The 55,882-nt window shown below is 62.4% G+C and carries 55 protein-coding genes, 2 tRNA genes and 2 pseudogenes (1 of these 59 cut by a window edge); 24 read left to right on the forward strand and 35 right to left on the reverse strand.

Annotated elements, in window-relative coordinates; translation table 11 throughout:
* From tatC to ACFSQT_RS28060, 9 genes and pseudogenes are all read right to left on the reverse strand, one after another.
* A pseudogene (gene tatC / locus ACFSQT_RS28020) lies at positions 1-721 on the reverse strand (twin-arginine translocase subunit TatC); the annotation flags it as partial.
* Positions 718-1,515 (reverse strand): Sec-independent protein translocase protein TatB, encoded by a 798-nt coding sequence (tatB, locus tag ACFSQT_RS28025; RefSeq protein ID WP_379024223.1) that lies wholly within the window; start codon positions 1,513-1,515, stop codon positions 718-720. The pseudogene tatC and the gene tatB, both read right to left, overlap by 4 nt.
* Before the next feature lie 29 nt (positions 1,516-1,544).
* Positions 1,545-1,766 carry a twin-arginine translocase TatA/TatE family subunit gene (locus ACFSQT_RS28030; RefSeq protein ID WP_015317533.1) on the reverse strand — a complete coding sequence of 74 codons (222 nt, stop codon included), beginning with the start codon at positions 1,764-1,766 and terminating at the stop codon, positions 1,545-1,547.
* Between the two features lie 169 nt (positions 1,767-1,935).
* Positions 1,936-2,700 carry an SMC-Scp complex subunit ScpB gene (gene scpB / locus ACFSQT_RS28035; RefSeq protein ID WP_379024226.1) on the reverse strand — a complete coding sequence of 255 codons (765 nt, stop codon included), beginning with the start codon at positions 2,698-2,700 and terminating at the stop codon, positions 1,936-1,938.
* Positions 2,697-3,497, reverse strand: a complete 801-nt coding sequence (locus ACFSQT_RS28040; RefSeq protein ID WP_379024404.1) for a segregation and condensation protein A — start codon at positions 3,495-3,497, stop codon at positions 2,697-2,699. The genes scpB and ACFSQT_RS28040 overlap by 4 nt, the downstream gene beginning before the upstream one ends.
* A gap of 60 nt (positions 3,498-3,557) precedes the next feature.
* Positions 3,558-4,577: a beta-N-acetylhexosaminidase gene (gene nagZ / locus ACFSQT_RS28045; RefSeq protein WP_379024228.1), complete on the reverse strand. Its 1,020-nt coding sequence runs from the start codon at positions 4,575-4,577 to the stop codon at positions 3,558-3,560.
* A gap of 132 nt (positions 4,578-4,709) precedes the next feature.
* Entirely contained in the window at positions 4,710-8,099 is a 3,390-nt protein-coding gene (locus tag ACFSQT_RS28050) for an SPOR domain-containing protein (protein WP_379024230.1), read from the reverse strand.
* Positions 8,100-8,202: 103 nt separating this feature from the next.
* Positions 8,203-9,960: an arginine--tRNA ligase gene (gene argS, locus ACFSQT_RS28055; protein ID WP_379024232.1), complete on the reverse strand. Its 1,758-nt coding sequence runs from the start codon at positions 9,958-9,960 to the stop codon at positions 8,203-8,205.
* A gap of 62 nt (positions 9,961-10,022) precedes the next feature.
* Positions 10,023-11,237 carry a deoxyguanosinetriphosphate triphosphohydrolase gene (locus tag ACFSQT_RS28060; RefSeq protein WP_379024234.1) on the reverse strand — a complete coding sequence of 405 codons (1,215 nt, stop codon included), beginning with the start codon at positions 11,235-11,237 and terminating at the stop codon, positions 10,023-10,025.
* A 76-nt stretch (positions 11,238-11,313) separates the two neighbouring features.
* Between ACFSQT_RS28060 and erpA the strand changes: the two genes are divergently transcribed.
* The 4 genes from erpA to ACFSQT_RS28080 all read left to right on the forward strand — a co-directional run bounded on the left by erpA (position 11,314) and on the right by ACFSQT_RS28080 (position 13,277).
* Positions 11,314-11,661 carry an iron-sulfur cluster insertion protein ErpA gene (erpA, locus tag ACFSQT_RS28065; protein ID WP_027024881.1) on the forward strand — a complete coding sequence of 116 codons (348 nt, stop codon included), beginning with the start codon at positions 11,314-11,316 and terminating at the stop codon, positions 11,659-11,661.
* A 2-nt stretch (positions 11,662-11,663) separates the two neighbouring features.
* Positions 11,664-12,059 (forward strand): VOC family protein, encoded by a 396-nt coding sequence (locus ACFSQT_RS28070; RefSeq protein ID WP_379024236.1) that lies wholly within the window; start codon positions 11,664-11,666, stop codon positions 12,057-12,059.
* A gap of 17 nt (positions 12,060-12,076) precedes the next feature.
* Positions 12,077-12,871 (forward strand): exodeoxyribonuclease III, encoded by a 795-nt coding sequence (xth, locus tag ACFSQT_RS28075; protein ID WP_379024238.1) that lies wholly within the window; start codon positions 12,077-12,079, stop codon positions 12,869-12,871.
* An 88-nt stretch (positions 12,872-12,959) separates the two neighbouring features.
* Complete coding sequence (locus ACFSQT_RS28080) at positions 12,960-13,277, forward strand: hypothetical protein (RefSeq protein WP_379024240.1); 318 nt, start codon at positions 12,960-12,962, stop codon at positions 13,275-13,277.
* Between the two features lie 50 nt (positions 13,278-13,327).
* Here the strand turns inward: ACFSQT_RS28080 and ACFSQT_RS28085 are convergent, their stop codons facing one another.
* The 4 genes from ACFSQT_RS28085 to ACFSQT_RS28100 all read right to left on the reverse strand — a co-directional run bounded on the left by ACFSQT_RS28085 (position 13,328) and on the right by ACFSQT_RS28100 (position 20,558).
* A complete protein-coding gene (locus tag ACFSQT_RS28085; protein ID WP_111547387.1) occupies positions 13,328-14,167 on the reverse strand; it encodes a tetratricopeptide repeat protein in 840 nt (279 codons plus the stop codon).
* Positions 14,154-15,878 carry a dihydroxy-acid dehydratase gene (gene ilvD, locus ACFSQT_RS28090; RefSeq protein ID WP_379024242.1) on the reverse strand — a complete coding sequence of 575 codons (1,725 nt, stop codon included), beginning with the start codon at positions 15,876-15,878 and terminating at the stop codon, positions 14,154-14,156. Before ilvD ends, ACFSQT_RS28085 begins: the two co-directional genes overlap by 14 nt.
* Before the next feature lie 290 nt (positions 15,879-16,168).
* Complete coding sequence (locus ACFSQT_RS28095; protein WP_379024244.1) at positions 16,169-17,416, reverse strand: outer membrane protein transport protein; 1,248 nt, start codon at positions 17,414-17,416, stop codon at positions 16,169-16,171.
* A 358-nt stretch (positions 17,417-17,774) separates the two neighbouring features.
* Positions 17,775-20,558 carry a valine--tRNA ligase gene (locus ACFSQT_RS28100; RefSeq protein WP_379024246.1) on the reverse strand — a complete coding sequence of 928 codons (2,784 nt, stop codon included), beginning with the start codon at positions 20,556-20,558 and terminating at the stop codon, positions 17,775-17,777.
* Between the two features lie 555 nt (positions 20,559-21,113).
* Between ACFSQT_RS28100 and ACFSQT_RS28105 the strand changes: the two are divergent.
* A pseudogene (locus tag ACFSQT_RS28105) lies at positions 21,114-21,221 on the forward strand (VOC family protein); the annotation flags it as partial.
* 55 nt (positions 21,222-21,276) lie between these two features.
* On the opposite strand, the gene ACFSQT_RS28110 reads toward ACFSQT_RS28105, so the two are convergent.
* From ACFSQT_RS28110 to ACFSQT_RS28125, 4 genes are all read right to left on the reverse strand, one after another.
* Positions 21,277-22,101, reverse strand: coding sequence for a DUF2497 domain-containing protein (locus ACFSQT_RS28110; protein ID WP_379024248.1), 825 nt, complete (start codon positions 22,099-22,101; stop codon positions 21,277-21,279).
* Positions 22,102-22,305: 204 nt separating this feature from the next.
* Complete coding sequence (locus ACFSQT_RS28115) at positions 22,306-23,703, reverse strand: TolC family outer membrane protein (RefSeq protein ID WP_379024250.1); 1,398 nt, start codon at positions 23,701-23,703, stop codon at positions 22,306-22,308.
* Positions 23,704-23,881: 178 nt separating this feature from the next.
* The gene (locus ACFSQT_RS28120; protein ID WP_379024252.1) at positions 23,882-24,550 is read right to left on the reverse strand and encodes a protein-L-isoaspartate O-methyltransferase family protein; all 669 of its coding nucleotides are present in this window, start codon (positions 24,548-24,550) and stop codon (positions 23,882-23,884) included.
* Between the two features lie 90 nt (positions 24,551-24,640).
* Positions 24,641-24,714: transfer RNA gene (locus ACFSQT_RS28125), tRNA-Cys, on the reverse strand.
* 225 nt (positions 24,715-24,939) lie between these two features.
* On the opposite strand from ACFSQT_RS28125, the gene ACFSQT_RS28130 reads away from it, so the two are divergent.
* Positions 24,940-25,140: a hypothetical protein gene (locus ACFSQT_RS28130; RefSeq protein WP_379024254.1), complete on the forward strand. Its 201-nt coding sequence runs from the start codon at positions 24,940-24,942 to the stop codon at positions 25,138-25,140.
* Positions 25,141-25,156: 16 nt separating this feature from the next.
* On the opposite strand, the gene ACFSQT_RS28135 is transcribed toward ACFSQT_RS28130, so the two are convergent.
* Positions 25,157-25,414 (reverse strand): hypothetical protein, encoded by a 258-nt coding sequence (locus ACFSQT_RS28135; protein WP_379024256.1) that lies wholly within the window; start codon positions 25,412-25,414, stop codon positions 25,157-25,159.
* A 223-nt stretch (positions 25,415-25,637) separates the two neighbouring features.
* On the opposite strand from ACFSQT_RS28135, the gene ACFSQT_RS28140 reads away from it, so the two are divergent.
* Positions 25,638-25,712 (forward strand) — tRNA-Asn (locus ACFSQT_RS28140).
* Between the two features lie 197 nt (positions 25,713-25,909).
* On the opposite strand, the gene ACFSQT_RS28145 is transcribed toward ACFSQT_RS28140, so the two are convergent.
* From ACFSQT_RS28145 to ACFSQT_RS28195, 11 genes are all read right to left on the reverse strand, one after another.
* Positions 25,910-26,122 (reverse strand): hypothetical protein, encoded by a 213-nt coding sequence (locus ACFSQT_RS28145; protein ID WP_379024258.1) that lies wholly within the window; start codon positions 26,120-26,122, stop codon positions 25,910-25,912.
* Positions 26,100-27,194 carry an adenylate/guanylate cyclase domain-containing protein gene (locus ACFSQT_RS28150; protein WP_379024260.1) on the reverse strand — a complete coding sequence of 365 codons (1,095 nt, stop codon included), beginning with the start codon at positions 27,192-27,194 and terminating at the stop codon, positions 26,100-26,102. The genes ACFSQT_RS28145 and ACFSQT_RS28150 overlap by 23 nt, the downstream gene beginning before the upstream one ends.
* A gap of 520 nt (positions 27,195-27,714) precedes the next feature.
* The gene (locus tag ACFSQT_RS28155; RefSeq protein WP_379024262.1) at positions 27,715-27,978 is read right to left on the reverse strand and encodes a hypothetical protein; all 264 of its coding nucleotides are present in this window, start codon (positions 27,976-27,978) and stop codon (positions 27,715-27,717) included.
* 311 nt (positions 27,979-28,289) lie between these two features.
* The gene (locus tag ACFSQT_RS28160) at positions 28,290-28,523 is read right to left on the reverse strand and encodes a DUF982 domain-containing protein (RefSeq protein ID WP_379024264.1); all 234 of its coding nucleotides are present in this window, start codon (positions 28,521-28,523) and stop codon (positions 28,290-28,292) included.
* A complete protein-coding gene (locus tag ACFSQT_RS28165; RefSeq protein WP_379024266.1) occupies positions 28,513-28,761 on the reverse strand; it encodes a DUF982 domain-containing protein in 249 nt (82 codons plus the stop codon). The genes ACFSQT_RS28160 and ACFSQT_RS28165 overlap by 11 nt, the downstream gene beginning before the upstream one ends.
* Positions 28,761-28,991, reverse strand: coding sequence for a hypothetical protein (locus ACFSQT_RS28170; RefSeq protein ID WP_379024268.1), 231 nt, complete (start codon positions 28,989-28,991; stop codon positions 28,761-28,763). The genes ACFSQT_RS28165 and ACFSQT_RS28170 overlap by 1 nt, the downstream gene beginning before the upstream one ends.
* 577 nt (positions 28,992-29,568) lie before the next feature.
* On the reverse strand, positions 29,569-30,768 hold the full coding sequence (locus ACFSQT_RS28175; RefSeq protein ID WP_379024270.1) for a mandelate racemase/muconate lactonizing enzyme family protein: 1,200 nt from the start codon (positions 30,766-30,768) through the stop codon (positions 29,569-29,571).
* A gap of 9 nt (positions 30,769-30,777) precedes the next feature.
* A complete protein-coding gene (locus ACFSQT_RS28180; RefSeq protein ID WP_379024272.1) occupies positions 30,778-31,104 on the reverse strand; it encodes an NIPSNAP family protein in 327 nt (108 codons plus the stop codon).
* A 102-nt stretch (positions 31,105-31,206) separates the two neighbouring features.
* On the reverse strand, positions 31,207-32,565 hold the full coding sequence (locus tag ACFSQT_RS28185) for a mandelate racemase/muconate lactonizing enzyme family protein (RefSeq protein ID WP_379024274.1): 1,359 nt from the start codon (positions 32,563-32,565) through the stop codon (positions 31,207-31,209).
* A 63-nt stretch (positions 32,566-32,628) separates the two neighbouring features.
* Positions 32,629-33,795: a mandelate racemase/muconate lactonizing enzyme family protein gene (locus ACFSQT_RS28190; RefSeq protein ID WP_379024276.1), complete on the reverse strand. Its 1,167-nt coding sequence runs from the start codon at positions 33,793-33,795 to the stop codon at positions 32,629-32,631.
* A gap of 53 nt (positions 33,796-33,848) precedes the next feature.
* Complete coding sequence (locus ACFSQT_RS28195) at positions 33,849-34,559, reverse strand: GntR family transcriptional regulator (protein WP_379024278.1); 711 nt, start codon at positions 34,557-34,559, stop codon at positions 33,849-33,851.
* A gap of 214 nt (positions 34,560-34,773) precedes the next feature.
* Between ACFSQT_RS28195 and ACFSQT_RS28200 the strand changes: the two genes are divergently transcribed.
* The 7 genes from ACFSQT_RS28200 (at position 34,774) to ACFSQT_RS28230 (ending at position 41,724) form a co-directional block, all read left to right on the forward strand.
* Entirely contained in the window at positions 34,774-36,252 is a 1,479-nt protein-coding gene (locus ACFSQT_RS28200) for an ABC transporter substrate-binding protein (protein ID WP_379024280.1), read from the forward strand.
* 180 nt (positions 36,253-36,432) lie between these two features.
* Positions 36,433-37,392 (forward strand): carbohydrate ABC transporter permease, encoded by a 960-nt coding sequence (locus ACFSQT_RS28205; protein ID WP_379024282.1) that lies wholly within the window; start codon positions 36,433-36,435, stop codon positions 37,390-37,392.
* Entirely contained in the window at positions 37,389-38,279 is an 891-nt protein-coding gene (locus ACFSQT_RS28210) for a carbohydrate ABC transporter permease (protein WP_379024284.1), read from the forward strand. Before ACFSQT_RS28205 ends, ACFSQT_RS28210 begins: the two co-directional genes overlap by 4 nt.
* Before the next feature lie 10 nt (positions 38,280-38,289).
* Positions 38,290-39,387: an ABC transporter ATP-binding protein gene (locus ACFSQT_RS28215; protein WP_379024286.1), complete on the forward strand. Its 1,098-nt coding sequence runs from the start codon at positions 38,290-38,292 to the stop codon at positions 39,385-39,387.
* A gap of 33 nt (positions 39,388-39,420) precedes the next feature.
* Entirely contained in the window at positions 39,421-40,584 is a 1,164-nt protein-coding gene (locus ACFSQT_RS28220) for a mandelate racemase/muconate lactonizing enzyme family protein (RefSeq protein ID WP_379024288.1), read from the forward strand.
* Positions 40,585-40,606: 22 nt separating this feature from the next.
* Complete coding sequence (locus ACFSQT_RS28225; protein ID WP_379024290.1) at positions 40,607-41,347, forward strand: ribonuclease activity regulator RraA; 741 nt, start codon at positions 40,607-40,609, stop codon at positions 41,345-41,347.
* Between the two features lie 233 nt (positions 41,348-41,580).
* Entirely contained in the window at positions 41,581-41,724 is a 144-nt protein-coding gene (locus ACFSQT_RS28230; RefSeq protein ID WP_379024292.1) for a hypothetical protein, read from the forward strand.
* A gap of 183 nt (positions 41,725-41,907) precedes the next feature.
* Here ACFSQT_RS28230 and ACFSQT_RS28235 read toward each other — a convergent pair whose 3' ends face one another.
* A complete protein-coding gene (locus ACFSQT_RS28235) occupies positions 41,908-42,078 on the reverse strand; it encodes a hypothetical protein (protein WP_379024294.1) in 171 nt (56 codons plus the stop codon).
* A gap of 216 nt (positions 42,079-42,294) precedes the next feature.
* Here ACFSQT_RS28235 and ACFSQT_RS28240 point away from each other — a divergent pair, with 216 nt between their 5' ends.
* Positions 42,295-42,726 (forward strand): cupin domain-containing protein, encoded by a 432-nt coding sequence (locus ACFSQT_RS28240; RefSeq protein WP_379024296.1) that lies wholly within the window; start codon positions 42,295-42,297, stop codon positions 42,724-42,726.
* 85 nt (positions 42,727-42,811) lie between these two features.
* Here ACFSQT_RS28240 and ACFSQT_RS28245 read toward each other — a convergent pair whose 3' ends face one another.
* Positions 42,812-43,267, reverse strand: a complete 456-nt coding sequence (locus ACFSQT_RS28245) for a carboxymuconolactone decarboxylase family protein (RefSeq protein ID WP_379024298.1) — start codon at positions 43,265-43,267, stop codon at positions 42,812-42,814.
* A 249-nt stretch (positions 43,268-43,516) separates the two neighbouring features.
* Between ACFSQT_RS28245 and ACFSQT_RS28250 the strand changes: the two genes are divergently transcribed.
* The 3 genes from ACFSQT_RS28250 (at position 43,517) to ACFSQT_RS28260 (ending at position 45,346) form a co-directional block, all read left to right on the forward strand.
* Positions 43,517-44,275, forward strand: coding sequence for a copper homeostasis protein CutC (locus ACFSQT_RS28250; RefSeq protein ID WP_379024300.1), 759 nt, complete (start codon positions 43,517-43,519; stop codon positions 44,273-44,275).
* The gene (locus ACFSQT_RS28255) at positions 44,272-44,769 is read left to right on the forward strand and encodes a GNAT family N-acetyltransferase (RefSeq protein WP_379024302.1); all 498 of its coding nucleotides are present in this window, start codon (positions 44,272-44,274) and stop codon (positions 44,767-44,769) included. The genes ACFSQT_RS28250 and ACFSQT_RS28255 overlap by 4 nt, the downstream gene beginning before the upstream one ends.
* Before the next feature lie 91 nt (positions 44,770-44,860).
* Entirely contained in the window at positions 44,861-45,346 is a 486-nt protein-coding gene (locus ACFSQT_RS28260; RefSeq protein ID WP_379024304.1) for an SRPBCC family protein, read from the forward strand.
* Between the two features lie 20 nt (positions 45,347-45,366).
* Here ACFSQT_RS28260 and ACFSQT_RS28265 read toward each other — a convergent pair whose 3' ends face one another.
* The 4 genes from ACFSQT_RS28265 to ACFSQT_RS28280 all read right to left on the reverse strand — a co-directional run bounded on the left by ACFSQT_RS28265 (position 45,367) and on the right by ACFSQT_RS28280 (position 50,436).
* On the reverse strand, positions 45,367-46,389 hold the full coding sequence (locus tag ACFSQT_RS28265; RefSeq protein ID WP_379024306.1) for an acyltransferase family protein: 1,023 nt from the start codon (positions 46,387-46,389) through the stop codon (positions 45,367-45,369).
* 278 nt (positions 46,390-46,667) lie between these two features.
* A complete protein-coding gene (locus ACFSQT_RS28270; RefSeq protein WP_379024308.1) occupies positions 46,668-47,465 on the reverse strand; it encodes an FAD binding domain-containing protein in 798 nt (265 codons plus the stop codon).
* Between the two features lie 12 nt (positions 47,466-47,477).
* On the reverse strand, positions 47,478-49,829 hold the full coding sequence (locus ACFSQT_RS28275) for a xanthine dehydrogenase family protein molybdopterin-binding subunit (RefSeq protein ID WP_379024310.1): 2,352 nt from the start codon (positions 49,827-49,829) through the stop codon (positions 47,478-47,480).
* Between the two features lie 106 nt (positions 49,830-49,935).
* Positions 49,936-50,436, reverse strand: a complete 501-nt coding sequence (locus ACFSQT_RS28280; RefSeq protein WP_379024312.1) for a (2Fe-2S)-binding protein — start codon at positions 50,434-50,436, stop codon at positions 49,936-49,938.
* Between the two features lie 239 nt (positions 50,437-50,675).
* On the opposite strand from ACFSQT_RS28280, the gene ACFSQT_RS28285 reads away from it, so the two are divergent.
* The 6 genes from ACFSQT_RS28285 to ACFSQT_RS28310 all read left to right on the forward strand — a co-directional run.
* Positions 50,676-51,884, forward strand: a complete 1,209-nt coding sequence (locus ACFSQT_RS28285; protein ID WP_379024314.1) for an FIST N-terminal domain-containing protein — start codon at positions 50,676-50,678, stop codon at positions 51,882-51,884.
* Between the two features lie 4 nt (positions 51,885-51,888).
* Positions 51,889-53,229, forward strand: coding sequence for a hybrid sensor histidine kinase/response regulator (locus ACFSQT_RS28290; RefSeq protein ID WP_379024316.1), 1,341 nt, complete (start codon positions 51,889-51,891; stop codon positions 53,227-53,229).
* Positions 53,230-53,347: 118 nt separating this feature from the next.
* Entirely contained in the window at positions 53,348-53,761 is a 414-nt protein-coding gene (locus tag ACFSQT_RS28295; RefSeq protein WP_379024318.1) for an Imm8 family immunity protein, read from the forward strand.
* A 354-nt stretch (positions 53,762-54,115) separates the two neighbouring features.
* Positions 54,116-54,775 carry a transposase gene (locus tag ACFSQT_RS28300; RefSeq protein WP_379024320.1) on the forward strand — a complete coding sequence of 220 codons (660 nt, stop codon included), beginning with the start codon at positions 54,116-54,118 and terminating at the stop codon, positions 54,773-54,775.
* A gap of 122 nt (positions 54,776-54,897) precedes the next feature.
* Complete coding sequence (locus ACFSQT_RS28305) at positions 54,898-55,560, forward strand: Imm52 family immunity protein (RefSeq protein WP_379024322.1); 663 nt, start codon at positions 54,898-54,900, stop codon at positions 55,558-55,560.
* Positions 55,561-55,682: 122 nt separating this feature from the next.
* Positions 55,683-55,882: the 5' portion of a hypothetical protein gene (locus tag ACFSQT_RS28310; RefSeq protein WP_379024324.1), read on the forward strand. It continues 313 nt past the right edge of the window; 200 of the gene's 513 nt are visible here — the first part of the coding sequence; the start codon lies at positions 55,683-55,685; its stop codon lies beyond the right edge, outside the window.

Genomic DNA, 55,882 nt, shown 5'->3' on the forward strand with positions numbered 1-55,882 from the left:
CGCAGTCCGCACACCATGTATCGGATCGGGCGGCGTCAGCACCGCCGCGACGACGAACGCAATGACGATCGCCCATTTGCGCTTTTCGGCCAGCGCCTTGGACGACAGCATGCCGACCCGCGTCATCAGGCTGGTCACCACCGGCAGCTGGAACACCAGCCCGAAGGAGAAGATCAGCGTCATGATCAGGCTGAGATATTCCGACACTTTCGGCAGCAGCGAAATCTGCACCTGGTCGTCGGTGCCGGCCTGCTGCATCGCGAGGAAGAACCACATCACCATCGGCGTGAAGAAGAAATAGACCAGCGACGCGCCCATCAGGAACAGGATCGGCGACGCGATCAGGAACGGCAGGAAGGCGTTGCGCTCGTTCTTGTAGAGGCCGGGCGCAATGAACTTGTAGATCTGCGTGGCGATCAGCGGAAACGCGATGACCATGCCGCCGAACATGGCGAGCTTGACCTGGGTGAAGAAGAATTCCTGCGGTGCGGTGTAGATCAGCTCGACCTTGTGCGGATCAAGCCCGGCCCACTTGGTCGCCCATTTGAACGGGATCACCAGCACGTTGAACAGCCTCTTGGCGAAGAAGAAACACACCAGGAAGGCGACGAAAAAGCCACCGATCGACCAGATCAGCCGCCGGCGCAGCTCGATCAGATGCTCCATCAGCGGCGCCGACGATTTCTCGATCTCGTCCTTTTTCCGTGTCCGAAACGCTCACTTGGCGGCTCCCGCCGTCTTCTTGGCCGCCGGCCTCTTCGCCGCGGCAAGCTTCGGTTCGGCTTTCGTCGCGGTCTTGGTCGCGACCGTCTTGGCCGCGGCCGGCTTCGCGGCCTTGGGCGCTTCAGGCTTTGCCGCCGTCACCGCCTTCGCCGGCGCCTTGGATGCGGGCGTAGCCTTCGCAGTCACAGCTTTTGCCGAAGCGGAAGCCTTTGCGCCATTTGTGGAAGCATTGGCCGGCGCTTTTGCAACCGGTGTCGCCTTTGCCGGCACAGCCTCGGTCACCTTCTTCGCCGCTGACGCCTTCGCCGCCGGTTCTGTCGGCACTGACGCCGTCACCACCGATTCATCGGTCATGGCCGGGAAAATCGGCGCTGCCGGCGCCGCTTCCGGCCCGTTGACGCCAGGCATGGTCGTCGCGCCGTTCTTCAACGGTTCTGCCGCCTGCGGCGTCGAGGCGGCGGGCGCTGCCGGATCATCTGCCGGCTTCGGTTTCATAACCGCGTCGACGCCGGAGCGCACATCGGCCGCTGCCTGTTCGAACGGATTGAGCTGCTTCCTGATCTCGGCCATCGGACTGAGGCCCCTGAGCTCGTCGACTGACTTTTTGACGTCGTCGAGTTCGGCTTCCTTCAGCGCCTCGTTGAACTGTTTCTGGAAGTCGGCCGCCATGGCGCGCAGCTTCGCCGTCGTGCGCCCGAAGGTGCGCAGCATATTGGGCAAATCCTTGGGTCCGACGACCACGATCATGACGATCGCGATGACCAGCATTTCGGTCCAGCCGACTTCAAACATGGCACTCTGTTCCGACTAGAACCTGTGGCTCAGCTCTTGCTGGCTTTTTCCTTCGCGGCCGAAACGGTCTCGTCGGCACGGTGTTCGACGGTGCGCTTGTCGTCGGCAACGTCGTCGTCGGCCATGCCCTTCTTGAAGCTCTTGATGCCCTTGGCCATGTCGCCCATCAGCTCTGGGATCTTGCCACGGCCGAACACCAAAAGCACGATCACCAGCACGATCATCCAGTGCCAAATCGAAAATGAACCCATAGCAAATCTCTCTCGAATGTTTTCCCTGGCGATGATCTATGCGTTTTCGCGTAGGGATTCAAACACAACTGCGACAGAGTTTATGAAAGGGTGGCGGATGTCACGCATTTTCGGCGTGACGGCCCGCTACGAATCCGCGCATCCTCGACGGATTGGCCGCGATTGCCAGTCAATCTTCCGTGACGCGCGGCGTCAGCAGGCCGAGTTCCTCAAGGTCGATGTCGGTCAGCGCATCCTCGTCGTCGGTCAGCGCATCGGGGTCGGCCGGTGGCTGCGGAATGGAGAAATTCGACGGCATGCGGCCCGAAAGCAGCCCTGCCCCCTTCAGTTCCTCCATGCCGGGAAGGTCGCGGATTTCCTCCAGCGCGAAATGGTCGAGGAAGGTCTCTGTCGTGCCATAGGTAACGGGGCGTCCCGGCGTTTTGCGCCGGCCGCGCATGCGCACCCATTCGGTTTCCAGCAGCGTGTCGAGCGTGCCTTTCGAGGTTTCGACGCCCCTGATGTCCTCGATCTCGGCGCGTGTCACCGGCTGGTGGTAGGCGATGATCGCCAGCACTTCGAGCGCCGCGCGCGACAGCTTGCGCTGCTGCACCGTGTCGCGGCTCATCAGGAAGGCCAGGTCGCCAGCGGTGCGGAACGCCCAGGCGTCGCCGACGCGCACCAGATTGACGCCGCGCCGCGCATAGATCTGCTGCAGGTCGGCCATCGCCAGGGCGATGTTGATGCCGTCGGGCAGGCGCGCCGCAAGCTGTTTTTCGCTGACCGGCTCGGCGCTGGCGAACACGATCGCCTCGGCCATGCGCACGGCTTCCGCCAAATGCAGCCGCTCGGCCGGATTCTGGACCTGCTCGGCCGGTTCCTGGGAAAACAACTCCGCTTCCGGCTCGTCGTCGACCTTGAACGGGATAACCGAAGCGTTGGCGCGTTCGCTCATGATGCCACCTCGACTGCCTTGATTGCCTGCACGCGGCCGCGCAGATAGATCGGCGCGAACACTTCGTCCTGCCGCATGTCCATCTTGCCTTCGCGCACCAGTTCCAGCGTGGCCGCGAACGAGCTGGCGATCGCCGTGCGCCGCTCCTCGGGGCTGGTCATGTATTCGATCAGAAAACTCTCCAGCGCCGTCCAGTCGCGCACCGCGCCGACCAGCCGGGTCAGGATGTCGCGCGCGTCCTTGAGCGACCAGACACCGCGCCTGGCAATCGTCACATTGTTGATCGCCTGCTTCTGCCGCTGCTGGGCGTAGGCGGTCAGGAGATCGTAGAGCGAGGCCGAATAGGCGTTGCGCTTTTCGACGATGACCATTTCCGGCATGCCGCGCGCGAACACGTCGCGGCCGAGCCGGTTGCGGTTGACTAGGCGCGCCGAGGCGTCGCGCATGGCCTCCAGCCGCTTCAGCCGGAACTGCAGCACCGCCGCCAGCTCCTCGCCGCTTTCGCCCTCGTCGCCCGGCTGCTTGGGAATGAGCAGCTTCGACTTGAGGAAGGCCAGCCACGCAGCCATCACCAGATAGTCGGCGGCAAGCTCGAGCCTGAGCGCCCTCGCCGTCTCGACAAAGGCTAGATATTGCTCGACCAGCGCCAGGATCGAAATCCTCGCCAGATCGACCTTCTGGGTGCGGGCAAGATGCAGCAGGAGATCGAGCGGGCCTTCGAAGCCGGCCACATCGACGACCAGCGACGGATCGCCAGTGACGCGTGAATCGTCATTCTCGGCCCACAGACGGTCCATCGGTGCGGCCTTCGCGGCCTTGCTTTCCAATGTTTCCGCCACGCCCTCTCGCTTCCTTTGTCAGGCCACCGCATCGAAATAGGTGGCGAATTCCGCGCGTATCTCGGTTTCTTCAGCCGCGTCGCTTTTGCTGATATAGGTCAGCGCCCGCTTGGCACGCTCCAGCGACTTGCCCTCGAGCCCCGTGGTCCGCGATGCGATGCCGGCCATCTCCTCGAAAACGCCATTGCAGTGAAGGACCAGATCGCAGCCCGCCGCAAGGATCGAAGCCGCCTTTGTCGGGAAATCCCCAGAAAGTGCCTTCATCGAGGTGTCGTCGCTCATCAGCAAGCCGTCGAAGCCGATTTCACGCCGGATGATCTCGTCGATGACCTTGCCGGAGGTCGTCGCCGGGTTCTTCGGGTCGATTGCGCTGTAGACGACATGCGCTGTCATCGCCATCGGCAGATGGTTTAGCTCCTTGAACGGGGCAAAGTCATGCCGCTGCAGATCGCTGAGCGAAGCGTCCACCGTCGGCAACTCGAAATGCGTGTCGGCAAAGGCCCTGCCATGACCCGGAATGTGCTTCATGACAGGCAACACGCCACCCGACATCAAGCCTTCGGCGGCGGCGCGGCCGAGTTCGATCACCGGTCGCGGCTCCTTGCCATAGGCGCGCGCGCCGATGACGTCGCTGGCGCCTTCGATCGGCACGTCGAGGACCGGCAGGCAATCCGCCGTGATGCCATAGCGAAGCAGGTCGAAGGCATGCAGCCGGGCCATCAGCCAGGCCGCGCGGGCGCCGGCGTCATGATCGTCGCGCCACAGCGCGCCAAGCGCGCCGCCGGCCGGATAGTTCGGCGCCAGCGGCGGCCGCAGGCGCTGCACCCGGCCGCCTTCCTGGTCGATGAACACCAGCGCGTCCGGACGGCCGATGCAGTCGCGCATCTCGGCGACCAGATCGCGGATCTGCTCGGTCTCGCCAATGTTGCGCGCAAACAGGATGAAGGCCCACGGGCATTCATTGCGATAGAAATTGATTTCTTCGCGAGTGAGCGATTTCCCGGCGCAGCCGAGGATCATGGATTTTGATTCGGTCATGCCAGGAGTTTAGGGCTTTGCGTGATCAAAGGGAATCGTCCCGGACCGCATGCGGTCAAACGCCAGGTCTGTTTCCCACGAAAAAGCCGGCGCGGTCTGGACCGCGCCGGCTTTGATTGGCTGGATCGGCTGTTAGCGCGAGACGAAGCAGTTGCCGCCGGCGGCCTTGTAGCTGGTGCACAGGTTGATCGCGTCGTTGCGCGACTGCGCAGGCACGCGGACCCGGTAGAAGGTGCCCTTGCCGGCGATCTCGGCCTTGACGATGTTGGCGGTACGGCCGGCAAGCACGCTGCCGTAGCGGCGCTGCAGGTCCTGATAGCTGGACTGGGCGCTTTCGACCGTCGGCTGCGAAGCGATCTGCATCGACCACGAACCACCACCAGTCGCGGTCGATGCCGGATCGATGGATGCAACCTGGTCGGGCTTGACCTCGCCGACGACATCGACCGGCTGGTCGGACGGGCGCTGCGGCGCGACCGGAACCTTGGCCGGCGTGTTGGCCGACTGTGTGCTGGAGGAGGATTGGGGCTTGGCCTCGGCCTTGGGCGCGGCTGCCGGTTTGGCCGCCGGCTTGAGGGCCGGCTCGTCGTCTGCCTGGGCGGCGGCGGGCGCCACCGTGCCGGTCTGGTCCGCGTCGGCCTGGGCCGAAGGGGCAACATGCTGCGGCGCCGGGTCGGCCGGCTCAACGGCCGCCACTTGCGGTGCCGCGGGCGCCGGATCCTCACGCGGCACCAGCGAACCGTCAGATTTGACCACCATGGTCCTCACCTTGCGCGGCGCCACGGCGACGACATCGGCATTGGTGCCCTTGTCGGCATCCTGCAACACCTGCGCGATGCGATCCTCGGATTTCGGCGCCGGCGCGGCGTTGTCGGCTGGCGCCGCGCTGGCCGTCGACGCAGCGTTGCCGTCATCCGTTGCAGCTGCCGCGGCGTTTTGGTCAGGCGAAAGATCGATGGCGCGGGCGGGATCCTTCGCCTGCACATCCACAGGCACTTCGGTGTTGGTGACCAGCTTTTCCTGAACCGGCTCGGCGGGCTTTGTTCCCTTGACCACCGCGTCGTAGACCTTGTTGTCCTGGTTCGGCACCACCGTGCCGCCCGGATTTTCCGGCTTGACCTTGATCGGTGCGTTGTCGGCCTTGACGATCACCGGTGCTTCGCTGCCGCCCTTGCCGCCCAAAGACAGCGCAAAGGCGCCGAGGCCACCAGCGACCGCCACCGCGCCGACAATCGCCGCAATGAACAGGCCACGTCGGCGCGAGGGCCTCGCGGCCTCCCGCTCGCCGAGACCCGGAACGGCCATCGCCTCGTCCAGTTCGGGATCGTAGTCGAGTTCGTCGACGGTGAAATCGTCCGCCTGCGAAACCGGCTGGCTGCCGGGCAAACTGTCGAGGTCGAAACTCGCGGCATCGGCATAGCCGGCTGACGCTGTCGTGCGGGCAGACATTTCCGCCGGCCGCGCCGCATAGGTCCGCGCTTCCGGCTGATAGGCCGGCTTCAGTCCGTCATAGCCCGGTTTGACCGCGTCATAGCCCGGCTTGAACCCGGCGTTGTAGGAATCATCGTCGTAGGACGCACTGGCCCCCTTGCCGGCGGGAGCGGCAGCGACATCCACTGCGTTCATTTCGGTGAGAAGGCTGGAGAACTCAGCGTCGAGATCGTCATAACCAGGCGTCGCCGGTGCGTCTTCCTCGAAATGCAGTTCCGGGATGTCGAGATCGTCCGCCAGCGCCACGACACGCTCGGGTACATCGACTGTCTCGACATCGGGCATGTCTTCGTAGCGCGCGGACTGACGGGGTTGCGGCACCGATACGGGAGCTGCATGGGCGGCGGTCTCGACTGGCTCGGCCGAACGATAGGACGGCGCCGCGGCGACTGCCGGCGCGGCGGCCCGGGGTGTTATCGAAGCGGTCGGCTGAGCGCTAAATGCCGGCTGCTGCGGAACCGGCGTCACGCGGCTCCACGAACGGGTCGGCTCCGTCGGCTCGGAACGTTCCGCCAGCCAATCGAGTGAATCGTTCTGATCGGGCCGGGAAGTGGCCGTGTCGCGCGGATCCAGGCTCTTGGCCAAAGCCGCGTCGAACGCATCATCGTCGAAATCGACATCGTCTTGCGCGGCGACATCGGAGCGCTGATCCTGGTCCTGAAAGTTATCAAGCTGCAGATCGTCGAGATCCGGATCTGCGGCTTGAGCAGCATCAAGGTGGTGCTGCTCATCAGGCGTCGGTTCGTCGAGATCCCACTCGAGGTTGCCGACAAGATCGGCCGGCTCCTCAGCGGTCTCCGCAACCGCGGCGACAGCCGGTTGAGCGGCGACAGCCGGTTGAGCCATCACGGGCTCCCTGGCCACCGTGCGCGCGGTCATGGCACCCAGCAGCGCATTCAACTCGTCTTCCAGGCTTCGTTCATCCTCGATCGGGGCTTGCTCGGCCACATCAACGGCCGGCGCCACTGGCTGGACCGGAGCGGCTGCGGCCTCGACGACGGGCTCGTCGGCCGTCTCGGCAAACGTATCGTCGAAGTCCAGGTCGAAGCCATCGTCCGACGCGCCTGCAGGGCTGGAAACCTCGCCCTTGGCGTCCGCGGTTTCGGCCGGCACATCATCCGCTTCCGGCTCATCGAATGCGACCGGCTCATCCGCGCGACTGTCAAGATCCGCGCGACTGTCAAGATCCCCGCGACTGGCAAAATCCATATCGACATCAGCCATGGCGTCGTCGAAGTGGCCGGCAAAATCCTCGTCGGAGATTGCCTGGACGTCACGCGCGGTCGCTTGCGCCGGCATGGGGTACTCGACCGGGTCCGCGGCCGTGAAGGACCGTTCGGCCTCGGAATGGTCGTCGAGCATTAGCTCGTCTTCTAGCGAGATCGCGACCGCATCGTCGAATTCATGATCGGAGGCCGGCACGACAGCAGCAGGCACGTCGGCGATGGGCGCGGCGTGCTGCACCTCGTCGGCTTCCTCGTCGATCCGGAAGTCCTGATCGAGCGACGCGGCAAGCTCGTCCTCCATCGGCTGATCGTCCTCGAAGGGCGAAACGTCTTCGAGCGAACTTGCGACGGCATTGTCGAAATCAGACTCGAAAGCCGGCTCGACGGCTGGCGCGGTTTCGGCAGCGTCCAAATCCCCATGGCTGGCGACGGCTGCATGGTCGTCGACATCCGACAAGTCGAGATGGAAATCGTCGTCGAGCGACAGTGCGAGATCGTCGTCCATCGCGCTGACATCAGCCGCATTGGCATCAGCCGTTTCGAACGTCGGCTCATGAGCTTCGGCAACCGGAGCGGCGTCGCTGTCGTCAGCGCCGAACTCGCCCATCAGTTCCTTCTCGAGATCGATATCGAAATCCCCCTCTTGCGCCGGCTGATCGGCGACGGGGGCTTTCGGCTGGGCGGGCGCTTGCGGCCTGACCGGCTGGCGTGGGTCGAATCCCATGATCCTGGTCAGTTCAGCGAACGGATCATCGCCAGCGATGTCGTTGTTGTCGGCTGCTCTCAGCTGGGTTCTGTCTGCCATTATTGTTCCCGAACTCGCACTCATTCGGACGCCATGGACGTCGCGTAGGGTTGGCCCTTACCAGCGCAATGTGGGCAAAAGGTGACAGGTTTTTTAGTCAAACCTAACGCATTTCGGTGGGCGCAGCGGCTCCGATCAACGTCAGGCCGGACGTCAGAACGTCCGAAACAGCCTGCACCAGCCCTAGTCTGGCATGCGTCAATTGTCGGTCGTTAACCTTAACAAAACGTAAGTCCGGATTATCTGTGCCACGGTTCCAGTGTCCGTGGAAACTGGAAGCCAGATCATAGAGGTAAAATGCCAGCCTATGCGGCTCGAGCGCAAGTGCCGCGGACTCGATCAGGCGCGGGTATTCGGCAAGCTTGCGGATCAGGCCGATCTCGCCCTCGTCGGTCAGCGACGTCACGGCGGAGGCCAGGCTGTTGCGATCGAAATTGGCCTCGCCCAGTTGCTCGCTCGCTTGCCTGAACACCGAATGGCAGCGCGCCGAGGCGTACTGCACATAGAACACCGGATTGTCCTTGGACTGCTCGGTCACCTTGGCGAAGTCGAAATCGAGCGGTGCATCGTTCTTACGGTACAGCATCATGAAGCGGACGGCATCCCGTCCCACTTCCTCGATGACTTCGCGAAGGGTAACAAAATTCCCGGTCCGCTTTCCCATCCGCACAGGTTCGCCCTCGCGAAACAGCTTCACCAACTGACACAGCAGCACGGTAAGCTTCACCTTATCGCCGGCAATCGCCCGCGCCAGCGCTTCCAGCCGCTTGACGTAGCCGCCATGGTCGGCGCCGAGCACATAGATCAGGTCGACGAAGCCGCGATCGACCTTGTCCTTGAGATAGGCGACGTCGGCGGCAAAATAGGTGAACGAACCGTCCGACTTGACCAGCGCCCGGTCCATGTCGTCGCCGACGGCCGTCGAGCGGAACAGCGTCTGCTCGCGGTCCTCCCAATCGTCGGGCTTCTCGCCCTTGGGCGGCGGCAGCTTGCCCTTGTAGATATGCCCCTTCAGCGTCAGGTCGCTGATCGCCGAGCGGATCTTCTTGGCATTGTCGGCGTGCAGCGTGCGTTCCGAGAAGAACACGTCGTGATGCACGTTGAGCATCGCCAGATCCTCGCGGATCATCGCCATCATCGCATCGATGGTGCGGTCCTTGACGATGGCCAGCGCCTCGTCGTCCGGCATCTCCAGCAACGAGCGGCCAAACTCCCTGGCCAGCGCCTGGCCGACAGGAACCAGGTAGTCGCCGGGGTAAAGCCCGGCGGGAATCTCGCCGATATCCTCGCCAAGCGCCTCGCGGTAACGCAGCACGACCGAACGGCCGAGCACGTCGATCTGCGAGCCGGCATCGTTGATGACGTATTCCTTGGTCACGTCGTAGCCCGCGAAGGCCATCAGATTGGCGAGCGCGTCGCCAACCACGGCGCCCCGGCAATGGCCGACATGCATCGGGCCTGTCGGATTGGCCGAGACATATTCGACATTGGTTTTCCTGCCAGCGCCAACCGTCGAGCGACCATAGTTGCGGCCTTCGCCAAGCAGCGCGGTCAGATGCGCCTGCCAGAAGCCGTCCCTGAGCCGGAGATTGACGAAGCCGGGACCAGCGACCTCGGCAGCGGCAACGTCCTTGTCGCCACGCAGCGCTTGCGCCAGCCTTTCGGCCAGAGCGCGCGGATTCTGGCCGGTCGGCTTGGCCAGAACCATGGCCGCATTGGTCGCCAGGTCGCCATGGCTGGCGTCGCGCGGCGGCTCGACGGCAATGCGCGACAGGTCCGGCGAAACGCCATCATTGTCTTTCAGATCAAGCGCTTCGACGGCTTTTGTGATTCGCGCGGTGAAGTCGGCGAAGATGTTCATGGGTATTGCTCTGGCGGCTTTGTAGCGAATCCGGCTCGTTGGCCGGCAAAATCGAGCCCGCCCTAGCTCAAATCCGGAGTGCGGTCAAACAAACGCCGATGTTCCTTGAGCGCGTAGGTATCGGTCATGCCGGCCAGGAAGTCGGTCACGTTGCGCGCCTTGATGCGATCGTCGGCCCGATCGAGCCCCTCGCGCCAGCCGTCCGGCATGGCGCGCGGATCGGCGAAATAGACGTCGAACAGGTCCCTGACGATCTGCTCGGCATCGGCGCGCACCCGCATCACCTCCACGTGCCGGTAGAGGTGCTTGTAGAGAAAGGCCTTCAGTTCTTTCTCGAAGGCAGCCATTTCGGTCGAAAAAGTCACCATCGTCTCCCCGGCTGCCCTCACCGCGTCGGCACTCCGCGGTTTGATCCGCTCCAGATTGGCAGTGGTGGAAACGATGACATCCTCGACCATGTCGGTGATCTGGCGCCGCAGCAGTTCATGGCCGGTGCGCACGTCGTCGAGCGCCGGATAGCGGGCGCGCACGCCCTTCAGGATCGTTCCCGGCAATGAGACCGTCTCCAGCATATCCAGGGTCAGCACCCCTGCCCGCAAGCCGTCGTCGATATCATGCGTGTTGTAGGCGATATCGTCGGCGATCGCCGCGCATTGCGCCTCGATGCCGGCAAACCGGTCCAGTTCGAGGTCGTGCAGCTCCGAATAATCGCGGATCGCCTGCGGCACCGGCCCCTTCAAACCCTGGCCATTGCTGTCGGTCAGCGGTCCATTGTGCTTGACCAGGCCTTCCAGCGTTTCCCAGGTCAGGTTGAGCCCGTCGAATTCGGCGTAGCGCGCCTCCAGCCTTGTCACGATGCGCAGCGATTGCGCATTGTGGTCGAAGCCGCCCCAGGCGGCCATCTTCTCGTTGAGCGCGTCCTCGCCCGTGTGGCCGAAGGGCGTGTGGCCGAAATCATGCACCAGCGCCACCGCTTCGGCGAGATCCTCGTCGCCGCGCAGCGCCCGCGCCAGCGCGCGCGCGATCTGCGCCACTTCGATCGAATGGGTCAGACGGGTGCGATAGTGATCGCCTTCATGGGCGATGAAGACCTGCGTCTTGTGTTTCAGCCGCCGGAACGCCGTCGAATGGATGATGCGATCGCGATCGCGCTGGAACGGCGTGCGCGTCGGGCTCTCGACCTCGTCGAAAAGCCGCCCGCGCGACTTTGCCGGATCGCAGGCATAGGCCGCGCGCGGCCGATAGCCGAATCCGATGTCGCCAAGCTCATTTGTCATGGCTGATGCTGCCGCAGTTGACTTGCCCCGTCGCGCTTCATACCTATCATGTGAAACCGAAAGCAAGGTGACGCCGATGGGCGCGGATGCCAAGACTGCCATGAAAGTCGACATGACCGAGGCCGCCGCCAGGCGGATCGCCAAGATTGTCTCCGGCGAAGCCGGCAAGACGGCGTTGCGCGTCTCGGTTGAAGGCGGCGGCTGCTCCGGCTTTTCCTACAAGTTCGATCTGGTCGACACCCGCAACGACGATGACGTCGCCATCGAGAAGGACGGCGCCACGGTGCTGATCGACGATCTGTCGCTTGTCTATATGGGTGGCTCGGTGATCGATTTCGTCGACGACCTGATGGGCCAGTCGTTCCAGATCCGGAACCCGAACGCCGTCGCCTCCTGCGGCTGCGGCACGAGCTTTTCCATATAGAAATGCCTGCAATCGGCGCGGTCCGTCAGATCGCGCTGTCGGCCGGACGCGACCTCGATGCCACTCTGGCCTTCTGGCGCGATGTGCTCGGCATGAACCTGCACGCGCGCTTCGATCCGCCCGGCATCGCCTTCATCATGGCCGGCGATGTGCGGCTGTTGTTCACCGACGGCATACCGGCCGGAACCGTCTATCTCGACATATCAGGCCTCGACCATTTCCATGCCGAGGCAAAAGCCGCGGGCGTCCCCTTCACCGCGCCGCCGACGCTGATGCACAATGACACCGAAGGCCAGTTCGGTCCGGCGGGGGAAAGCGAATGGATGGCCTTCCTAAAGGACCCGGCTGGCAATACGATCGGGCTGGTCGAACGCCACCCGCCGCAAGATCCTCACTGAACAGCATCGAGACCGTCATGAAAATCGTCACCTGGAACATCAACGGCGTGCGCGCCCGCATCGGCAACCTCACCCATTGGCTGACCGAGAGCGCGCCCGACATCGTCTGCCTGCAGGAGATCAAGACGGTCGACGACCAGTTCCCGCGCGCCGAGATCGAGGCGCTTGGCTACAATGTCGAAACCCACGGCCAGAAAGGCTTCAACGGCGTCGCCCTCCTGTCGAAATTGCGCTTCGACGAGGTTATCAGGGGCCTGCCCGGCGACGATGCCGACGAGCAGGCGCGTTTCATCGAAGGCGTCTTCTCGACCGACAAGGGTGCATTGCGCGTCGCCTCGCTCTATCTGCCGAACGGCAATCCGATCGATGACGACAAGAAGTTCTCCTACAAGCTGTCCTGGATGGAGCGGCTGGAGCGTTGGGCGCAGGAGCGGCTGCGGTTGGAAGAGGCGCTGGTCCTGGCCGGCGACTACAACGTCATTCCCGAGCCGATCGACGCACGGTTTCCGGAGAACTGGCTGGGCGACGCGCTGTTCCAGCCGCAGACGCGGCAGGCCTTCCGCCGGCTGCTCAATCTTGGTTTCACCGAGGCGGTGCGAGCGGTCACCGACGGATCCGGCACCTATACGTTCTGGGACTATCAGGCTGGCGCCTGGCAGAAGAACAACGGCATCCGCATCGACCATCTGCTGCTGTCGCCGGAAGCCGCCAACCGGTTTTCCGCGGCCTCGATCGAAAAGCATGTGCGCGCCTGGGAAAAGCCGTCCGATCACGTCCCGGTGGCGATCGATCTCGCGCTGCAGCCGGCCTGACGGAGAACCCCTGTCCGGCAGCCTGATGCGGGACACGCCGGCGCTTGACCTCATACAGCCACATTCCGGCGCATGATGAGGGATCATCATGGCGGCCGGGGTTCCCATGACTATTCGTATTGTTCTTTGTCCGATCGGCCTGGCATTTGCCATGGCCGCGATCGTACCGGCTTTCGCCGCCCCGGAATGTCTTGCCAATGGAAAATCGTATCCGGTCGGACAGGTCGCCTGCCTGACGGTTGCCGACCAGAGCCATCTTGCCCGCTGCGACATGGTGCTCAACAACACCTCGTGGACAAAGGTCGGGGATAGCTGCCCTGAGAACACGATGGCGCCGCACCCGCACGTGACGCCGATCTCGACGCCGGCTCCCAGCATGGTGCCGACGGAGCCGACCGCGAACTGATCAAGATCGAAATCGAGTGCTGCTGGTTAGGCCCCGCGCGGCCAGCGAGACTACTGGTCTGCGTTGCCGCCCTTGGTGAGGATGTCGTCCGCCAGCGAGATCGCGGTGCGGCGGTCGGCTTCGCCGGCGGTGGCGAATGCCTCTTCCTGCATGCCGCGGATCCACGGCTGATCGGCCGGCGAAGCGCGTTCGAGCGCGGCGGTCATCATCGCCAGGCCGCGAACGATCTTGCCGCTCTGGAACAACAGATGGCCGAGCGTCGCCTGCGCGCCGGCATGGCCCTTCTCGGCGGCGAGTTGGAACCAGCGCCCGGCCTGCTTGACGCTGGCCTTCACGCCGCCCTCGCCCTTCAGGAACATCTGCCCCATCTCGAACTGCGCGTTCGGGTTGCGGTAATTGGCGGCGGCGCGCATGTAATATTCCTGAGCCGCCACCTCGTTCTCGGTGACCGGGCTGCCGGGAATGCCCTTGCGCAGATAGTCGCCAAGCGCCACCAGCGCGTCCGAGACATAGCTTTCTTCGGGCGAGCCGGGCTCGACATCCTGGTCGACGATCTCCGAGAAGAACTTGAACGCCTCATAGTCGTCGCGCGCCACGCCGTCGCCCTCGGCATACATGCGGGCAAGCTTCCAGGTGGCGCCGATCTGGCCGTTCTCGGCGGCGTATTTATAGGCCTCGGCGGCCTGTTCCTTGTGGCCGTTCTTGTAGGCGGAAAAGCCGAACTGGAACACCGCCCATGGGCTGGATTGCGGCTTCACGCCGGTCTTGTCGTCGAACACCTTGTCGTCGAAGGCCATGGCCTGGCCCACGGCGCCAAAGGTCGCGCCAAAAGTGGCGAACACGACCAGTGCCGAAAAGACAGACGACCTCAACAACTCAGATGTCCGCATAGCAATGTGTTTCTTTCGCACCGCCCGGATGGGTGACCGCGCCATCGCGCGCCGGCCCAACCGTCTGTGCATATTTCCATATCGCGCCCGACTGATAGTCGGTCGTGCGCGCCTTCCAGGTCTTTGCCCTCGCAGCCAGTTCGCTGTCGGACAACGCCACATCGATGGTGCCGTTGACCGCGTCGATCGAGATCACGTCGCCATCCCTGAGCAGCCCGATCGGACCGCCCACGGCTGCCTCGGGCCCGACGTGGCCGATGCAGAAACCGCGCGTCGCGCCCGAGAAGCGCCCGTCGGTGATCAGCGCCACCTTGCCGCCCATGCCCTGGCCGTAAAGGGCTGCCGTCGTCGACAGCATCTCGCGCATGCCCGGGCCGCCGCGCGGTCCCTCGTAACGGATGACGAGAACTTCGCCCTCCTTGTAATTGCGCTGCGTCACCGCCTCGAAACATTCCTCTTCCGAATCGAAGCAGCGCGCCGGACCCGAGAAGTTGAGTTCCGTCATGCCGGCGACCTTCACGATCGCACCTTCGGGGGCAAGGTTTCCCTGCAAGCCCACAACACCGCCGGTTTTGGTAATGGGTCTGTCGGCGGGACGGACCACGTCCTGATGTTCATTCCAGACAACGTGCTGCATATTTTCGGCCAAAGTGCGGCCAGTCACGGTCAGGCAGTCGCCATGCAGATAGCCGTGGTCGAGCAGCGTCTTCATCAGCAGCGGAATGCCGCCGGCCTCGAACATGTCCTTGGCGACATATTTGCCGCCCGGCTTGAGGTCGGCGATGTAGGGCGTCTTCTCGAAGATCTTCGCCACGTCGAACAGGTCGAACTTGATGCCGGCCTCGTGGGCGATCGCCGGCAGGTGCAGTGCTGCGTTGGTCGAGCCGCCGGTGGCCGAAACCACAGTCGCCGCGTTTTCCAGCGCCTTGAGCGTGACGATGTCGCGCGGCCGGATGTTTTTCGCGATCAGTTCCATGATCTTTTCGCCCGAGGCGAAATTGAAACGGTCGCGCATCTCGTAAGGGGCCGGCGCGCCACAGGAATAGGGCAGCGCCAGGCCGATCGCCTCGGCGACGGTGGCCATGGTGTTGGCGGTGAACTGGGCGCCGCAGGAGCCGGCCGACGGACAGGCCGCCTGCTCGATTTCAAGCAACTCGGAATCACCGATCGTGCCGACCGAGTGCTGGCCGACCGCCTCGAACACATCCTGTATGGTGATCTGGCGACCGCGATAGCTGCCGGGCAGGATCGAGCCGCCATAGATGAAGATCGACGGCACGTTGAGACGGACCATGGCCATCATCATGCCGGGCAGCGACTTGTCGCAGCCGGCCAGCCCAACCAACGCATCATAGCAATGGCCGCGCATGGTGAGCTCGACCGAATCGGCGATGACCTCGCGCGACACCAGCGACGACTTCATGCCCTGGTGGCCCATGGCGATGCCGTCGGTGACGGTGATGGTGCAGAATTCGCGCGGCGTGCCGCTGGCGGCCGCGACGCCCTTCTTGACCACCTGCGCCTGGCGCATCAGCGAGATGTTGCAGGGTGCCGCCTCGTTCCAGCAGGACGCCACGCCGACCAGCGGCTGCGCGATCTCGGCCGCCGACAATCCCATCGCATAGAGATAGGACCGGTGCGGCGCACGCGCCGGACCGACGGTCACATGGCGGCTCGGGAGCTTGGCCTTGGAAATGACTCTGGCGTCCATACTCTTCCTTGCCGCGGGCGGTGCGGCCTGCCCCATCGCCGAGCCTTTTGGCGCGTGTCCCGAGACAAGATCGAGTTGCGCCGGGTTTATGGCGGGAAATGGGCAATTACCTCGGCGGGATTTGTAGCGCAGGGGTTGTTCAGAAAGTGTTGCCGAAACGTCACAATCGCAAGAGGGGCATTGGTGCGGCTTATATGCAACGCAGCTTGGATGACGGAGCCGGCGACAACACCGGCACAAACGAAAAAGGCCGGGCAATGCCCGGCCTTTTCATTCGCTTTTCCAGGGGCTTAGAACTTGATCTTGAGGCCACCCGAAATCGCCGTGACCAGATCGTTGCCGAAGTCGTAGCTGACTTCCTCGCCGGCCACATAGCCGTTCTCACCAGCCACCGTTCCCGAGTGGCCGCTGGTCAGCACGCCAATCGCGCCGGCCAGACGAACCTCGATGTTGGGCTTGGGCGTGTAGGCGACGCCGCCGCCCACGGTCCAGGTATCGGTCTGCGAGCCGTAGCCGTGCGAAGTGCCGCGATCCCAGGAAAGCTGGCCAGCCGCACTCCACTCTTCGTTGAACTTGTGACCGATGCCGCCGGTGACGGTCCAGCCGTCACGATACATCAGGTCCAGCGAGGTAATTTGCGCCGAATGCAGGGCATCGCCGGTAACGCACAGCGCCGAGGGAGTGCCCTGGACGCAAATCGGAACACTCTGCAGCAGGCTCCAATTGACCCACTTGAGCGAGCCGAAGGCGAGCCAGCCGGGCGCAATGCCTGACTGCAATTTCAATTCGACCGTGTCCGGCATGTACTGCGTTGAGCCATAGATCGGCAGCACGACCATGCCGACATGCGTCAGGTCCAGCGTGCCCGAGATGTTGTCGAGCTTGACCCGCGAATTGTAGACGAGGCTGGCGCGCAGCGCGATCTCAGGGATTTCATAGGCAAGGCCGGCGCGCCAGCCCCAGCCGGTGCCCTTGAGATCAACACGACCGGTTCCCTGGAAATCCGGCACCAGCGGCGACACCAGGTCTTGCTTGAAGCCATGGACTTCCTGGTAGTAGACGCCGCCGATGAAGCGAATCTGACCTTTGCCGGCATCCATCTTGTAGGAACACGTGCCGGCGTAGTTGTCGCTCTTGATGTCCGTTTCCATGTTGGACTCGGCGCCGGCCCACAGACCCGGATTTGTGTGCGCGCCCCAAGGCTGGGAATAGTCGAACATACAGTCGATGCCCTTGACGAGCTCGGCCTTGACGCCGATGCGCGGCACCCAGTAGCTCTCGCTGTCATTCGCCGTGCTGCCCAGGAACGTCAAATTGCCGTCGCTCGGGTCCGTATCCACCGCATTCTTGAGTTTGCGTTGCGGCATCACAAAGGTCGCTTCAGCTTCCGTCGCGAAAGGTGCCGGGTCGAACAAAAGATCGATGTCGTAGCCGCCGCGCTCGATACCGCCGGCATGCGCCGAGCTCATCGCCGTTCCGATCAAAGCCAGCGAAAAGCACCCCGCCCCCAGCAGTGCTTTCAGTCGCGAAATAGTCATGAAGAACCTCCCCGAATTCGAGTGCATCAAGCTAGAACCAATTCAGGTTAACGGTGCAACAACGAATTCATGAGGCGTACATGTACATGTTCGCCGAGCGCATTTTCGACATAATGCAAGCCGGCGCGGCAAGGTCGAAAAACGGCCCCCAAGGCGTACGTCACTCCGAAAAAGGGAGCGAAACCGGCCACAAGGGCTCAGAAATAGCGATTTTTAGGGGTCCAGAGCCCCATTGTTACATTATGGCAACAATGGGGCTAAAACTTTCCGTTTACGTCAACATTAACGCTACGGAATGCCTATTTTCGAGGCAAAAAGCCCCGATTTCGAGGCCGGCCGAAGCGCCGCGAATCTGCCCTCACCCGGCGTCGCGAACCCTGGTCAACGCCACCGAAAGCTTGTCTTGCGCGTCGCGGTATTCGGCGAGCTTTTCACGCTCGGCGTCGACGATCTCGGCCGGCGCGCTGGCGACGAATCTTTCGTTCGACAGCTTCTTGTGCAGGCGCGCGATTTCCTCGGTCACCTTGGCCAGTTCCTTCTGCAGCCGTGTTGCCTCGGCGGCGAGATCGATCAGGCTGCCAAGCGGCAGGCAGATCGTCGCCTCATTGAGCACGATCTGCGCCGAACCCTTCGGGGCGATATCGGCCAGCGAGATGTCGCCGACCCGCGCCAGCCGCTTGATCGCCGAGTCCTCGCGAACGAGCCGTTCGCGTGTGACGTCGTTGGCACCGACCACGACGAGCGGCGCGATGGCTGCCGGCGGCACGTTCATCTCGGAGCGCACCGAGCGGATGCCGGAGACAAGGTCGACCAGCCAGTTGATGTCGGCGGCGGCATCGGCGTCCTCGAAGTCCGGCGACGGCCATGCCGCATGACACAGCAGCGACGGCCGTTCCTTGCCTTCGCCAGCGGTCTGCGCCCACAGTTCCTCGGTCATGAACGGCATCATCGGATGCAAGAGCTTGTAGATCTCGTCGAGCACGAAGGCGACGCAGGCGCGGCTCTCCGCCTTGGCCGCCTCGTCGGCGCCCATGAACACCGGCTTCAGCAGTTCCAGGTACCAGTCGCAGAACAGGTTCCAGACGAAGCGATAGGCGGCCCCCGCCGCCTCGTTGAAGCGGTACGAGGTGATGCCGTCGGTGATCTCGCGCGCCGCCCGCGTCAATTCGGTCAGGATCCAGCGGTTGACCGCCAGCTTGGCGTCGTTCAACCAGAAATCGTCATTGCGCGCGACCTCGTTCATCTCGGCGAAGCGCGTCGCATTCCACAGCTTGGTGCCGAAATTGCGATAGCCGGCGATGCGCGCCGGATCGAGCTTCACGTCGCGGCCCTGCGCCGCCATCACCGTCAGGGTGAAGCGCAAGGCATCGGCGCCGTATTCGTCGATCAGGTCGAGCGGGTCGATGACGTTGCCTTTCGATTTCGACATCTTCTGCCCGTTCTTGTCGCGCACCAGCGCGTGGACGTAGACGGTGTGGAACGGCTCCTCGTCCATGAAGTGCAGGCCCATCATCATCATGCGGGCGACCCAGAAGAAGATGATGTCGAAACCGGTGACCAGCACGTCGGTCTGGTAGTAGGTCTTCAGCTCGGGCGTCTCATCCGGCCATCCCAATGTCGAGAACGGCCATAGCGCCGACGAGAACCAGGTGTCGAGCACGTCCTCGTCGCGGGTCAGGATCTCGCCCGGCTTGTAATTCTCGAGCTTGTCCTCGACCCAGGCCTTCCATGGTCCTTCCAGCGCCAGATAATATTCGATCGCCGCGCCCAGCGCCTCTTCCTCGGTCTTCTCGACGAAGACGCGCCCGTCCGGCCCGTACCAGGCCGGAATCTGGTGACCCCACCACAGCTGGCGCGAGATGCACCAGGGCTGGATGTTCTCCATCCAGTCGAAATAGATCTTTTCCCAGTTCTTCGGCACGAAATTGGTGCGGCCTTCGCGCACCGAGGCGATCGCCGGCTTGGCCAGTTCCGCCGCGTTGGCATACCACTGCTCGGTCAGGAACGGCTCGATCGGCACGCCGCCGCGGTCGCCATGCGGCACCGCGTGGCGATGCGGCTCGACCCTTTCCAGGAAGCCGCCTTCTTCCATCAGCTCGACGATCTTCTTGCGCGCGACGAAACGATCGAGGCCGTTGAGTTCATCCCAGACCGCCTGCCGCTCCGGCGTCACCTCGATACCGGCAAGGAAATCCTCATTGTCCTTGAGGCTTACCGCGGCCTCGATGGTGAGGATGTTGATTGCCGGCAGCTTGTGGCGCTTGCCGACCTCGAAATCGTTGAAGTCGTGCGCCGGCGTGATCTTGACCGCACCAGAGCCCTTCTCCGGATCGGAGTACTCATCCGCCACCACCGGGATCTTGCGGCCGACGATCGGCAGAACGATGTTCTTGCCGACCAGGTGCCGGAAACGCTCGTCGCCGGGGTGCACGGCGACGGCGGTGTCGCCCAGCATCGTCTCGGGGCGCGTCGTCGCCACGGTGATGAAGGTTCTCGGGTTCTCCGGATCGAAGACCTGGCCCTCGACGGGATAGCGGAAGTGCCAGAGATTGCCATTCACCTCATGCTGTTCGACCTCGAGATCGGAGATCGCGGTCAACAGCTTCGGATCCCAGTTCACAAGGCGATTGTCCTTGTAGATCAGCCCTTCCTTGTAGAGCGTGACGAACACTTCGAGCACGGCCTTGGACAGGCCCTCATCCATGGTGAAGCGTTCGCGTGACCAGTCGGCAGAGGCGCCGAGCCGCTTCAACTGGTTGAAGATCGCGCCGCCGGATTCGGCCTTCCACTCCCACACTTTCTCGATGAACTGCTCGCGCGTCAGGTCACGGCGGTGGATCTGCTTTTCCATCAGCTGCCGCTCGACCACCATCTGCGTGGCAATGCCGGCATGGTCCATGCCGGGCTGCCACAGCACGTTCTTGCCGCGCATGCGCTCGAAGCGCACCAATATGTCCTGCAACGTGTTGTTGAGCGCGTGGCCCATATGCAGCGAGCCGGTCACGTTCGGCGGCGGGATGACGATGGTGAAGGCTTCCGCCCCCTCCTCGGCCCCGGCGCCGGCGCGGAACGCGTCGGCCTCTTCCCAGACTTTGGCGATCTTCGGCTCGACGGTTTTTGCGTCGTAGGTCTTTTCAAGCATGGGAAAATGGTCCGCGCTGTCGGGAGTTTTGCTGGTCCGCTGTAAATCGGAAGGTTTTGGCCAAGTCAACCGCAAGGGCTGCGCCGGTTCATCACTAGCAAATAGGCGCCGCCTTGTTCACTTCAACGGAAGGCCGTGCCCGCACTCGGCACAAAACTTCGCCCTCGGCGTCCGGTATGGCTTTCCACACGCCGGGCAGTTAGGGCCGTAGTCGGAACGGCGCACATAGAACACGTCGTACACGGTCCATAATTTGAAGCCGGTGAGTTCGAAATATCGATCCGCCGAAGGATTGGGCAGCGCCTTTCGCGCCTCCTCCAAGGATGCTCCGGTTTTGGCGCAATAGGCATCACTGCGTCTATCGTGTCATGTGCATCACGCACGACGTCCGCATGCTCCTCATCGGTGAGCATGGGAACCACTGCTCCCAGTCTGTAGCTGTAGGTCCGCTTGCGATCCATCGATCAACGATAGCAGGGAAAGATAGCACGCGCCTGCCCGGCAGGTGTCGCCGCAATAATTTGCCAGCGCTGTTGTAGAGCGCATCGGCTTCCGGCCGGAGGGCCCTTCCACCAGACATTGCGAACCGAACCCTGGGGCGCGCGCACGTTCATCAGGGATCCAGACGGCAACCTTGCTTGCTTTGCGGCCGGCGTGGGCTGACTCACTAACAAAAACGCCGCCCCACGGGCGGCGTTTCAGGATGATTGAGACGAGATTACTGCGCCCCGCGCGCCACGCGCTCGATCTCCTCGCGCACCAGCCTTTCGACCAGGGTCGGCAGATTGTTGTCGAGCCAATCCTGCAGCATCGGCCGCAGCATCTCTTCGGCCATCTCGTCGAATGTCTTCTTGCTGCGGCTGGCAAACGCGTCGGAAAGCTCACCAAAGGCGGCGGCAACCTGCCTGCCGGTGTGCTCGGAAACGATTGCCGGACGCGGCGCATCGCTGCCCGCCACCGGTCGCACCACGCTTGGGTCCGGTCGAGACGGCTCGACGGCTGCTTTCGCAGGCGGTTCGTCCCTTGGAGTCTCCACCGGCGGCTGGGCATCCGGCTTGCGTGCCTCGCCCCTGTCCGGCACCGCCCTCGCCTGCTCACCGACCGCCGCAATCTCGCGCCGCCAATCGGCAATGGGGGCATCGGCGGAATGCGCCGCTGGCGCCTCGACGGTCGCCAGCGGGGTCGGTTCGGCGGCGACCCGGGCGCTAACCTCTGCAAGTGTCATCGAAGGCTTTGCCGGGGCGGGTTCGGCGCGCAAAGGCGTTTCCATGCGCGCAATCACCTGCGCGGCGGCCGGCAATTGTGCCTGGACTTCTGCCAGCGTCACCGGTTTCTTGACCTCGGGGGCGGCATGAAGGTCGGCACGGAATGCCTCGACGTCCGGGACCGCACCGGCGCTCGACGCCGGCTCCAGATCCTGGCGCAACTCATCGGCATCGCCCGGCTGCTTGCGGCCACCGTCGCTGTCCTCGATGATCCTCCTGATGGAAGCCAGTATCTCTTCCATGGAAGGTTCGCGCTGTGCGCTGCTTGCCGTTGCCATCGTCACATCCGCCGCCCTAGTGACCCGTTGCAGATTTCCGCTCCGGCAAAGCCGGATCGAATCATGACGACAGCGTAACCGACGGATCGCCGAACGAGAATCCCCAATCTGGGGACTTGTGGGATTTCAACAGATTAGACCAGATCCCGAACCAACGGGCAGCGAAGCCCCGTGCTCAAGCACGAGGGCCGAAAGCCGAACCTCTCAGCGGCCGTCCGGCGTGCGCACGCCGATCCACTTGTCCTTGACCGCGTTGTAGTGCTCTTCAGGTCTGTATTTTGTCACCTGCAAGCCAAGGCGGTCGACGGACAGGCGGCCGGTCGCCTGCAGGATGGCGTAGCTCGCCACCACCACATCATGCTCGAAGCCGGCCTGGTTGATCTCGGCGGTGATGACCGTTGCCTGTGCGTTGAGGACATCGAGCGTGGTGCGCTGGCCGACATTGCGTTCTTCGATGACGCCGCTCAGTGCCAGCTTCGCGGCCTCGATCACTTGCCTGTTGGCCGCGAGTTGTTGCTGCGCGGCAGTGTACTCGGTCCAGGCGGCGGTGACGGCCTGGCGCACCTGGTCGCGGCTGACGTCGACCTGGATGCGGGCCTGGCTGAGCGATTCCTTGTCCTGGCGCACGATCGCCGAGGTGCGGCCACCGGAATAGATCGGGATGCTCAGCGTGGCGCCTATGCTGGCCGAATTGGTGGTGCCGTCCTGCGACGCAACGCCCGGCAAGGCACCAGGCGATGTATTGCGATAAGCGCTCGAAACGCCGGCGGAAGCAGTCAGCTGCGGCAGCAGCGCGCCTTCGGCCGACTTGACCGAAAAGGCGGCGGCGTCGACCAGATGCTGGGTGGCAAGGATGGCCGGGTGCTCATTCGCAGCCACCCCGACGGCAGCAGCGAGGCTCGACGGCAACAGCTTTCCCACCGGCGAAGCGGCTTTGAGCTTGCCCGGTTCGTCGCCGACGATCTGGCGATAGCTCGCGGCACTTGCCAGTGCCTGCGCCCGGGCGGCGCTCAGCGATGCCACGGCGGCGGCGCGCGATGCATCGGCCTGCGCGACATCGGTACGCGTGCCTTCACCAACCTCGAAGCGCGAACGCGCCGCGCGCGCCGTTTCGCTCAGGAATTGCAGGTTCTGTTCGGTCAGCACGGCGATCTGGCGGTCGCGAATCACGTTCATATACGCCTGGGCCGCACTGAACAGGGTGTTCTCTTCGGTGTTGCGCAGGCTTTCGACGGAAGCGCGGACCTGCGCTTCAGCGGCAGCGACATTGTTCCTGGTCTGAAAGCCGTCGAACAGCGTCTGATTGATCTGGACGCCAAAATTGCCGGTGGTCAGCCGCACGCTTGAGTTGGTGCCGTTGAGATGGCTGCTGGAATAGTCGATTGCCGCCGACCCGTTGATGGTAGGGCGCCAGCCCGACTTGGCGATTGCGACGCCCTCATCGGTGACACGGACGCCGGCGCGGGCCGAATTCAGCGTGGAATTGTACTGATAGGCCTTTGCAAGCGCACCCATAATGGTTTCCGCCGAGGCCGAGAATGGAGAAAGCGCGGTCGCGGAAACGAGGACGGCGGCGAAAAGGCTCTTGCGTACAGGCGGCACGGTGTATCCCTCATTCGTTTTCCATGGGAACCACGCCGCGCCAGCTTCTCATTCTGAGCAGCCGGAGTGGCGTTTTCATGTTCCCTGTCGCCTAGCCCAAGTGCCCCCAGTTGGGATCAGCAACGATTGTTCAAATGCAAGCGACCATGACAAAGCCTCTCCTGCAAGGCAAAATCATTCAGAATTCGAAGGCACGGATACGTTCAAATCCCGGTAGTGGCTTAATTGCCGCATTAAACGCGCGTCTTCCGGTTACAACCCCCCCGGCCTTAAAAAAAAGTCGGGCCACGCCGGAATTGCCCTGCCCTTCGACGGCGACGAGGCGGCCGCCCTCGGCAAGCTGGTCGAGCAGAGTCGCCGGCACTTCCGCGACACTGCCGCCAATGAAGATGACATCATAAGGCGCCCAGGCGGCATGCCCTTGCGGCAACGCGCCCTGGACAACGGTAACATTGCCGCAGCCCAGCGACGAAAGCGTCGTTCTGGCGGTCTCGGCCAGCGCCGAATCGCTTTCGAGCGCCACCACGGACTTCGCCAGCCGAGACAGGATGGCCGAGGCGTAGCCGGTGCCGCAGCCGACATCGAGCGCCGAATCGCTCTGACTTATCTCAGCCAGCTGGATGAGCTTGGCCAGCGGCGAGGCTTCCATGAGGTAGCGCGCGCCGTCCGCGCCGGCGGCAATGCGGATGTCTTCGTCGATATAGGCGAGATCGCGCTGGGCGGCGCCGACAAACACCTCGCGCGGCACGACAAGCATTGCCTCGAGCAGCGGCGCGCTGGTCACATCGGTGGTGCGAACCTGCCCATCGACCATCTTGACGCGAAGCTCGGAGAAATCAGCGCTCATGTCCCAACCAATCCGCTTGCCGCGCCAGAACCGCGGTTCATTATGTCTGGAACTACAGGCCCCGGCGCTGCTGCGCGGGGGCCCGGGCATTGGAGGCCTCGCCCGGAATCGAACCGGGGTGCAAGGATTTGCAGTCCTCTGCGTAACCACTCCGCCACGAGGCCTCATTGCTCCCGGCGTTCCACCCGGTTCCAATAGGTTGCGGCGAAAATGCCGTCAAGCGGCCACCGTGCATTCCGAACGGTTTCCTCCGAGCCAATGCGGGCGGCATTCCGTCAAATGGTCAGGCGCAGGCCTCACGACAATACATTAGCTGATCGTTAAGCATGGTTCGAAGTCGGACGAAACTCTTCAACCCCCCATACGTTGAGCAAGGCGGGAGGCAAGCCATGCGTTCGACAATTGCGGCAAAAGACAAGAATGCGGCGTCCGGCCTGTCGCTGCCGCAGTGCGAAGAGCTTTTGAGCTACGCCATCGACCGCCTGTGTATTGCGAGCAGCCTGTCGCCGCACGACCGGGCGAAGCTCGCCTCAGCCGCGGCGATTCTCAAGCAGATCCGCGAAGCTCTGGAGGAGCACGCCGGGCATTGAGCCGCGCTATCGGCCTTCAATCCGGCCGGCGGCGCCGTTCCCACCAGACGGCAAAGCGCCGCCGGTGGCGGCGGATCAGGGCGAATTCATAGGACAGCACCAGCAATCCGAGCGGAACCATCCAGAAGCCGAGGATCGGCAGGAAACCGAGTATGCCGCCGATGGTCAGCAGGATACCGATGGCGATTCTGAGCCCGCGCGAGCGCGGCATTTTGAACTCACGACCGAAAACCGAGATTTTCCGCGCTGGCATCTGGTTGTCTTGTGCTGTCATCGTTTCGAAAGATTGACCCGTTTTCACCGTTCAGGAGCATCGTTAAACCAAAGCCGCAGCCGCGCTTTCGGTTCCGCACCCCCGCCAAGACGGCTAATATGAGGGCAGCCGCGGACGATTGCGAGAAACGTCCGAGCAAAAAAGCCTCGGAAAAATGCGAAATGCTTCTTTGCAAAGCGGAAAAGGGCAGCTATACGCTGCGCCACTCACATAAGAGCACCGTTCCCCGGTAGCTCAGTGGTAGAGCAACCGGCTGTTAACCGGTTGGTCGCTGGTTCGAATCCGGCCCGGGGAGCCACTATCACCAGAAAAGTCTTGAGACCCAAGGATTGCAAGGGTTTCCTCTTCCCCAGAGATACACCGCGCGATACACTGCGGGGTACCCTGAGCACGAAGATTGACGTGAAGCATATACAAAAACGCGGCAAAGCCGGATGGCGCTATCGGCGCAAAATTCCCAGGGAACTTCGGGCCGCAGCAGGCAAGCTGGAAATCCTAATTCCGCTTGGTAGCACCGAACAGGAAGCCCTCAAGGCTTACGAAGGTCTTCTCTTTCTTACGCTGGGGCATCAGTTGGAGAGGCGGGAAGCGACCTTCGGTCGGCAACGACAGCAGCTCGGCCAGCAGCGCCCCGTCCTCCGGCGAGGCCGGGGCAAGCAGGGCCGCCAGCTTATCCAGCTTCCTCTCAGGTGGGTCGTCGCGCTCCAACCCGGCGGCACGTTCTAGCTGCGCAATGGTCGGGTGGAGCGCGCTGTCTTGATGGTGCGGCGAACAGAAATAGCGCAAGCGAGTGTGGCTCGTTCTGGATCCGCTCCTGCAAGGTGACGGTGAGGCGCGACTTTCCGATTCCCGGCTCGCCTGAGAGCAGCACCACACGACCTTCACCACTTTTCGCGCGATGCCAGTGGCGCAGCAGCAGGTCGACCTCCTCCTCACGCCCGACCAGCGGCGTGGGCGTCGTCCCATGCAGCGCCTCGAACCGGCTTTCGACAGCGCTCTCACGAAACACTTGATAGGGATGGATCGGCTCCGGAAAGCCTTTCACCTCGACGGCGCCAAGATCGCGATATTCGAAAAGATCGCCGACCAGCTGCCGCGTTTGCGGCCCGATCACGACCGCGTCCGGTTCGGCAAGAGCCTGCAGGCGGGCGGCGAGGTTCGGCGTCTCGCCCACGACGCCGCGCTCTTGCCCTTCGCCGGCGGTGATCAGGTCGCCAACGACGACCTGTCCGGTGCCGATGCCGATACGAACCCGCAATGGCTCGGGCTCTGGGAGTCGCGTAACGGCATTGACGAGAGCAAGGCCAGCGCGCACCGCCTGCTCGGCGGCGTTCTCGTGCGCCTGCGGGTAGCCGAAATACACCAAGACTCCGTCGCCCATATACTTGGCGACAAAGCCGCCGAAGTGGGCGACCGTATCGGCGACACAGCGGTGATACGCTCCGATGGTCTCACGCAGGTCCTCGGGATCCAGACGCGTTGCCAGCGCCGTCGAGCCGACGAGATCCACGAACATGACGGTCAGCTGTCGACGCTCGGCGCTTAGCTCCTGGCGGTTCTGAGCCACGATGTTATCAGTGCTCGCGTCGGGATGGTTTGACGACGGCCCCAGCCCCACTATCGCCTTGCGGAATCGCTTGCGATGACCGAGGAGCATACCGAGCTTCTCGAGGTCGGCGTCAGTCAGCTCCGGCAGGACTTCCGCGTCGATCGCGTTGTCGCGAAATGTCTGCTCGTATTGCTGGAGGCCGAGGCCTCGCAACCAAGCGGCAACGTCCACATAGCTCTCCCAAGGTTGAATTCGGGTCGCTTAGCCGCAATATTAACTCAGATGCCAGGGAAATGCTCTTTGGCTTCGGCGTAATCGATCCGCACCTTGTCGCCGATCTCGCCGTGGCCAAGACCTTTTCCTTGTCCTTGGTGGTCAGCACGGTCCGCCAATGCGGTTTGTCGAACACGCTCACCACGTAGGTCGTTACAGGCTTAGGCTCCACCTTTTGCTGCTTCCATCGTTCATACGGATAAGTCCCGATTATATTAGCATCGGCATATATATATCCCCCAGCCGGCGCGACCGCCAATGCCCCCCTCGCCGGTCAGGCCCGGCGCTCTGCTGGCCAACCCCGCCGTGCGGAGATGCCGGGCCGCTTAGTCTGACCGCCGCTGCCCTGGGGTCTTCGGGTGGCTGGTGAACGAGATGTTCCGGTCAGGGCGCCCCGCCTCGCGGCAAGGCTGGCCGACGCCGACCGCCGCGCCGGGCGTCCCGTTACGTGGACCGACGAGGACGCTGAAGCTAAGGCCTATCGCACGACCACCGACAACAGCAGGACGACACCGATTCCGATCATCAGTAGGCCGGGCCAGTTTTGCGACAGGCCGAGGAAAGCGAGCCCGCGACGGCGCGGCTCAAGTGTCGGACCTGACGTTGCGAGATTTGGCGTCGGGCCATCTGGTGGCGCGGGAAAGGGCGTCGGATTGCTAAGCCGCCCGCGATTGAGGACTGCGAGCGCCATGTATACGATGCCGGCGACAGTGAGCAATGCACCGATCAGGATGACAGCCATTTCTCCTCGCTCTTCTTCAGGTCCCGTCGCGAATGCGGCTGCTTGCGTGGTCCTTGGCGAAGCGGTTCGCGAACGCACCGGACTTCGCCGGTCACCCGCTGAGACAGAACGGTCAAGATGCCCGGCAGGTTCCGACAAGGGGACGCACTGGTGGTTCGCAGAGTGAGCCAACCGGCAACTAGGCAGCAACTCGATCTGTCCGACGACGCCTAGAGCAATTCCAGGAAAAGTGTGTAACGGTTTTCCGTCCGGAATTGCGTCAAAACAAACAGATAGAGCGGTTCGGCGTTTCCGTGAAACGGTGAACCGCTCTAGGCAGGGGGAAGGAACATCCTCTCCTCTTTGGCCGCAGCCTCGAATGCCCTGCGGGCCTCCTGAGTGGGCACGTTGCCTTCCATAGCGGCCATGCAGGTCTCCACCGCCAGGTTCCACTTGGGGCCACGCTTCGTCCACTTCAGAAGCTGCTCGGCGGCACCCTCGACGTGGCTGAATGGGAAGCCATGAGGGACAATGTAGCCGAAGCGGTACACGTTGTCAGTGGTCATCCGAGAGCAGCTTGCCCTCCTCCTCGGCAGCGGCAATGAACGCCTTACGGACGTCCTCGGGTGTCATCTCGCCGGCAAGACAGGACATGCAGGCTCGCACCGCATGGTTCCACATGAGGCCATGATTGTTCCACTCCATGAGTTCCCGGGCGGCACCCTCGACGTTGTTGCAACCGTACCGGACACCCGGCTTGCCAGTCGAGACGGTGACCGGAGGGTTGAACCAATGGAGGGGCATCAGGGTTCCTTGAGATCGAACACGACGAACTGTCCGTGGACCACGGCTAGACCTACGATGATCTCCACCAACTCACAGTCGGTCTCTTCTAAATGAGGGTCCGCCTGGCGTATTGCCATCACAGTTTCCTTGACGGAAACGGTGCTGCCAAGTCGGTTGTGATGGATTGCAGCCTCCACCAACTCCTTGGCTGTGCAGGCGGTGGGCCGACGGTTCGTCAGAACGTTCACCCGAGGTCTCCCCAAGGCAATAACCCATGCAACTATTTTGGCACTATGCGGGGAAAAATCAATTCCGATTTCGTGTGAGTTGGTGGGCAGGTTGTGGCCTCAAGGCCCGTCCTGTTGGGATGCCCTAAGTGTCTCCCCGCTGTTCCCTGTCGCGGCAGTTTAGAAGGTCGACCAGATCGTCGGCCTCCTCGATAGGCATGTCGATCAATGGGACGCCCACCTCGACCACCGGCAGCCCGCTGAATACGTCGACGACGTCCCACGTGCCTTCAGGTGTCTTCTCTATACCGTAACGCTGGGGCATGGGGCGGGTATTTAGGGCAGGTCGGAATGTTTGGTAGGAATTTCTGAGAAAGGGATCGGATAACCAGCACGCGCCCGGCCCCCTCTTCGTCCCATAGCGCGGCGCGTCAAGGCTCCCCGTGTTCGTTGCGGTGACGCTCGGACAGCGTCGCTGGAGAGATCGCGAATGCGGTTTATGCATCAAACCGCGTGGCATGCGAAGTGTACCAGCGGGGCCGTTGCAGGTCCCCCAGAGTTGCGCGGTCCGCGCCGTGCAAAGGTGGCGAAAAAAGGTTCAGTCGAAGAAGCCCGCATCCTCTTCCCTGAGATACTTCCTGGCTGCTTCGGCGTCGATATCGAGGCCCAGCCCCGGCGCTTCCAGCAGGTCCACCATGCTGTCCTTCACGATCTGCGACGGCAGGCCGATCACGAGGTCCTCCCACCACGGGTCGGAGGCGCTCGGATATTCGAAGGCGATGTAGTTGGCGGGCAAGGTGGCGCAGACATTGATCAGCGCGCCGAGGCCGAGCAGGCCGTTCGCCGTGCCGTGCGGCGCCATCAGGATCGAGTGCATGTAGGCGTGCTCGGCGACCCATTTGAGCTCGGCGATGCCGCCGATATCGGCCGGGTCCGGACCAATGATACGGACCGCCTGGGTTTCGATCAGCTCCTTGAAATTGTGCCGCAGGTAGATCTGCTCGCCGGTATGGATCGGCGTCGAGGTGGAGGTGGTCAGCTCCCGGTAGGCCTGCGGATTGACCCACGGCACATAGTCGCCGGTCAGCATGTCCTCGAGCCACATCAAATTGTACTTCTCGACCGCGCGAGCGAACTTGATCGCGTCGGGCAGCATCCAGCCCGGGCCGCAGTCGAGCGCCAGGCTGACCTTGTCGCCCAGCACTTCCTTCATGGCGATCACGCAGTCGAGCATGTGATTGAAACCGCGCTCGCTGATCACCCCCTGATCCATGGCACCGTGATAGCCGGCCTTGTTCTGCGTCACGCCGTAATGGAAGCCCTCGATGGTGTCCTTCATGTTGGAGTGGAACGAGATTCCCTGCTTGACCATGAAGAAGTTCTGCGGCTGCTCCATCATCCATTTGACGTCGGCGGCGTAGTCCTCCGGCCGGTCGCCCGCGCGTTTCTGGCGGATCGAGCCGTTATAGACGCGCACCTTGTCGCGCACCTTGCCGCCGAGCAGCTTGTAGACTGGAACACCCGCCGCTTTGCCGGCGATGTCCCATAAGGCATGCTCGATGGCGGAGACGGCGGCGCCATAGGGCTTGAACGAGCCGCGCTGGCGGATCTTCAGCATCACCCGCTCGACGTCGGTCGGGTCTTCGTCGATCAGCGCCTCGCGGAAATGCAGCACAAAGGGCTTGAGATAGGTCTTGGTGAACTCGACTTCGCCAAGGCCATGGAGGCCTTCGTCGGTGACGATGCGGACAATCGGGTGCTTGCCGATGACGGCGCAGCGCAGGTCGGTGATCTTCATGGCGCAGTCCTATTTCACAGACGAGAAAGCTGTGGGCGTGAGCAGCTGGCTGCTGATATTGGCAATGATCTGCCCGTCGCGCTCAGACTCGTCCCGGGCCCTGTGCCATGCCGGATCGGTGACGAAAGCCGCCCATTTCGCCTCACGCTCGGCCAGCGATTCCCAGGCGAGGAAATAGGTGAGGCGATTGCTGTTTTCGCCGATCACCGTGGTGAAAAACCCGGCTTGGCGGATGCCATGCCTCTCCCATATGGCCAGCGTTTGGTCGGAAAAGCGCTTGAGCAAAGCCGGCAGCCTGCCCGGCAGGCAGTCATAGATACGCAGTTCGTAGATCATGGTTTCGTCCGTTTCTTTCTTCGCCTCTCCCTTGGGAGGTCGACACGAATGGTCGGTCGTTGGCCCTGTGAGCCTGGGGGGAATGAGGGCAGGGGGTCTGGGCTAACTCCAGGTCCGGTCCCAGCTATATTCATTGTCCCAATGCTCGGTGGATTGCCATATCCCCGTGACACCGGGCTGCAGATGCTGGCTGATCACCTCGTCGACCACATCGTCTATGCCCAGCCCCGGCTTGTCGGGCACGGTGATGAAGCCGTCCTTGACGAGCGGCTTGGGCAAGCCGGTGACGATATCGTCCCACCAGTCGACATCGGCGGAGTGGTATTCGAGCGCCATGAAGTTTTCGGTCGCGGTGGCGACATGTGCCGCGGCCATTGCGGCGATCGGACTTTCGGCCATATGGATGGCCATGGCGACGCCGTGGTCCTGCGCCATGTCGCCGATCTTCTTGGTCTCGAGGATGCCCCCGCTGGTGAGCAAGTCCGGGTGGACAATGGACAGGCCGCCGCTCTTGAGCAGAGGCTCGAAGCCCTCCTTGAGGTAGATGTCCTCGCCGGTGCAGATCGGCACCGTGGTGGCGTCCCGCAGTTGTCGGTACTGCTCGCTGTATTGCCAGGGAATCACGTCCTCCAGCCAGGCCGGAACGTATTTCTCGATACGGCGCGACAGGCGTATGCCGTCCTGCAGCGAGATGTGGCCGACATGGTCGATGGCGAGCGGGATCTCGTATCCGATGACCTCGCGAACCTCGTGGATATACTGCTCGAGCAGGTCGATCCCCTTTTCGGTGAAATGCAGGCCGGTGAACGGGTGCTGCACGTTCTGCGCGTCGTAGGCGAGATTGCGGGCCTTGCGCTCCTCTGGGGATCCGCGGCGGCCGCGCGGATTGGCATGAAACCCTTCGAGCGCGCCGGCGGGCGCGGCCACGGCGCCCGGGATATGGGCGATCTGCATCAAGCCCAGATCCATCTTGAGGAAGGTGAAACCGCGGTCCATGCGCTGCTTGAGGCGCTTTCCGGTTTCGGTGCCGCTCGGCTTCTCGGCGTCGGTATCGCAATAGAGGCGCACCTTCTCCCGAAACCGGCCGCCGAGCATCTGGTAGATGGGAACGCCATAGGCCTTGCCGGCGAGATCCCACAACGCGATTTCGACCGCGGATACGCCGCCGCCTTGCCGGCCGTGCCCGCCGAACTGCTTGATCCGGCGAAACAGGCGGTCGATGTCGCAAGGGTTCTCGCCTAGCAACCGGCTCTTCAGCATCAGTGCGTAGGTGGCGCTGGCGCCGTCGCGCACCTCGCCAAGCCCGACGATGCCCTGGTTGGTGTAGATCTTCAGCAGCGCTGAGGTGAACGGCGCGCCGACGATTTCGGCGACCCGCATGTCGGTGATGCGAAGCTCGGACGGCTTGGAGTTCGTGTTCACCCGATTGAGCGCCTCGTCGGCTTCGCCCGTCTTTGGCATGATCTATCCTCGTTCTGGTCGGCTGGCTTGTCGTCCGGTACGCCGGACCCGGCATGGGCGCTGCTAGCCCAGCTCTATCTCGTGGGCCTGAAGGTAGTCGCGGTTCATCTCAACGCCGAGGCCAGGCTTCGACGTCAGCTTGAGGCTGCCGTTCGAAACGTCGAGCGGGCTGTCGATCAGGTGATCGTATTTGCCCAGGTTCCACTCCGACGTTTCGAGTTTGTAGAAGTTGGGAACGGTCATCATCACCTGCGCTCCCGCAACCACGTTGATCGGCCCCGCGGCGTCATGCGGCGAGACCGGGATGTAGTAGGCTTCGCATAGGGCGGAAATCTTCTTGAGTTCCGTAATGCCGCCGGTCCAGGTGACGTCTGGCATGATGTAGTCGGCGAGCCTGTTCTCGAGCACCGGCACGAAATCCCACTTCGTATGACCGCGCTCGCCCCACGAGATCGCCGCACTGACCTTCTCACGCACCTGCTTGAGGGCGTTGAGGCTCTCGGGCGGACAGGGCTCCTCAAACCAGTCGATCTGGCCGGCTTCCTCGAGGCTCCGGCACAGGCGAATGGCGGTGGGAACGTCGAAGCGGCCATGCGCATCGATCAGGATGTCGACATCAGGGCCCGCCGTTTCGCGGATCAGAGCTGTGAGTTCGGCGGCTTCGCGCTCGTCCTTGCGGGTCATGCTGCCATCGAGGTAGCCGTCGCGCTGTTCGCGGGACAGTCCATCGGCGGTGCGGCCCTGATGGGGGAAAGGATCGAACTTGAGCGCCGTGTGTCCGGACTCGACGATGTCTCGAATTTCGCGGACCACGGCCTCCTTGCTGGTAAATTTGGCCTGGTTGGGATGGGTGTAGAGCGCGATCTCATCTCGTACCGGTCCGCCCAGCAGCTCGTAAATCGGCTTGCCGAGGACTTTGCCCCGGATGTCCCAGAGGGCTATATCCATGGCGCTCACGCATTCGACGGCGGCGCCGCGGCTGCCCATGTAGGTGAAGCTGCGGAAAATCTTATGCCACAGGTGCTCGATGCGCGCTGGATCCTCGCCGGTCACGGCGACACCGATCTGACGCAGGATCGTGCAGAGCGCGCGGTTGGCGAGCCTGGTCGTGGTTGTGATCTCTCCCCAGCCGCTCACCCCCTCGTCGGTCGTCACTTCGACGAACAGGTACTCCCCCCAGTATGAAGCATCGGACTTGATCAGCCACGGCCGAACGCTCGTGATTTTCATCTCTCAACTACCTCTATCTGATGGTCAGGCTAACGATGTTCCTGATTGGAGGTTTATCCGGCCCGAGCGGCGTTGCGCGCACGCATCTGTTCGAGAACATGCCGGCCGGAGCCCTCGACATGGCGGGAAATCAGTTCGGCGGCTTTGTCTGCCTCTCCCGCCTTTACGAGCGCGATCAGTTCGCGGTGCTCGCGAATGATCGCGGCACGCCGTGCGAGCGTGAAATTGAAACGCCGGCTCACGGCTCGCAGCACTTCACGATGCTTCCACCAAAGCTCGGCGGCATGGCGGTTATAGTGCCGTTGATACATCACGGTGTGGAAAGCGGTATCGAGCTCGCTGTGCCTGAATGTGTCGGCGAAGTTGTTCTCTTCGATCAGGCCTTGGAGACGCTCGAGTTCGGCGATGTCCTCGCCGGTCGCCATATTCACGAACCATCGCGTCAGGGCTGGCTCGATCAGGACACCGATTTCGTAGATATCCCGGACGAAATCCTGATCTATGGGTCGCACGCGCGCCCCGCGGTTGGGGAGAAAGGTGACAAACCCCTCCCCGCGCAAAAGCTGCAGGGCCTCGCGCACGGGGTTGGTCGAGGTGCCGTGACGTCGGGCGAGATCGGTGACCACAAGCCGTTCGTTGGCGGCGAGCCGTCCCTCGATGATGTCTTCCCTGATCCGTTCATAAAGCGAGGCGCCCTCGCTGGAGGCCCCGATAAGGTCAATCCCCGCAGGTGGCTTGGCTTTAAAATCGCTTGTTTCGGCCAAGGCCCGCTCCCCGATTTAGTACATACTCTGCCCGATATCACACACGGTTTCCACAAACAATGTACGATTTATCGCGTTGACAGACAATACACGATCTGAAAACGTACAAAGTGCTCGAAGGGATACACAGAACAGGAAGACGTTCCGCGATCGAACGAGCAAGGACCGCTTGCCCCGAAGCAGAGCGGCATGGGAGAGAACCTGGAGGATACCTATGACGAGGATTTCACTCGGCGGTGCCGTCCTGCGCGGCACTGTCTCCACTGCTTTAGTGGTATCGCTGTCCGCGTCGGCGCTGGGTGCGCCGCCGGTCGATTTGAGCAAGTGGTCGCCGGAATATGTGCGCTCCATTGCAGGCACACAGGATTTTGATACGGCGGCCGATTGCGGCAAAGTCACCCCGCTCGACTACAAGGGGCGACTGACTTTCTGGTATCAGGGCGTGTTCGAGGGCGACCCCGACCTCCTGCGCCAGTATTACAAGGATTTCTTCGAGACCTTCCGCAAGACCTATCCGAACATCCAGCTCGAGGAACAAGCCCTCACCTACAACGACCTTCTCGACAAGTTCCGCACGGCGCTCCTGGGCAATGCCGCGCCGATGGCGGTCCGCCTGCAAATCCTGGGTGGTACCGAGTTCGCCGCAAAGGGCTATCTGGAGCCGCTCAAGCCCGAGGATGTGGGGTATTCGACCGAGGATTTCTGGCCCGGCGCCATGAAGGCCGTGACCTGGGACGGGGTGACCTACGGCATTCCGACCAACAACGAGACGATGGCGTTCATCTGGAACGCCGACATCTTCAAGCGTGCCGGCCTCGATCCGGACAAGGCTCCGGCGACCTGGGACGACGTCGTCAAATATTCCAAGCAGATCCACGACAAGCTCGGCATTGCCGGTTACGGCCTCGTGGCTCGCAAGAATGCCGGCAATACGCCATACCGCTTCATGCCCCAGCTATGGGCCTATGGCGGCGGCGTCTTCGACGAGGCCACCGCAAACCCGACCTATAAGCAGGTCGAGCTCGATAGCCCGCAGAGCAAGGCGGCGCTGCAGGCCTCGTACGATATGTATGTCCGCGACAAGTCGGTTCCGGTTTCGGCACTCACCAACCAGCAGGCCGACAACCAGCCGCTATTCCTCGCCGGCCAGCTCGGCATGATGGTCTCGCACCCGTCCGACTATAACGTCATGCTCGACCTGCAGAAGAAGGCGACGGGCACCGACAAGGACAAGGCGCAGACCGTCATCGACAACATGCGCTACGGTCTGATTCCGACTGGCCCCGACGGCAAGCGCGCCGTCGTGTTCGGCGGCTCGAACATTCACATCCTGAAGCCCGAATATGTCGAGGGCGGCAAGGTGGACGAGCCGGCTGCCAAGGCCATCATCTGCATGTGGACGAGCCCCGAATGGTCGCTGAAGATGGCCTACGCCGGCTCGAACCCGGGCAACCTGAACGGCTTCAAGACCAAATGGATGAAGGAACGTCTGGACAACATCAAGTTCCTTGATGTCACCACCTCGATGCTGCCTTACGGCATCCCGTTTCCGGCGCTGCCGCAATCCCCCGAGATCATGAACATCATCATCCCGGATATGCTGCAAAATGCCCTGACCGGAGCGATGACTGTCGATCAGGCAGCGGACGACGCGGCCGCGAAGGTAAAAAGCCTGGTAGAGGGCAAACTCTAGAGCGGTTCACCGTTTCACGGAAACGCCGAACCGCTCTATCTGTTTGTTTTGACGCAATTCCAGACGGAAAACCGTTTCACACTTTTCCTAGAATTGCTCTAGTCGAAGCCTGACATACGATCCGACCGGCTGCAGCGACAGTGCAGCCGGTTCGTTCAGAAGAAATAAGGGCGCGCCACAGTGACGATCGTGACCGGGAAGGCCGAGGCTCGCCGAAGATTGCAATCCGGCAGGTCCGGCGTGCTGTGGAAGATATGGGAGCATCGCGCCGACTACGCCTACGTACTCCCGGCGATCGCCGTGATGCTCATCGTCATCGCCTATCCGATCTACTACACGATCGAGCTGTCGTTTTTTAAGACGCCGCCTGGCCTGCAGCTGCGCGACAAGACCTACGTCGGCTTCGACAACTACACGACCATCCTCACCAGTCCGGTGTTCTGGAAAGTCACCTGGAACACCATGATCTGGACGCTGGCATCGACTTTCATCTCCTTCGTCCTGGGGTTTGCCTCCGCGCTGGCGCTCCACCGCGACTTTATCGGCCGTGGCGTCCTGCGCGCTATCCTGATCATTCCCTGGGTTATCAGCGCCGTCGCCGCCTCCTACATCTGGAAGTGGATCTACCATTCGGACTTCGGGGTCATCGGTGCGGTGCTGGTCGGTCTCGGATGGGCCGACCGGCCGCCGAATTTCATCGACAGCGTCAGCACGGTGCTTCCCTCCCTGATCGTCGTCAATATCTGGCGCGAGTTTCCGTTTGCCATGATCATGATGATGGCCGGCCTGCAGACGGTCCCCGAACAGCTGCTGAGCGCCGCAAAAGTCGACGGCGCCAATGCGTGGCAGCGATTCTGGCACGTTACCTTCCCGCATCTGAGCAGCGTCTCGACGGTGACTATCCTGCTGCTCGCAGTGGCCAACTTCAATTCCTTCATCATCCCCTGGATCATGACCGGCGGCGGGCCGTCCAACGCATCGCATATCTGGATCACCCACATTTATGAGCTCGCCTTCGGACGACAGCTCTGGGGCGTGGCATCGGCCTATTCGGTGCTCCTGTTCCTCATCCTGATGACGCTGGGCTACTTCTATGTCCGTGCGCTGAGCGGCAACGAGCGGAAAGAGGGGCGCGCATGAGCACGATTGCCGAGACAGCCCCGCGGGGTCGGACCCGTCGCCGCATGCGCGTCGACGGATGGCGGTGGGCCGGGCGCATCTTTCTTGTGTTCATGCTGCTCTATACCGCGTTGCCAATGGTCTGGATGCTGATCACTTCGATCAAGTCCGGCTTCGCGGCGATGGAGTTCCCCCCGCAATGGTGGCCAGACGAGCCTACCCTCGCCAGCTACCAGAAGCTGCTCGATCCGCAGAACAGCGTCGGCCAGGACTTCCTCCGTTTCTTCTGGAACAGCCTTTTCGTGTCGACCGTCACGACAATCCTTTCGGTGATCGTGGCTGTCCCCGCGGCCTACGCGTTTTCGCGTTTCAGGTTCCCCGGCCGGAACTTCCTGTTCTTCGCCGTGCTGCTGCGCAACATGTTCCCGGCGGTGATCTTCCTCGTGCCGCTGTTCATCCTGATGCGCATGCTCGGGCTGGTGAACACGCATGGCTCGCTGATCCTCACCTATCTCACTTTCGGCCTGCCGCTGGCGATCTGGCTGCTCAAGGGTTTCTACGACAACATCCCGGTGCAGCTCGAGCAGGCGGCGCGCATCGATGGGGCAACGCGATTCCAGGCCTTCATCCTGATCGTGATGCCGCTCTCGACGCCCGGAATCATCGCCACCGCGATCTATTCCTTCATCGGCGCGTGGAACGAGTACATCTACGCCTACACCTTCCTCTCCAAGAACGAGCAGTTGACCCTGCCGGTCGGCATCCAGCGCTTCTTCTCGGAAAACACGACGGACTTTCCGGGCCTGATGGCGGCCAGCTTTATGATGAGCGTGCCCGTCGTCGTGCTGTTCCTCGTCCTGCAACGATACTTCGTACGCGCCCTTACAGAAGGCGCGGTCAAGCACTAGGGAGTTGCCGATGGCCCACGTGGTCCTCAAAGATCTCGTCAAGACCTATGGCGGCTTCAAAGCTGTCAACGACGTTTCGCTGACGGTCAATGACGGGGAGTTCGTTGCGCTCGTCGGCCCTTCAGGCTGCGGCAAGACAACCACGCTCAATCTCGTCGCGGGGCTGATCCCGATCACATCGGGCGACATCGTCATCGGCGACCGGGTGGTCAACGACCTCGACCCCAAGGACCGGGACATCGCGATGGTGTTCCAGAACTACGCGCTCTATCCGCAGAAGTCGGTCTACAAGAACCTGGCGTTCCCGCTGCAGATGCGCAAACTGCCCAGGGACGAGATCGACAAGAAGGTCAAGGAAGCGGCGCGGGTGCTCGACATGACGCACCTGCTCGAGCGCAAGCCGCGCGAACTTTCGGGCGGGCAGCAGCAGCGTGTGGCCCTGGGCCGTGCCCTTGTCCGCGACCCGGCTGTGTTCCTCATGGACGAGCCGCTCTCCAACCTCGACGCAAAGCTGCGCGTGCAGATGCGGTCGGAGATCAAGCGCTTCCACCAAGACCTGAAGGCGACGATCATCTATGTGACGCACGACCAGCTCGAAGCCGTGACCATGGCCGACAAGATGGCGGTGATGAACGGCGGCTACCTGCAGCAATACGATTCACCGGCGCAGGTCTTTGCTCATCCCGTGAACATGTTCGTCGCCAGCTTCATCGGCAGCCCGGCGATGAGCCTTATTCCGCTGGAGGCGTCGACGGCGAACGGCAACACCGTGCTGACCAGCGCGGAGGGCTGGAGCCTTGAGCTCTCACCGCGCAACGCCCAGAAGGTCGCTGGCGCAACCACCAAGAAAGTCGTGCTCGGCGCTCGTCACTCGACGATCAGGCTCCATAAGAGCGCGGTGCCAGGCAGCGTCCCGGCCAAGGCCTACACGGTGGAGCCGACCGGAGACGTCACCTTCGTGCAGGCGTTCCTGTCCGGCGCCATCGTCAACGTCAGCGTGCCGCCGACCATTGCCGTCGCACCCGACGAGCGGATCTGGCTCGAGTTCGACCAGGAGCGGATGCATCTGTTCGACGGCGAAACTGAAATGGCCCTCAAGGCCAACTGAGATAGGGCGGATGCGTGCGGAACGTGGGCGTGGATGACTACAAAGCTTAAGATCACCGCGATCAAGCCCTATCCAGTGTGGGTGGGAACGCGCAACCAGATGCTGGTCAAGGTCGAGACCGACCAGGGCATCTTCGGCTGGGGCGAGAGCGGCTTGAGCGGTCGCGAGCGGGCCGTGGCCGGCGCGATCGAGCACTATCGCGAGTTTCTCATCGGCCGCGATCCCCTGCAGATCGGGCGGATCTGGCAGGAGGTCTATCGCAGCCAGTACTTCGAAGGCGGGCGAGTTCTGCAGGCGGCGATTTCCGCCATCGACATCGCGCTGCACGACATCAAGGGCAAGGCGCTAGGGGTGCCGGTCTACGAGCTGCTCGGCGGCAGGCAGCGCGACCGCATCCCCACCTTCGCCTCGACCGGCGACGAGGCCGAGGGCGATATTGCCATCGAACGAGCCCGCGAACTGCGCGCACAGGGGTGGCAGGCGATCCGCTTCTTCCCCGTCGGGCAAAACAGCAAGGACATCTTCGAGCCGCGCGAGTCGATCGGCGCTACCGCAAGCATGCTGAACAAGGCCCGCGAGGCGCTGGGCGACGATGTCGTCCTCGGCATCGACTATCATCATCGGCTGTCGGTGGCCGAGGCGGCGAGCTTCTGCAACAAGCTCGGCCGCGGCGTGCTTGATTTCCTCGAGGAGCCTATACGCGACGAGACGCCGGAGGCTTACGAATCCCTGCGCACAATGACCAATATCCCCTTTGCCATCGGCGAGGAATTTGCCAGCAAGTGGCAGTTCCTGCCCTACATCGAGCGCGGCATCCACCAGTTCAACCGGCTCGATATTTGCAATGTCGGCGGGTTCACCGAGGCGATGAAAGTCGCCGGCTGGAGCGAGGCGCACTACGTCGACCTGATGCCGCACAATCCCCTTGGCCCGGTGTGCACGGCCGCGACCGTGCATCTCGCCGCCGCCGTCCCCAACTTCGCGTGGCTCGAGACCAGGGCGCCCGAAATGCAGCTGGGCTTCGACAATTCCGACTTCTTCCCCGTGCAACCACGGCTCGACGGCCCCGATTATCCGGTCGGCGATCTGCCGGGGCTCGGCGTCGAGGTCAACGAAGCGGCGGTTCAGGCGGAGAGCTTTCGCTTTTGGGAAGCGCCTCACCTCAAGCGCCGCGACGGTTCTGTTACGAACTGGTAGTTCCATTCAACCGGAGTCCACAATGACACATACTCCCGACATTACGCGGCCGCCCAAGGACCTGATCGACGCGCTGAGGGAGATCGGCGCCGCGACGGTTGCCGGCACGCTTGGCCACATGGGCTTCCGCAATCCGCACATGGTCGGTCCGGTGGCGCAGAACCACGGCAAGTCGATCGTGGGGCCGGCGCTGACGCTGCAGTTCATGCCGCAGCGGCCGGACCTCTTCACCGAGGGAGAATATGCCGATCCGGAGACGCAACTGCACCGGCATGTGCTCTATCACGCGCAAGAAGGCGATGTGGTCGTGGTCGACGCGCGCGGCGACATGAGTTCGGGCGTCTTCGGCGATATGATGTCGACGTATTTCAAGGGCAGAGGCGGCGCGGGCATTGTCATCGACGGGTGCATGCGCGACCGGCCCAATGTCGAAAAGCTCGACCTGCCCCTATGGCTGCGCGGCTGGACGCCCAACTACCATGTGCAGACCAGCATCTATCCCAATGCCGTCAACGTTCCGATTGCCTGCGGCGGCGTCACGGTGATCCCCGGCGACATCATCGTCGCCGACGATGACGGGGTGGTGGTGGTTCCCGTCGCAATGGCCGCAAAGGTAATCGAAGAAGCGAAGAAGCATCATGATTGGGAAGAGTTCTCGCGAGAGAAGCTCATGCAGGGCGCCCCGTTGCAACGCTATTATCCGCTGCATGACGATGCCCGCGGGGAGTACGAGGAGTGGCGGAAAGCCAACCCCAAATCTTGATGGACGGAACGTTGGTTGCGTCTTCGTATACGTGTAATTTTGGCGCACGCATCAAACCATCTCTGAAAGCGTCTTCGTCAAAGGTTGACTGCGAGTGCCGCGGCGACGGATTTTCGAATGGCACGCCCATCTCGCCCACTAGGTCCGCGGCGAAGGTTAGGCAGCAGGCCAATTAATTGCGGCGCGCCACAGCGACGGCGGGGAACCGGTGGCACCTCAGCGCGTTCCCTCGCATGCTCAAGAAGATCGCCTTCGCCACCATTCTGATACAGGTCGCCGCCTTTGCCGGGCTCGTCACTGAGACGGTGCTGTTCACGTCAACCACCACGACCCAGGCCGCGGGCGCGCACCCTGACGGCACTGTGGCAAATCACTGACAAAGAATGCGCCAGGCGGGTTGAGGCGAGGAAGCTCATCACGACTGTGGCTGGGCAAGAAAGCCCTTACGGGCCGCCTCGATTGCAGGTGGTACGGAAAGCGCCCTCTTCTTTCGCGCCTGAATGCCAAAGCGGCGGGAGCAACACCGGCGCAGTCCCGGTTTCCCACTTTCCCTGCCCCCGTCAGCGCCCTCGACGCCTGCGGACCGACGGTTTCGGCTTCGGCTTGATTTCCTCTATCCGGACCTTGTCGCCGATCTCCTTGGCCAGCTCGAATGCCTTGGCTCTGTCGGTCGTTGACAGCACCGTGCGCCAATGCGGCTTCTCGAACACGCTGACGATGTAGGAGGTCATGGATTTGCTCCTGCCCCTCGACACTCCAATTATATTCGCAACAACTAATATAGACAATGCTACCTTATGGCCGCTTTCCGATTCGAACTGGGCACGGGCGTCTCGGTTGCACGCGGCCCATGTCGCCACGGGTCGATGGAGTGGCAAGCGCCCTGAGAAGGCGTGCTTGCGCGCGGATGGCCGCCGCGCGATGCTGGCACGGGGTTGGAGCGAATCATGCGAAACATTCTGATGTCAGGGCTACTGCTGGCGGCCGCGTTCTCGACAACGCCCGCCCGTGCGCTGGACAGCAGCGGCACCCCCGTCGTCGTGACGCCACTGGCATCACGCACGACAACCGCCTCCGGCCAGCCGATCACGCTGCCGCAGAAAAACGTGCAGGTTCTGGTGTCGACTTTTGACATCGCGCCGGGTGCGACCTTGCCGGTCCACAGACACCCCTTTCCGCGCTACGCCTATGTCCAGGCCGGGACGCTGAAGGTCACCAATGTCGAGACCGGCAACAGCAACACCTACAAGACCGGAGATTTCATCGTCGAAATGATCGGCCAGTGGCATCAGGCCACCAATATCGGCGACGGTCCGGTCAAGCTGCTGGTGATCGATCAAGTCGAGGAAGGCGCCAAGAACACAGAGTTGCGCCAGTAGCGACGATGGCCGATATCCCCGCCCAATGGCCGGGGGTGCACGCCGCGCGTCACCGCACCGTCGCGCACAACCACCGGCCCGGGGCTCAGCCCCAGGCGCCCGCCATCTGCCGTGTCGTGGCGTTGAGCCGGTTGAAGGCGTTGATCAACGCGATCTGGATGACCAGGGCAGCAAGCGCCTTTTCGTCATAGTGCCGGGCGGCTTCGTCCCAGACATCGTCCGGCACCGCGTCGGGCCGGTCGGCGAGCCTTGTGCCGGCCTCGGCCAGCGCCAGGGCCGCGCGTTCGGCATCGGTGAAGTATGGGGTCTCCCGCCATGCCGCGAGGGCAAAGATGCGCTCGTCCTGTTCGCCGGCCTTCTTCAGCTCGCGCGCATGCATGTCGACGCAGAGAGCACAGTTGTTGATCTGGCTGGCGCGCAGATGGATGAGCTTGCGCGTCACATAGGGCAATTCGACCGCCTCGGTCGATTTGTCCAGCGCCAGCAGTGCCTGCAGCGCGCCAGGGATCAGCATCACCGGGTTCTTGATTCTTGCTTGCATGGTCTTCTCCTTTTGAAATGTTTCGTCAGGACGTGTTTTGCCGGGCCCGAACGCCGCGCATCCAGGTTTTTCGCGTTCGACTAGCTGGATCAATAACTACAAGGTTATGGGTTAATCCATAACTCAGCGGTTATTAGATTGTCAAGCGGGGAAATTTCGCCTGGCCCAAATGGCAGCGCGCGGTTCACGCTTTCGCGCCAACCGGCCCGATGCTAGGGCTTGCGGCGACATCATGGACTGGATTGCCCCTTGACCAGAGAAACCCGCCTGCCGCTGATCGAAATCTGTGTCGAAGGCATTGACGGCCTGCTGGCCGCGCAGGCGGCCGGCGCCGATCGGGTCGAACTATGCGCCAGCCTGGTCGAAGGCGGCATCACGCCGAGCCTCGGCACGGTGCGCGCCGCCCTCGACCGGGCGACCGTGCCTTTTCACGTCATGGTGCGGCCGCGCGGTGGCGACTTTCTCTACAGCGACACCGAATACGCCTCGTTGCTCGCCGACGTCGTCGCGCTGCGCGCCCTCGGCGTGGCCGGCGTGGTGTTCGGCTGCCTGAACGCCGACGGCACCATCGACGAGGCGCGCATGAGCGAGCTGACGAAAGCCGCCGGCTCCCTGAACGTCACCTGCCACCGCGCCTTCGACATGACGCGCGACCCCGCCGAGGCGCTCGAAGCGCTGATCCGCAGCAAGGTCGGCCGCGTGCTGACCAGCGGCCAGCGCGATACGGCGGTCGAGGGCATATCGCTATTGGCCGATCTGGTGCGACAGGCCGGCGACCGCATCGTCATCCTCGGCTGTGGCGGGCTCGACCTCAGCAACATCGCCCAGGTGCGCAGAAAAACCGGGCTGGCCGAAATGCATTTCGCCGCCCTCAAGGACGTGCCGAGCGCCATGGATTACCGCAACCCGCATGTCGGCATGGGCGGCTCCGACCTCGACCGCGAGTACCGCAACACCTTGACCGACACGGACCTCGTGGCGGCCACCATTGCGGCTGCGAAGGCATGAGCGCGATCCCTGCCCCGATCAGCCTTGTATCAGCCGAAGACGAAGCGACGATCCTCGCGCTCAACAACGAGCACGCAGCCGAACTGTCGTGGCTGGAGCCCGAACGGCTGTCCTTCCTGCTTGGTGAAGCGTTCTATGCGCGCCGCATCGGCGACCTCGAAGCCTTCATCATGACCTTCGACCAGGATGCCCGTTACGACAGCCCGAATTTCGTGTGGTTCCGCGAACGCTATCCCCGCTTCGTCTATGTCGACCGTGTCGTCGTGGCGGCGCAAGCGCGCGGCCGTGGGCACGCCCGCCGGCTTTATCAAGATCTGTTCGGCCATGTTGAGCGCGCCGGCCACAGGCTGGTCACCTGCGAGGTCAACACCGACCCGCCGAACCCGGCCTCGGATGCGTTTCACGCCGCACTCGGCTTCGCCGAGGCAGGCGACGCCGTCATCCACGGCGGCAAGAAGGCGGTGCGCTACTACATCAGGCGACTCTCCGCCTGATACATCAGGCGAATCTCCGCCTGACCCGCTGGCGCTAGCCACGCAAAGAAGCCGCAGCTAATGTAAGTTTCCGCCAATCGGAGGAAACGCGATGCCGAGCAACGTCTTCCGCTTCGACGAAAGCTGGCACATCCCCGAGGGCTCGCCGCAGGAAGTGTGGGAGGTGCTCTCGGATGCCGAATTGCTGCCGCTGTGGTGGGGCGACGTCTACAAGGACGTGGTGCCGCTCGACAGGAAGGGCAAGGCGACCATCGGTTCGCGCGCAAGAGCACGGGCTCGCGGCGCCCTGCCCTATGAGTTGAACTTCATCATCGAGGCCGCCGAACTCGAACCCGGCCGGCTGGTAGTGGTGAAAACGCTTGGTGATTTCGACGGGCTGTGGCGGGCGGAATTGTCGCCGTCCGGCACCGGCACGCATGTGCAATTGACCTGGCAGGTCACGGTGCTGCGGCCGATCCTCAAATTCCTCGCACCGCTGCTGCGGCCGGCCTTCGCATGGAACCATCGCTGGACGACGCCGCGCGGCGAAGCCGGCCTCAAGCGGTATCTGATGGAGAAGAAGCGCCGATCGGCTTAGCGCCAACGACGCCACGGCATTCACCAGTTGCGGTTGAGCCATTCCCGCGCCGGCCGCTCGACGACGTAGTAGCTGCAGAGCGCGCAGGCAAAGACCCCGGCCAGCATCGGGATCGGCGCGCTGCCTTGCTCATAGACGAATTTGTAGAACGGCTGCTGCCACAGATACAGCGAGTACGACCACAGCCCCAGCGTCGCCATCGGCCAGGAAGACAGCAATCCAGTCAGATAGCGCGGGCTGAAATCGAGTGCATTGACGGCCAGCGCCAGCAGCGGCACCGCGACGAGATAGTGGATCGGCGTCGGCACCGGATCGAGGAACAGCACAATGGCGCAGATCGATGCCGCCAGCGCCACGTGCTTGCCCTTGAACACCGCCGGCAGCCGCCCGTTGGCCTTCAGCAGGCAGATCGAAGCCGACAGCAGGATCGACGCGATATGCACGTCGGTGCGCCAGTAGGTGGTTTCATAGTCCATCCCGAACACCCAGTACGAAACCGCGCCATTGGCCATGGCAAGCAAGGCAAGCGCCAGGAGCAGCACGACGACACGAGAGCGGCTTAGGACGACGACGCTGATCAGCGCCAGGATGATATAGGCGTGCTCCTCGATGCAGAGCGACCAGATATGGTCGAGCGCGCCTGCCCGCGTAACCAGAATCCCGGCGTAGTTGTAGGTGAATGTCAGCGCGCTCAGGGCCGCCTTCCATTTAAAGGCGATGAATGTGCCGGAGAGCGCAATCATCGCAACGACCACGAAGACCAGAAGTGCCGGATAGATGCGGGAGAAGCGGCGTTTGAAGAATTTCTTCAGCGGATAGCGTTCGATGAACAGGATCTCGCTCATCAGCCGGCCGCTGAGCACGAAGAAGAATTCGACGCCCAGCACCCCCAGATTGATTCCGGGAACAGGAAAAAAATGGCCGATCAGCACCAGGGCGATCGACAGGCCGCGCCAGCCATCGAGATAGGCCAGTCTCGTTCTGGCCGCTCTGTCGGCGACGGGTCGGGACGCAACGACATGCGTCGCGGAGATGTCGGTCATGCCGGCTCCCTTCGCATTGAAAGATGCCAAAAGGGTCGCAGGCCGTGATCGACACTAACAACCCGGCTCGCATTTGGTCACCGCTATAGTGCAGTGCAATATCGCTTTGTGCAAGTGCGAGATTGTCGCTGACGCCGTTCCAGGCGAAGTATGGCGGGATTGCTTCAAGCAATGGGTTGGCACGCGGCGGCGATTCCATCGGCAACTGGACGGCTACAAGTCGCAACACGCGAAAAAGGGGCCGCAGAGGCCCCTTTCCTCGTCAGCAATTGATGGCGTCAGGCGTTGGCCGCTGCCACCGCGCGCTTCGCCATCACCGCGATGAGATTGGCGCGATAATCGGCCGAGGCGTGGATGTCGGTCATCAAATTCTTCGCCGGCACCTTCACGCCTTCGAGCGCCGAGGCCGCGAAATTCTTGGCCAGCGCAGCTTCGATTTCCTTCGAGCGGAAGACACCGTCATCGCCGGCGCCGGTGACGGCGACGCTGACGCCATCCTTGCCTTTGGCCACGAACACGCCGACGATCGCATAGCGCGATGCCGGATTGCGGAATTTTTCATAGGCCGCCTTGGCCGGCGCCGTGAAGCTGACCGCGGTGATGATCTCGCCTTCCTTCAACGACGTCTCGAACAGGCCCTTGAAGAACTTGTCCGCGGCGATCTGGCGTTTGTTGGTGACGATGGTGGCGCCCAACGCCAGCAGCGCGGCCGGATAGTCGGCCGCCGGATCGTTGTTGGCGATCGAACCGCCGATCGTGCCCCGATGGCGCACTGCCGGATCGCCGATCAGCGACGCCAGATGGGCAAGCGCCGGGCAGGCCTTCTTCAGCTTCTCGTCATTGGCAACGTCATGATGGGTGGTAGCGGCACCGATGGTGACCGTCTTGCCCGACACCTTGACACCCTGCAGCTCCTTGATCCGCGACAGGTCGACTAGGTCGGACGGTGCGGCAAGCCGCGTCTTCATCGCCGGGATCAGCGTCATGCCGCCCGAAAGCAGCTTGGCATCGCCCGTCTTGATCAGCTTGGCGGCATCGGCGACCGAGGCGGCACGGTGATAGTTGACTGAGTACATGCTCGTTCCTCCTCAGTGTTTCGTCGCGGCACGGATTGCCGCCCACACAGTAGATGGCGATGCCGGCATGGCGAGATCGTTGCTGCCGATGGCGTCGGTGATGGCGTTGATCACCGCCGGCGGCGAGCCGATGGCACCGGCCTCGCCGCAGCCCTTGATGCCGAGCGGATTGCCCGGGCATGGCGTGTTCGAGGTCGAGACCTTGAACGACGGCAGATCGCCGGCGCGCGGCATGGTGTAGTCCATGTAGCTCGCGGTCAGCAGCTGACCGCCATTGTCGTAGTGGGCGCCTTCCAGCAGCGCCTGGCCGATGCCTTGCGCCAGCCCGCCATGCACCTGGCCTTCGACGATCATCGGGTTGATGATATTGCCGAAATCATCGGCGGCGACGAACTGGATGATCTCGGTCGTGCCGGTTTCCGGGTCGACCTCGACCTCACAGATGTAGCAGCCCGCCGGGAAGGTGAAATTCGACGGATCGTAGAATGCCGTCTCCTTCAGCCCAGGCTCCATCCCGCCCGGCAGATTGTGGGCGGTGTAGGCGGCGAGCGCCATCTGGAACCACGGAACGTTCTTGTCGGTGCCGGCCACCTTCAGCGCGCCGTTCTCGATGACGATGTCGCCCTCGTCGGCCTCGAGCAGGTGCGCGGCGATCTTCTTGGCCTTGGCCTCGACCTTGTCGAGCGCCTTGACGATGGCCGACATGCCGACCGCGCCGGAGCGCGAGCCATAAGTGCCCATGCCCATCTGCACCTTGTCGGTGTCGCCATGGACGATGGAGACGGAATCAAGCGGCACGCCGAAGCGCTCGTTGACCAGTTGCGCGAAGGTTGTCTCATGGCCCTGGCCGTGGCTGTGCGAGCCGGTCAGCACCTCGATCGTGCCGACGGCGTTGACGCGCACTTCCGCCGATTCCCACAAGCCGACACCGGCGCCCAGCGAACCGACCGCCGCCGATGGCGCGATGCCGCAGGCCTCGATGTAGCAGCTCATGCCGATGCCGCGCAGCAGCCCTTTCTTGGCGGCGGCTGCCTTGCGCTTGGCAAAGCCGGCGTAATCCGACGCCTTCATCGCCGCGTCGAGCGAAGCGGCATAGTCGCCGGCGTCGTAGCACATGATGACCGGCGTCTGGTGCGGGAACGAGGTGATGAAGTTCTTGCGGCGCAACTCGGCCGGTGAGACGCCGAACTGGCGCGCGGCGGTCTCCATCATGCGTTCCATGACGAAGGTTGCTTCCGGCCGCCCTGCCCCGCGATAGGCATCGACGGGTGCGGTGTTGGTGTAGATCGCCTTCACATTGGCGTGGATCGCCGGGATGTCGTACTGGCCCGACAGCAGCGTCGCATAGAGGTAGGTCGGCGTCGCCGACGAAAACAGCGACATGTAAGCGCCGAGATTGGCCTTGGTTTCGACCTTCAGGCCAAGGATCCTATGATCGTTGTCGAAGGCCATTTCAGCATGGGTGTGATGGTCGCGGCCATGCGCGTCGGTGAGAAAACTCTCGGTGCGGTCGGCCACCCATTTGACCGGCACGCCGGTCTTCTTCGACGCCCACAGGCAGACGATCTCTTCGGGATAGATGTAGATCTTCGAGCCGAAGCCGCCGCCGACATCGGGCGCTATGACGCGCAGCTTGTTTTCCGGCGCGACATTGTAGAAGGCGCTCATCACCAGCCGGGCGACATGCGGGTTCTGTGACGTGGTCCAGCAGGTGTAGTGATCCTCGGCCTTGTCGTAGTGGCCAAGCGCCGCGCGCGGCTCCATGGCGTTGGGCACCAGGCGGTTGTTGACGATATCCATCTTGACGACATGGGCCGCCTTCTTGAACGCCGCGGCCGTCTCGTCGGCGTTGCCGATGTCCCAGTCGAAGATCAGGTTGTTGTCGGCCTCGGGGTGGATCTGCGGCGCGCCCTTGTCCATCGCCTTCGAGGCATCGACGACGGCTTTCAGCTCCTTGTAGGTGATCTCGACAGCCTCGGCGGCATCACGCGCCTGGCCCTTGGTCTCGGCCACGACGATGACGACGGCATCGCCGACATAACGGACACGGTCGAAAGCGAGCGGCGACCACGCCCCCATCTTCATCGGCGAGCCATCCTTGGAGTGGATCATCCAGCCGCAGATGAGGTTGCCGATGCCGTCGGCCTTGAGTTCCTTGCCGGTCAGCACGCCGATGACGCCAGGCATGGCTTGAGCCTTTTTGACGTCGATCTTTTTGATCTGCGCATGCGCGTGCGGGCTGCGCACGAAGGCCGCGTGCTTCATGCCGGGAACCACCATGTCGTCGACATAACGGCCGGCGCCGGTGATGAATCTTTTGTCTTCCTTGCGCGCGACCCGAGCGCCAACACCTTCAATGCCCATCAGAAACTCCTCCCAGAATTTTAGGGGAGCAGGGCAGTAACGCAGTGGGGAAACCGGTTTATACCTCCCTACTGCCCTACTCCCTTACTGCCCTGCTCCCTAGTTCTTATGCAGCTTGTTTCGCTTTGCCCTTCGACCCCTTGGACATCGTCTTCGATGCGGCAAGGATCGCCTTGACGATGTTGTGGTAGCCTGTGCAGCGGCAGATGTTGCCTTCGAGCTCGGCGCGCACCGTCGCTTCGTCGAGGCCTTCGGGGTGGCGATTGATCATGTCGGTCGCCGTCATGATCATACCCGGCGTGCAGAAGCCGCACTGCAGCCCGTGGTGTTCCTTGAAGGCGGCCTGCACCGGATGCAGGTCGGCGCCATTGGCCAGGCCCTCGATCGTCACCACGGTCGAGCCGGAGGCCTGCACCGCGAGCATCGAACAGGACTTGACCGCCTTGCCGTCGACATGGACGACGCAGGCACCGCATTGCGAGGTGTCGCAACCGACATGCGTTCCGGTAAGGCCGAGATTCTCCCGCAGGAAGTGAACCAGAAGCGTTCGGTCCTCGGCAGCACCGCTGACCCGCTTTCCGTTCACCATCAACGAAACGTCCGACATGGTCCCTCCCTGGGTATCAACCTTGGTCATCACGCTGCCGACGCGGTGTTGGCGCTTCGGCCACGCGTTATTCGTACACCGCACAACCGACAAAAAACAACACGTCGGAAAATTCGGCACATTGTACTTTCGGTCATGGCCGCGCCCGAACGTGCAGCCCCGGTCGCCCCATTGCCAAAACAGGGATTGGGGGCAACAATGTTGTTCGACGCCCGCGCCCAGTCGCGCAAAAAACAGTCGTGCAAAAAACAGCGTCGGAGGAAACGCGGAGAACGCCGCTGGCCAGTTCACGGACGCGCTATGCATGCGGCCTGTCGGCGCTCACCACGGACGAGCCCGACATGGAGGCGTTCGCCAGGGCGATCGCGCTGGAAGCGGCTTCCATAGACGCCGGCTTCGCGCTGCTGTTCTTTTCCCAGAGCCTGGTCGAGGCCGACGCTCTCTCCCGGGCGCTCATGACCCACGCGCCGACGCTCCATCATGCAGGCTGCTCGACCGCCGGCGAGATCACGCCGCAAGGCCTCGAGGACGGCCATGTCCTCGCCATGCTGCTTCCGTCCGCCGCGTTCACCGCGGTCAGCGTGATGGTCGACAACCTGTCCTCGTCGGGCATGGACAGGATCACCGGCGAGGTCGAGGCCTTGCGGCGGTCGCTGCGCGGGCGCCTGGGCTGTGATCGCACCAAAGGCACGTTCGCGCTCTGCTTCATCGATGGGCTCTCCTATGCCGAGGAAGCGGTGAGTTCGGCCATCCACTGGGGCCTCGACGACATACCGTTGCTCGGCGGCTCGGCCGGCGACGACCTGAAGTTCGAGACGACGTGCCTGATCTCGAACGGCAAGGTCAGCTCCGACAGCGCCATCATCGTGCTGATCGCCACCGAAATTCCCTTCCATGTCTTCAAGACCGACAATTTCGTTCCCACCGATGAAAAGCTGGTGGTGACGGCGTCCGATCCCGATCACCGCATCGTGCGCGAGTTCAACGCCACCAATGCGGCGGAGGAATATGCCGCATCCGTCGGCATCGTCGCGCAGACGCTGACGCCGCTGAGTTTTGCCTCACATCCGGTGGTGGTGAAGGTGGGCGGCGAATATTATTGCCGGTCGATCCAGAAGATGCATCCCGACGGCTCGCTGTCGTTCTTCTGCGCCATAGACGACGGCGTCGTGCTGTCGATCGCCCAGCCCAAGGACATGGTCGAATCGACGCGCGCCGCGCTCCGTGACGTCGAGGAGAGGCTTGGCGGCATCGACATGATCATCGGCTTCGACTGCGTGCTGCGCCGCCTGGACGCGCGCAACCGCCAGGTCTTTCGCGATATCTCGGAGCTCTACCGGGTCAACAACGTCATCGGCTTCGGCACCTATGGCGAACAGTACCGGTCGATGCATTTGAACCAGACTTTTACCGGCATCGCCTTTGGCGACCGCCAGGCGGCGGAATAACAAGATGCCGCTCAAGGACATAAACGATCTCGAGAAGCTGAAGAAGATCAACGCGGCGCTGGTCAGCCGGGTCGAGCGCTCGATGGACCAGCAAGGCAACGCCTTCTCGCTGTTCCAGACCGCGATTTCGCTCGAAAATCGGGTGCGTACGCGCACCGAGGAACTGCATTCGACGCTGCGTCGGCTCGAGCAGTCGAACATCGACCTCAGCGCCGCCAAGGAAAACGCCGAACTGGCGAACCTGTCCAAGACGCGCTTCCTCGCCGCCGCCAGCCACGACGTGCTGCAGCCGCTGAACGCGGCCCACCTCTCGGTCTCGGCGCTCGCCGAAGTGCAGACCAGCGACGAGGGCAAAAAGCTGGTGCGACAGGTCGAGCGCTCGCTGGAAACGATGGAGGACCTGCTGCACACCCTGCTCGACATCTCCAAGCTCGATGCCGGCGTGGTGCAACCCGACATCGGCGACGTCAGCCTGGAGACACTGTTCTCGTCGCTGCGCTCGGATTTCCAGCCGGTGGCGGAACTGAAGGGACTGTCGCTGAAATTCCGGCCGGTCCATGCCGTGGTCCGCTCCGACCGCACGCTGCTGCGCCGCATCCTGCAGAACATTCTCTCCAATGCGCTCGGCTATACACGCTCGGGCGGCGTGCTTGTCGGCACCAGGCATCGCGGCGACACCATCCGCATCGACGTCGCCGACACCGGCTGCGGCATTCCCGACGACCAGCGCGAGGCGGTGTTCGAGGAATTCCACCGCGGCACCTCGTCGGCCAATGCAGAGCTGGACGGCGGCGGTCTCGGGCTCGGGCTTGCCATCGTGCGCCGCATGGCCAGCGCGCTCGGCCATCCCGTGACATTTTCATCGAAGGTCGGGCGCGGCACGATTTTCCACATCGATGTTCCCGTCGGCATCGGCGCCCCGGCCGACGCCATCGCCAACAGCGCCGACATGGAACGGCCGCGCGGCTACGGCCTGTTCGGCACCAAGGTGCTGCTGGTCGAGAACGACATCGAAGTGCTGCAGGCCATGACCTTCCTGCTCGAACGCTGGCAGTGCCTGGTGCGCGCCGCGACCTCGACCGACGACGCGCTCGACCTGCTTGGCGACACCGACTGGGTGCCCGACATCGTCATTGCCGACCAGCATCTCGACGGCGGCGATCTCGGCACCGCCACCATCGCCGAGGTCCGCGACTATCTCGGCCGCGTCGTGCCGGCGCTGATCGTCACCGCCGACAGTTCCGAAGCCGTCGCCAAGGCCGCGCGCGCGGGCGGCATCGAACTGATGCGCAAACCGCTGAAGCCGGCACAACTGCGGGCCCTGCTGGCGCATTTGCTGGCTTGAACTCGCCCACGCAGAGACAGAGGGCGAGTAGAAAAATAGTGCACTGTCACCGTAATTCAGGCGAACTTTGAGGCAAGGGGGCCAGGCGCTACCCCGGGCAGCTACGATCGGAATGTGCATGTCGATGTCGAGGCACCATAACATAAAGCTCGCTGTCGCCTTTGGCACATCGGGAGATTTGCCAGAGCAGTACCAAGTGATTGATTTCAATCAAGAATCTGGGTACGAAGCACCAGACCCAGATAACGTCGCCTTTCAACTTTCGTTAGATATAGGGATCGAAGGAACAGGTAAGACGGATGTTTTCCAGTGCATTGTTGTAACCAGAAATAATATCGGAAAAATACATAAAAAGGAGAAGCTTATTGTCTTAAACGAATATACATTCAAGAAATTTCGCGAAGCTATTTTGAATACCGTAAGATCTTGTGAAGGAGTGAACTGGTACGACAGTCTTTCTAAACTTATTAGGAAGTTTATCTGGGAATACGAAGGGATGTATGACGAAGATGAAATAAAAAAACTTAATTAATTTACAATATATTTCTTTTAAGTCTTTGAATTAACGTTGGATAAGACTTTTTCTATGTTCTGATCGTCATCAGAATTACCGTGACAGTGCACTTTTTGTCATGTTCGCCCATCGCTATGTAGATTGACCGCATGGCCCGCCTTGCGCTGGCGCTCACGGCGTCCTCAGACGAAGTTCTGGCACTTCTCCAAGGTGGGCCCCGGCGCAAACGGCCGAGCTTCGATATCGTGATCCAGCCCTGCCTGTTCCTGACCCGGCAATTGGCGGCGCGGCGGCTGCCGCTTCGGCAGGAATTACGGTGACAGTGCACTTTTTTCCGTGTTCTCCCGGTCGTCGCATGTGTAAACTTCCGACATGGCCCGCCTTGCCCGCACTGTCATTCCCGGTCTGCCGCACCACGTGACGCAACGCGGCAACGGCCGCGCCAAGGTGTTTTTCACGCCTGAGGACTATGCGCTTTACAAGACCCTGCTCGTTGAGCATTGCCGCGTCGCCGATGTCGGCATCTGGGCGTGGTGCCTGATGCCAAACCATGTTCATCTGATCCTGACGCCGGCCGATCCGGATGGTCTGCGCCGCGCGCTTGCCAAGGTGCACCGCGCCTATGCGGGAACCATCCACGCGCGGCAGAAGAAAACCGGGCATTTCTGGCAAGGCCGCTTCGGCGCTGTCGCCATGGACGAAGATCACCTCTTGGCAGCAGTGCGCTATGTCGGATTGAATCCCGTGCGGGCGGGGCTGGTGAAGCAGGTAGCGGATTGGCCCTGGTCAAGCGCCCGGGCGCATCTAACCGGCGAACCCGACGGCGTTACGGATCTGGGGCCGATGAATGACCGGCTGCCATCGCCGGCGGGACTATTCGATTTGCTGGAGACGGATGACGCTGCTTTCGACACCCTGCGCAAAGCCGAGAGCATCGGCCGGCCGGTGGGCAGCGAGGCATTCCTGGATCGAATCGCCAGGCAATTCGGCAAGGCCGTGAAACCGGGGAAACGAGGTCGGCGGCGAAAATAGTGCACTGTCACCGTAATTCGGAAAGCTAGCGCCGCGATTGCAGCCGGCGGTGGCGGCCTTTACTAAGAAAATAACCCAACAACGCAATCACATTAGTAATCTTTAAGCAAGATGGTGCGCACATGTCGATCAACATCTACGTTTATTGGGGGCCACGGAATGAGACGATCGACGATTTAGTCTTACGAACACAGTCCCATTTTCGAACTCTATCTGATTCTGACGAGAGACTCTCTCGGTGGGCGCCGTTGGGCCGATCTCTGAAGAAGGCCGTGGCCTCTGAAAAGGTCGATATCTCATCAGCAGAGGTTCTTCGCAGCTGGCTGTTGAAGGGTCAGAATAAAACTGATGTTGTTCCACGGCAACCGATCCCAGAACTTGGATATCACTTGTCGTTTTGGAATCAGCGTTTGGGAAATTTGGAGGCTTCTACCTCAATATATTGCGGCGCCTTTTCAGAATATTTGTCCAGCGATAGCCAGAACAATGCGTCACTCGAGCTAAATTACCTTGAAGAGGTCGGTATAAAATCAGACTTATTGATAAACATATTTTGTAATTTATTGGAGATTTGGAACCCGATTTGGGGCGCTGTGTGGAAATATGCTCCCAACGGACACCCTAATGGCATTCCATCGGATACAAGCAAAATCCAATTGGCTTTCTATCAACAGATCGCAGACTTAGGGCCTAAGAATCGCTTAATAGGAAGGGAACAGCACGTCGGGTCTGGCGGGAGTGTATGGATTAACAACCAAGTGGCTCATTTGCTGGAGAGGAATTGACAACGTTGTTCCAGCACCCGAATTCCAGTCCAGCACTGGACTGCACCCTCTTAAATGAGACACGGCAATTTCTGTGACAGGGCTGGAATTACGGTAATTACGGTGACAGTGCACTTTTTTCCGTGTTCTCCCGGTCGTCCGTCAACAGAGGTCTGTCCGACACTTCGATCATCGTGGTTCCGAACAGCACGGGCGTCGGCGTTCCCCCGGCGTTCGCGATCGGCTACTACGCGGCGTGGTGGGGTGGGCTGCTTCAGGTCGCGCCGTACCAGGTCGTGTTCCCGGATCCAGCAGGGCCGCCTACACTGTCGTGGGGGGCGTG

Origin of the sequence: Mesorhizobium calcicola, from assembly GCF_042682105.1 — a bacterium.
Lineage (GTDB): Bacteria > Pseudomonadota > Alphaproteobacteria > Rhizobiales > Rhizobiaceae > Mesorhizobium > Mesorhizobium calcicola.

Excerpts from the sequence above, each read along its gene's own strand:
- ACFSQT_RS28295 (WP_379024318.1), top strand. The coding sequence starts at position 53,348 with ATGTCGATGTCGAGGCACCATAACATAAAGCTCGCTGTCGCCTTTGGC.
- ACFSQT_RS28245 (WP_379024298.1), bottom strand. The coding sequence starts at position 43,267 with ATGCAAGCAAGAATCAAGAACCCGGTGATGCTGATCCCTGGCGCGCTG.
- ACFSQT_RS28270 (WP_379024308.1), bottom strand. The coding sequence starts at position 47,465 with ATGTACTCAGTCAACTATCACCGTGCCGCCTCGGTCGCCGATGCCGCC.
- ACFSQT_RS28200 (WP_379024280.1), top strand. The coding sequence starts at position 34,774 with ATGACGAGGATTTCACTCGGCGGTGCCGTCCTGCGCGGCACTGTCTCC.
- ACFSQT_RS28280 (WP_379024312.1), bottom strand. The coding sequence starts at position 50,436 with ATGTCGGACGTTTCGTTGATGGTGAACGGAAAGCGGGTCAGCGGTGCT.
- ACFSQT_RS28190 (WP_379024276.1), bottom strand. The coding sequence starts at position 33,795 with ATGAAAATCACGAGCGTTCGGCCGTGGCTGATCAAGTCCGATGCTTCA.
- ACFSQT_RS28255 (WP_379024302.1), top strand. The coding sequence starts at position 44,272 with ATGAGCGCGATCCCTGCCCCGATCAGCCTTGTATCAGCCGAAGACGAA.
- ACFSQT_RS28080 (WP_379024240.1), top strand. The coding sequence starts at position 12,960 with ATGGCGGCCGGGGTTCCCATGACTATTCGTATTGTTCTTTGTCCGATC.
- ACFSQT_RS28110 (WP_379024248.1), bottom strand. The coding sequence starts at position 22,101 with ATGGCAACGGCAAGCAGCGCACAGCGCGAACCTTCCATGGAAGAGATA.
- ACFSQT_RS28085 (WP_111547387.1), bottom strand. The coding sequence starts at position 14,167 with ATGCGGACATCTGAGTTGTTGAGGTCGTCTGTCTTTTCGGCACTGGTC.
- ACFSQT_RS28260 (WP_379024304.1), top strand. The coding sequence starts at position 44,861 with ATGCCGAGCAACGTCTTCCGCTTCGACGAAAGCTGGCACATCCCCGAG.
- ACFSQT_RS28305 (WP_379024322.1), top strand. The coding sequence starts at position 54,898 with ATGTCGATCAACATCTACGTTTATTGGGGGCCACGGAATGAGACGATC.
- scpB (WP_379024226.1), bottom strand. The coding sequence starts at position 2,700 with ATGAGCGAACGCGCCAACGCTTCGGTTATCCCGTTCAAGGTCGACGAC.
- ACFSQT_RS28240 (WP_379024296.1), top strand. The coding sequence starts at position 42,295 with ATGCGAAACATTCTGATGTCAGGGCTACTGCTGGCGGCCGCGTTCTCG.
- ACFSQT_RS28130 (WP_379024254.1), top strand. The coding sequence starts at position 24,940 with ATGCGTTCGACAATTGCGGCAAAAGACAAGAATGCGGCGTCCGGCCTG.
- ACFSQT_RS28185 (WP_379024274.1), bottom strand. The coding sequence starts at position 32,565 with ATGCCAAAGACGGGCGAAGCCGACGAGGCGCTCAATCGGGTGAACACG.
- ACFSQT_RS28060 (WP_379024234.1), bottom strand. The coding sequence starts at position 11,237 with ATGACAAATGAGCTTGGCGACATCGGATTCGGCTATCGGCCGCGCGCG.
- ACFSQT_RS28155 (WP_379024262.1), bottom strand. The coding sequence starts at position 27,978 with ATGGCTGTCATCCTGATCGGTGCATTGCTCACTGTCGCCGGCATCGTA.
- ACFSQT_RS28175 (WP_379024270.1), bottom strand. The coding sequence starts at position 30,768 with ATGAAGATCACCGACCTGCGCTGCGCCGTCATCGGCAAGCACCCGATT.
- ACFSQT_RS28265 (WP_379024306.1), bottom strand. The coding sequence starts at position 46,389 with ATGACCGACATCTCCGCGACGCATGTCGTTGCGTCCCGACCCGTCGCC.
- ACFSQT_RS28290 (WP_379024316.1), top strand. The coding sequence starts at position 51,889 with ATGCCGCTCAAGGACATAAACGATCTCGAGAAGCTGAAGAAGATCAAC.
- ACFSQT_RS28165 (WP_379024266.1), bottom strand. The coding sequence starts at position 28,761 with ATGCCCCTCCATTGGTTCAACCCTCCGGTCACCGTCTCGACTGGCAAG.
- nagZ (WP_379024228.1), bottom strand. The coding sequence starts at position 4,577 with ATGACCGAATCAAAATCCATGATCCTCGGCTGCGCCGGGAAATCGCTC.
- ilvD (WP_379024242.1), bottom strand. The coding sequence starts at position 15,878 with ATGGACGCCAGAGTCATTTCCAAGGCCAAGCTCCCGAGCCGCCATGTG.
- ACFSQT_RS28210 (WP_379024284.1), top strand. The coding sequence starts at position 37,389 with ATGAGCACGATTGCCGAGACAGCCCCGCGGGGTCGGACCCGTCGCCGC.
- argS (WP_379024232.1), bottom strand. The coding sequence starts at position 9,960 with ATGAACATCTTCGCCGACTTCACCGCGCGAATCACAAAAGCCGTCGAA.
- ACFSQT_RS28215 (WP_379024286.1), top strand. The coding sequence starts at position 38,290 with ATGGCCCACGTGGTCCTCAAAGATCTCGTCAAGACCTATGGCGGCTTC.
- ACFSQT_RS28120 (WP_379024252.1), bottom strand. The coding sequence starts at position 24,550 with ATGAGCGCTGATTTCTCCGAGCTTCGCGTCAAGATGGTCGATGGGCAG.
- ACFSQT_RS28070 (WP_379024236.1), top strand. The coding sequence starts at position 11,664 with ATGCCTGCAATCGGCGCGGTCCGTCAGATCGCGCTGTCGGCCGGACGC.
- ACFSQT_RS28225 (WP_379024290.1), top strand. The coding sequence starts at position 40,607 with ATGACACATACTCCCGACATTACGCGGCCGCCCAAGGACCTGATCGAC.
- erpA (WP_027024881.1), top strand. The coding sequence starts at position 11,314 with ATGGGCGCGGATGCCAAGACTGCCATGAAAGTCGACATGACCGAGGCC.
- ACFSQT_RS28050 (WP_379024230.1), bottom strand. The coding sequence starts at position 8,099 with ATGGCAGACAGAACCCAGCTGAGAGCAGCCGACAACAACGACATCGCT.
- ACFSQT_RS28220 (WP_379024288.1), top strand. The coding sequence starts at position 39,421 with ATGACTACAAAGCTTAAGATCACCGCGATCAAGCCCTATCCAGTGTGG.
- ACFSQT_RS28235 (WP_379024294.1), bottom strand. The coding sequence starts at position 42,078 with ATGACCTCCTACATCGTCAGCGTGTTCGAGAAGCCGCATTGGCGCACG.
- ACFSQT_RS28180 (WP_379024272.1), bottom strand. The coding sequence starts at position 31,104 with ATGATCTACGAACTGCGTATCTATGACTGCCTGCCGGGCAGGCTGCCG.
- ACFSQT_RS28135 (WP_379024256.1), bottom strand. The coding sequence starts at position 25,414 with ATGACAGCACAAGACAACCAGATGCCAGCGCGGAAAATCTCGGTTTTC.
- ACFSQT_RS28160 (WP_379024264.1), bottom strand. The coding sequence starts at position 28,523 with ATGACCACTGACAACGTGTACCGCTTCGGCTACATTGTCCCTCATGGC.
- tatB (WP_379024223.1), bottom strand. The coding sequence starts at position 1,515 with ATGTTTGAAGTCGGCTGGACCGAAATGCTGGTCATCGCGATCGTCATG.
- ACFSQT_RS28095 (WP_379024244.1), bottom strand. The coding sequence starts at position 17,416 with ATGACTATTTCGCGACTGAAAGCACTGCTGGGGGCGGGGTGCTTTTCG.
- ACFSQT_RS28300 (WP_379024320.1), top strand. The coding sequence starts at position 54,116 with ATGGCCCGCCTTGCCCGCACTGTCATTCCCGGTCTGCCGCACCACGTG.
- ACFSQT_RS28100 (WP_379024246.1), bottom strand. The coding sequence starts at position 20,558 with ATGCTTGAAAAGACCTACGACGCAAAAACCGTCGAGCCGAAGATCGCC.
- ACFSQT_RS28030 (WP_015317533.1), bottom strand. The coding sequence starts at position 1,766 with ATGGGTTCATTTTCGATTTGGCACTGGATGATCGTGCTGGTGATCGTG.
- ACFSQT_RS28040 (WP_379024404.1), bottom strand. The coding sequence starts at position 3,497 with ATGGACCGTCTGTGGGCCGAGAATGACGATTCACGCGTCACTGGCGAT.
- ACFSQT_RS28275 (WP_379024310.1), bottom strand. The coding sequence starts at position 49,829 with ATGGGCATTGAAGGTGTTGGCGCTCGGGTCGCGCGCAAGGAAGACAAA.
- ACFSQT_RS28230 (WP_379024292.1), top strand. The coding sequence starts at position 41,581 with ATGCTCAAGAAGATCGCCTTCGCCACCATTCTGATACAGGTCGCCGCC.
- xth (WP_379024238.1), top strand. The coding sequence starts at position 12,077 with ATGAAAATCGTCACCTGGAACATCAACGGCGTGCGCGCCCGCATCGGC.